Origin of the sequence: Selenomonas bovis DSM 23594 (genome assembly GCF_000381005.1) — a bacterium.
GTDB lineage: Bacteria > Bacillota > Negativicutes > Selenomonadales > Selenomonadaceae > Selenomonas_C > Selenomonas_C bovis.
In genome coordinates this window covers 1-57671 of the sequence record NZ_KB908384.1, presented here as the reverse complement: position 1 = coordinate 57671, position 57671 = coordinate 1, and the positions used below count along the sequence as shown (strand labels likewise).

47 protein-coding genes, 3 tRNA genes and 1 riboswitch are annotated in these 57671 nt (G+C 63.4%); of the genes, 16 read left to right on the top strand and 34 right to left on the bottom strand.

Annotated features, from left to right (window positions below):
* Positions 1-72: 72 nt before the first annotated feature.
* The 6 genes from F599_RS0104710 to F599_RS0104690 form a co-directional block, all read right to left on the bottom strand.
* On the bottom strand, positions 73-1254 hold the full coding sequence (locus F599_RS0104710) for an iron-containing alcohol dehydrogenase (protein ID WP_019542373.1): 1182 nt from the start codon (positions 1252-1254) through the stop codon (positions 73-75).
* Positions 1255-1518: 264 nt separating this feature from the next.
* Positions 1519-2292 carry an HAD-IIB family hydrolase gene (locus F599_RS0104705; RefSeq protein WP_019542372.1) on the bottom strand — a complete coding sequence of 258 codons (774 nt, stop codon included), beginning with the start codon at positions 2290-2292 and terminating at the stop codon, positions 1519-1521.
* Positions 2293-2299: 7 nt separating this feature from the next.
* Positions 2300-3982 (bottom strand): glycoside hydrolase family 13 protein, encoded by a 1683-nt coding sequence (locus F599_RS0104700; RefSeq protein ID WP_019542371.1) that lies wholly within the window; start codon positions 3980-3982, stop codon positions 2300-2302.
* A 249-nt stretch (positions 3983-4231) separates the two neighbouring features.
* Entirely contained in the window at positions 4232-6349 is a 2118-nt protein-coding gene (locus tag F599_RS0104695) for an alpha-glucoside-specific PTS transporter subunit IIBC (protein ID WP_019542369.1), read from the bottom strand.
* Positions 6350-6354: 5 nt separating this feature from the next.
* Positions 6355-6498: a hypothetical protein gene (locus F599_RS15840; RefSeq protein WP_211209068.1), complete on the bottom strand. Its 144-nt coding sequence runs from the start codon at positions 6496-6498 to the stop codon at positions 6355-6357.
* A 237-nt stretch (positions 6499-6735) separates the two neighbouring features.
* A complete protein-coding gene (locus tag F599_RS0104690; RefSeq protein ID WP_019542368.1) occupies positions 6736-7530 on the bottom strand; it encodes a MurR/RpiR family transcriptional regulator in 795 nt (264 codons plus the stop codon).
* 359 nt (positions 7531-7889) lie between these two features.
* On the opposite strand from F599_RS0104690, the gene F599_RS0104685 reads away from it, so the two are divergent.
* Positions 7890-7966 (top strand) — tRNA-Val (locus F599_RS0104685).
* Between the two features lie 416 nt (positions 7967-8382).
* On the opposite strand, the gene F599_RS0104680 is transcribed toward F599_RS0104685, so the two are convergent.
* The 6 genes from F599_RS0104680 to F599_RS0104655 form a co-directional block, all read right to left on the bottom strand.
* Complete coding sequence (locus tag F599_RS0104680; RefSeq protein WP_019542367.1) at positions 8383-10404, bottom strand: OPT family oligopeptide transporter; 2022 nt, start codon at positions 10402-10404, stop codon at positions 8383-8385.
* A 402-nt stretch (positions 10405-10806) separates the two neighbouring features.
* Positions 10807-12042, bottom strand: a complete 1236-nt coding sequence (locus tag F599_RS0104675; RefSeq protein WP_019542366.1) for a phenylacetate--CoA ligase family protein — start codon at positions 12040-12042, stop codon at positions 10807-10809.
* A gap of 335 nt (positions 12043-12377) precedes the next feature.
* Positions 12378-12965, bottom strand: coding sequence for an indolepyruvate oxidoreductase subunit beta (locus tag F599_RS0104670; protein ID WP_019542365.1), 588 nt, complete (start codon positions 12963-12965; stop codon positions 12378-12380).
* Positions 12965-14851 carry an indolepyruvate ferredoxin oxidoreductase subunit alpha gene (iorA, locus tag F599_RS0104665; protein WP_019542364.1) on the bottom strand — a complete coding sequence of 629 codons (1887 nt, stop codon included), beginning with the start codon at positions 14849-14851 and terminating at the stop codon, positions 12965-12967. The genes F599_RS0104670 and iorA overlap by 1 nt, the downstream gene beginning before the upstream one ends.
* A gap of 229 nt (positions 14852-15080) precedes the next feature.
* A complete protein-coding gene (locus F599_RS0104660) occupies positions 15081-15977 on the bottom strand; it encodes a polysaccharide deacetylase family protein (protein ID WP_244869333.1) in 897 nt (298 codons plus the stop codon).
* Positions 15974-16873 (bottom strand): deoxyribonuclease IV, encoded by a 900-nt coding sequence (locus F599_RS0104655; RefSeq protein WP_019542362.1) that lies wholly within the window; start codon positions 16871-16873, stop codon positions 15974-15976. The genes F599_RS0104660 and F599_RS0104655 overlap by 4 nt, the downstream gene beginning before the upstream one ends.
* Positions 16874-17099: 226 nt before the next feature.
* On the opposite strand from F599_RS0104655, the gene F599_RS0104650 reads away from it, so the two are divergent.
* Together F599_RS0104650 and F599_RS0104645 are read left to right on the top strand one after the other, a co-directional pair.
* On the top strand, positions 17100-18086 hold the full coding sequence (locus F599_RS0104650) for a LysR family transcriptional regulator (protein WP_244869332.1): 987 nt from the start codon (positions 17100-17102) through the stop codon (positions 18084-18086).
* Positions 18087-18241: 155 nt separating this feature from the next.
* Positions 18242-20041, top strand: coding sequence for a phosphoethanolamine transferase (locus F599_RS0104645; protein ID WP_019542360.1), 1800 nt, complete (start codon positions 18242-18244; stop codon positions 20039-20041).
* Positions 20042-20109: 68 nt separating this feature from the next.
* Here F599_RS0104645 and F599_RS0104640 read toward each other — a convergent pair whose 3' ends face one another.
* The 7 genes from F599_RS0104640 to F599_RS0104610 all read right to left on the bottom strand — a co-directional run bounded on the left by F599_RS0104640 (position 20110) and on the right by F599_RS0104610 (position 28989).
* A complete protein-coding gene (locus F599_RS0104640) occupies positions 20110-23460 on the bottom strand; it encodes an ATP-binding protein (RefSeq protein ID WP_019542359.1) in 3351 nt (1116 codons plus the stop codon).
* A complete protein-coding gene (locus tag F599_RS13610; RefSeq protein WP_019542358.1) occupies positions 23447-24250 on the bottom strand; it encodes a DUF4194 domain-containing protein in 804 nt (267 codons plus the stop codon). The genes F599_RS0104640 and F599_RS13610 overlap by 14 nt, the downstream gene beginning before the upstream one ends.
* Positions 24247-25758, bottom strand: a complete 1512-nt coding sequence (locus F599_RS13605) for a DUF3375 domain-containing protein (protein WP_019542357.1) — start codon at positions 25756-25758, stop codon at positions 24247-24249. The genes F599_RS13610 and F599_RS13605 overlap by 4 nt, the downstream gene beginning before the upstream one ends.
* A gap of 40 nt (positions 25759-25798) precedes the next feature.
* Positions 25799-26293 carry an NUDIX hydrolase gene (locus tag F599_RS0104625; protein ID WP_019542356.1) on the bottom strand — a complete coding sequence of 165 codons (495 nt, stop codon included), beginning with the start codon at positions 26291-26293 and terminating at the stop codon, positions 25799-25801.
* 11 nt (positions 26294-26304) lie between these two features.
* Complete coding sequence (locus F599_RS0104620) at positions 26305-27069, bottom strand: TSUP family transporter (RefSeq protein WP_026327821.1); 765 nt, start codon at positions 27067-27069, stop codon at positions 26305-26307.
* Between the two features lie 148 nt (positions 27070-27217).
* The gene (gene alr, locus F599_RS0104615) at positions 27218-28330 is read right to left on the bottom strand and encodes an alanine racemase (RefSeq protein ID WP_019542354.1); all 1113 of its coding nucleotides are present in this window, start codon (positions 28328-28330) and stop codon (positions 27218-27220) included.
* 230 nt (positions 28331-28560) lie between these two features.
* Positions 28561-28989, bottom strand: coding sequence for an EamA family transporter (locus tag F599_RS0104610; RefSeq protein ID WP_019542353.1), 429 nt, complete (start codon positions 28987-28989; stop codon positions 28561-28563).
* A gap of 263 nt (positions 28990-29252) precedes the next feature.
* Here F599_RS0104610 and cooS point away from each other — a divergent pair, with 263 nt between their 5' ends.
* From cooS to F599_RS0104590, 4 genes are all read left to right on the top strand, one after another.
* Positions 29253-31316 (top strand): anaerobic carbon-monoxide dehydrogenase catalytic subunit, encoded by a 2064-nt coding sequence (cooS, locus tag F599_RS0104605; protein ID WP_019542352.1) that lies wholly within the window; start codon positions 29253-29255, stop codon positions 31314-31316.
* 124 nt (positions 31317-31440) lie between these two features.
* Positions 31441-32412 carry an ABC transporter substrate-binding protein gene (locus tag F599_RS0104600; RefSeq protein ID WP_019542351.1) on the top strand — a complete coding sequence of 324 codons (972 nt, stop codon included), beginning with the start codon at positions 31441-31443 and terminating at the stop codon, positions 32410-32412.
* Between the two features lie 4 nt (positions 32413-32416).
* Positions 32417-33181 (top strand): ABC transporter permease, encoded by a 765-nt coding sequence (locus F599_RS0104595; RefSeq protein WP_019542350.1) that lies wholly within the window; start codon positions 32417-32419, stop codon positions 33179-33181.
* Positions 33182-33278: 97 nt separating this feature from the next.
* Complete coding sequence (locus F599_RS0104590; protein WP_019542349.1) at positions 33279-34052, top strand: ABC transporter ATP-binding protein; 774 nt, start codon at positions 33279-33281, stop codon at positions 34050-34052.
* Between the two features lie 263 nt (positions 34053-34315).
* Here F599_RS0104590 and F599_RS0104585 read toward each other — a convergent pair whose 3' ends face one another.
* From F599_RS0104585 to F599_RS0104560, 6 genes are all read right to left on the bottom strand, one after another.
* On the bottom strand, positions 34316-35293 hold the full coding sequence (locus tag F599_RS0104585; protein WP_019542348.1) for a KpsF/GutQ family sugar-phosphate isomerase: 978 nt from the start codon (positions 35291-35293) through the stop codon (positions 34316-34318).
* A gap of 198 nt (positions 35294-35491) precedes the next feature.
* Complete coding sequence (locus F599_RS0104580) at positions 35492-36856, bottom strand: GntP family permease (protein ID WP_026327820.1); 1365 nt, start codon at positions 36854-36856, stop codon at positions 35492-35494.
* Between the two features lie 126 nt (positions 36857-36982).
* On the bottom strand, positions 36983-37987 hold the full coding sequence (gene pdxA, locus F599_RS0104575) for a 4-hydroxythreonine-4-phosphate dehydrogenase PdxA (RefSeq protein ID WP_020700496.1): 1005 nt from the start codon (positions 37985-37987) through the stop codon (positions 36983-36985).
* Positions 37988-38058: 71 nt separating this feature from the next.
* Positions 38059-39327, bottom strand: coding sequence for a four-carbon acid sugar kinase family protein (locus tag F599_RS0104570; protein ID WP_019542345.1), 1269 nt, complete (start codon positions 39325-39327; stop codon positions 38059-38061).
* 13 nt (positions 39328-39340) lie between these two features.
* Complete coding sequence (locus F599_RS0104565; RefSeq protein ID WP_026327819.1) at positions 39341-40099, bottom strand: DeoR/GlpR family DNA-binding transcription regulator; 759 nt, start codon at positions 40097-40099, stop codon at positions 39341-39343.
* 410 nt (positions 40100-40509) lie between these two features.
* A complete protein-coding gene (locus F599_RS0104560; RefSeq protein WP_019542343.1) occupies positions 40510-41094 on the bottom strand; it encodes a folate family ECF transporter S component in 585 nt (194 codons plus the stop codon).
* A gap of 55 nt (positions 41095-41149) precedes the next feature.
* Positions 41150-41248, bottom strand: a riboswitch (THF riboswitch).
* A 256-nt stretch (positions 41249-41504) separates the two neighbouring features.
* On the opposite strand from F599_RS0104560, the gene F599_RS0104555 reads away from it, so the two are divergent.
* The 3 genes from F599_RS0104555 to F599_RS0104545 all read left to right on the top strand — a co-directional run bounded on the left by F599_RS0104555 (position 41505) and on the right by F599_RS0104545 (position 44281).
* Positions 41505-42104 (top strand): hypothetical protein, encoded by a 600-nt coding sequence (locus F599_RS0104555; protein ID WP_019542342.1) that lies wholly within the window; start codon positions 41505-41507, stop codon positions 42102-42104.
* A gap of 109 nt (positions 42105-42213) precedes the next feature.
* Entirely contained in the window at positions 42214-43605 is a 1392-nt protein-coding gene (locus F599_RS0104550) for a type II secretion system protein GspD (RefSeq protein WP_019542341.1), read from the top strand.
* Positions 43606-43609: 4 nt separating this feature from the next.
* The gene (locus F599_RS0104545; protein ID WP_019542340.1) at positions 43610-44281 is read left to right on the top strand and encodes a response regulator; all 672 of its coding nucleotides are present in this window, start codon (positions 43610-43612) and stop codon (positions 44279-44281) included.
* Between the two features lie 208 nt (positions 44282-44489).
* On the opposite strand, the gene F599_RS0104540 is transcribed toward F599_RS0104545, so the two are convergent.
* The 3 genes from F599_RS0104540 to F599_RS0104530 form a co-directional block, all read right to left on the bottom strand.
* A complete protein-coding gene (locus F599_RS0104540) occupies positions 44490-45923 on the bottom strand; it encodes a sensor histidine kinase (RefSeq protein WP_051081662.1) in 1434 nt (477 codons plus the stop codon).
* On the bottom strand, positions 45907-46596 hold the full coding sequence (locus F599_RS0104535; RefSeq protein ID WP_019542338.1) for a response regulator transcription factor: 690 nt from the start codon (positions 46594-46596) through the stop codon (positions 45907-45909). The genes F599_RS0104540 and F599_RS0104535 overlap by 17 nt, the downstream gene beginning before the upstream one ends.
* A 190-nt stretch (positions 46597-46786) precedes the next feature.
* Positions 46787-47665, bottom strand: a complete 879-nt coding sequence (locus tag F599_RS0104530) for a LysR family transcriptional regulator (RefSeq protein ID WP_019542337.1) — start codon at positions 47663-47665, stop codon at positions 46787-46789.
* Positions 47666-47966: 301 nt separating this feature from the next.
* Between F599_RS0104530 and dhaL the strand changes: the two genes are divergently transcribed.
* The 5 genes from dhaL to F599_RS0104505 all read left to right on the top strand — a co-directional run bounded on the left by dhaL (position 47967) and on the right by F599_RS0104505 (position 51487).
* Positions 47967-48590, top strand: coding sequence for a dihydroxyacetone kinase subunit DhaL (gene dhaL / locus F599_RS0104525; RefSeq protein ID WP_019542336.1), 624 nt, complete (start codon positions 47967-47969; stop codon positions 48588-48590).
* A 210-nt stretch (positions 48591-48800) separates the two neighbouring features.
* On the top strand, positions 48801-50261 hold the full coding sequence (gene gltX / locus F599_RS0104520) for a glutamate--tRNA ligase (RefSeq protein ID WP_019542335.1): 1461 nt from the start codon (positions 48801-48803) through the stop codon (positions 50259-50261).
* Positions 50262-50315: 54 nt separating this feature from the next.
* Positions 50316-50390: transfer RNA gene (locus tag F599_RS0104515), tRNA-Glu, on the top strand.
* A gap of 1 nt (position 50391) precedes the next feature.
* Positions 50392-50466: transfer RNA gene (locus F599_RS0104510), tRNA-Glu, on the top strand.
* Between the two features lie 262 nt (positions 50467-50728).
* Positions 50729-51487 carry a sulfite exporter TauE/SafE family protein gene (locus F599_RS0104505; RefSeq protein WP_019542334.1) on the top strand — a complete coding sequence of 253 codons (759 nt, stop codon included), beginning with the start codon at positions 50729-50731 and terminating at the stop codon, positions 51485-51487.
* A gap of 168 nt (positions 51488-51655) precedes the next feature.
* Here F599_RS0104505 and F599_RS0104500 read toward each other — a convergent pair whose 3' ends face one another.
* The 6 genes from F599_RS0104500 to relB all read right to left on the bottom strand — a co-directional run bounded on the left by F599_RS0104500 (position 51656) and on the right by relB (position 55882).
* The gene (locus F599_RS0104500; RefSeq protein WP_019542333.1) at positions 51656-52132 is read right to left on the bottom strand and encodes a pyridoxamine 5'-phosphate oxidase family protein; all 477 of its coding nucleotides are present in this window, start codon (positions 52130-52132) and stop codon (positions 51656-51658) included.
* A 51-nt stretch (positions 52133-52183) separates the two neighbouring features.
* Positions 52184-53218 (bottom strand): [FeFe] hydrogenase H-cluster radical SAM maturase HydE, encoded by a 1035-nt coding sequence (hydE, locus tag F599_RS0104495; protein WP_019542332.1) that lies wholly within the window; start codon positions 53216-53218, stop codon positions 52184-52186.
* Positions 53219-53372: 154 nt separating this feature from the next.
* Positions 53373-53954 carry a hypothetical protein gene (locus tag F599_RS13600; RefSeq protein WP_019542331.1) on the bottom strand — a complete coding sequence of 194 codons (582 nt, stop codon included), beginning with the start codon at positions 53952-53954 and terminating at the stop codon, positions 53373-53375.
* 398 nt (positions 53955-54352) lie between these two features.
* Positions 54353-55288 carry a homoserine O-acetyltransferase MetA gene (gene metA, locus F599_RS0104485; RefSeq protein WP_019542330.1) on the bottom strand — a complete coding sequence of 312 codons (936 nt, stop codon included), beginning with the start codon at positions 55286-55288 and terminating at the stop codon, positions 54353-54355.
* Positions 55289-55397: 109 nt separating this feature from the next.
* Entirely contained in the window at positions 55398-55664 is a 267-nt protein-coding gene (locus F599_RS0104480; RefSeq protein ID WP_019542329.1) for a type II toxin-antitoxin system RelE family toxin, read from the bottom strand.
* Positions 55661-55882 carry a type II toxin-antitoxin system RelB family antitoxin gene (relB, locus tag F599_RS0104475; RefSeq protein ID WP_019542328.1) on the bottom strand — a complete coding sequence of 74 codons (222 nt, stop codon included), beginning with the start codon at positions 55880-55882 and terminating at the stop codon, positions 55661-55663. Before relB ends, F599_RS0104480 begins: the two co-directional genes overlap by 4 nt.
* A 128-nt stretch (positions 55883-56010) precedes the next feature.
* Here relB and F599_RS13595 point away from each other — a divergent pair, with 128 nt between their 5' ends.
* Complete coding sequence (locus F599_RS13595) at positions 56011-57597, top strand: DNA methyltransferase (RefSeq protein WP_019542327.1); 1587 nt, start codon at positions 56011-56013, stop codon at positions 57595-57597.
* The last annotated feature ends 74 nt before the right edge of the window (positions 57598-57671 follow it).

The window sequence follows — 57671 nt, the reverse complement described above, 5'->3', positions numbered from 1 at the left end:
TTCCCATCTGCAACTCCCATTATACATCAAATAATCAAAATGTCAATAGGTCAATAATTTTATGCGCGCACCTCAATGATTCGCGAGCGTGTAGATGTCGATGGCTTCCTTGCGGCCGATGGGGTGGAAGTTGCCGACGGTTTTCGTGCCGCCTGCGGTGACAGCATCCGCGAGCTCGTGAATGGTGGCCTCGTTCAGGACACCGATGCCGAGTTCCGTGAAGCAGCACGGCATGCCGATCTCCTTAAAAAACGCGACCTGGCGGCGGATGCCCTCGCGGGCGCGTTCTTCCTCCGTGCCCTCGTGAACGTCCCAGACCTTCTCCGCGAAGCGCGCGAAGCGGGGAAGGTCGTCCTGATAGACGTACTGCGCCCACCAGCCCCAGACGGAGGTGAGCGTCTCGCCGTGCGTCGCGTCGTATTTCGCGCTGATGGCGTGGCCGAGCTTGTGGCAGGAGAAATCCTTGCAGCGGCCCCATTCCGTGACGTTCGAGTGGGAGACGCTGCCGCACCACATGATCTCGCTCATGGCGTCGTAGTCGTGCTGATCGCGGACGGCGACGCGCGCGCTCGCGATGACATCGCGCAGCAGGGCTTCGGCGATGAGATCGGTGAGCTCGTTGCCCTGGATCTTCGTGAAGTAGCGCTCGAGCGTGTGCATGAGGATGTCGCTGATGCCGGCTGTGAGCTGCTTCTTCGGCACGGTGTAGGTGAGCTCCGGGTTCATGAACGCGAGCGCGGGCCGGTTAAACGGCGTGTTGATGCCGCCCTTGACGCCGGTCTCCTCGTTCGTGAGAACGGCGGAGTCGCTCGTCTCACTGCCCGCTGCCGCGAGCGTGAGGACGACGGCGACGGGCGTCGAGCGCGTGAGCCTCTCGCGGCCGCACCAGAAATCCCAGATGTCCGTCTCAGGGTTCGCGACGCCGTGCGCGATGGCCTTCGCCGTGTCGATGACAGAGCCGCCGCCGATGGCGAGGATGAAGTCCGCGCCGAAGCGCAGCGCCTCGCGCACGCCCTCGCGCGCGTGGGAGACTAGCGGATTCGGCTGGACGCCGCCGCGTACGTCGAACGCGATGCCGCTCTCCGTCAGCGTGCGCTCGACACGCGCGAGGAGTCCCGAGCGGATGACGCTGCCGCCGCCGTAGACGATGTAGACGTGCGTGCCGCCGTACGCCTTGATCTTCTCTCCCACCTTGAGCTCTGCGCCACAGCCGAAAATGATCTCCGTCGGGCATTTGAATTGAAAGCTTTGCATGGTGTAATCCCTCCGATTTCCTTTTCTTTGCACCTGTCTGCTCTTATTCTAGCATTGTTCGGCCTGACTGAAAAGGAGTTTTCGCGTCGCGCCCGCAGAGCCAGCACCTAGCAGGCAGAAAAAAGGATGTGCCCGGCATTTCTGCCTGACACATCCTCAGAGAGGTTTCGCGCTGTCCGCATACGTTAGGGAGGCACTGATTGATAGATGCCGCACATTCACTCAACTGTAAGTGGTAAAAGTCTTGCATTCATCAGCGGTTCCTTAGAGATTGGCTTCGAGCATGGCACCGACGCTTGCGTAAGATGCGCGCGCCTTCGCCTTGATGACATCGCGCGCCGTGTCGACGGTGAATCCTCGGTACGCCTCGATCATCGGCAGATCGTTCACCTCGTCGCCGATGGCGTAGATCACGGCGCCCTGCCAGCCCATGACCTGCTTGAGCTTCTCGATGCCGTTCCTCTTGCTGACGTCCGGCGGCGTGATGTCGACACTGCCGCGGTTCGGATAGGCGTGGACGTCCGCGCCGTATTTCGCATTGAGGATGGAGGCGACTTCCGCCGCCTCCCGCGGGTCGTCGTAACCGAGGGAGAACTGATGGATGTCGGGGAGCTTCACGATTTCCTCTTCCGTGATCTTCACGACGGGGAAGTCCCACTGCTCCGCCTCCCGCATGATCCACGATCCCTCGCGGTCATGGCAGAGGAAGGTGCGCCCCGGCGCGGAGAACGCGAAATGCAGCGAGCGGCGCACGCCCGGCTCTGCCACGATGGCGTGCAGGACGCGTGCGGCAATCTTCTCCTGATGGAGCACATGCCCCGCAGCGTCGTGGATGATGCCGCCGTTGTTGCAGACCGCGTAGTCGAATTCCACTCCGTAGTGATGGAGCTGCGGCACGAGCATGCCGTAGTCGCGCCCCGTCACGACACCGAATTTATGTCCCGCGGCGCGCCAGGCGTGGACGCCTCTCGCGTCCTCCGCCGCGATTTCATCGTTGCGGAAAAGGGTGCCGTCATAGTCACTGGCTGCGATTTTCATTGCGAGCTCACTCCTTTTTCTGGCAATTCGTATAGATCACGGCTTCGAGCGGCTGCAGCGTCCCCGGCTCCTCCGTTTCCTCCGGATAGCTGCCATCCGCGCGCGTGAGGCCGTCGACGAGCGCCATGTCGTAGTTCACGGGTTCAAGCGTGAAATTGACAAGCGTCACCGTCTTTTCCCCTCCGAGCGTGCGCCGGAACGCGTAGATGCGTTCATCGTCCGGCAGGAGCTCCTCGTAGTCGCCCGCCGTGAGAACAGCGAGACGCGCGCGCAGGGCTGTGAGGCGGCGGTAGTAGGAAAGGACGGATTCCTCGCTCTCGGCCTCGGCCTCGACGCACCAATGGCGATAGTCCTTCTCTACGGGCAGCCAGGGCTTCCCCGTCGTGAACCCCGCCTGTACCTCGCGCGTCCACTGCATCGGCGTGCGCGCGTTGTCGCGGCTGTAGGCATGGACGGCCGCAAGCGCCTCTGCCTCGGTGTGGCCCTCGTCGAGCGCCATCTGGTACTGGCCGTGCGAGGAGATATCGTCGTAGCAGTCGATGCTCGGCCACGCGACATTCGTCATGCCGATCTCCTCACCCTCGTAGATGAAAGGCGTACCGCGCAGCGTGAGCAACACGGTTGCAAGCGCCTTCGCCGCACGCGCGCGGTCCGCGCCCTGCGGGAAGTAATGGCAGATGGAGCGTGGCTGGTCATGGTTCTCGAAGAAGATCGGATACCAGCCGTTCTTCGCCGTCGCCTGCTGGCTCGCCGTAAGCGCCTGCTTGAGCGCCGTGAGCTTCCAGGGCTGGGCGCGGCACCAGATCTCCTCACCCTCGGGGAACTGGAGGCCCATATGGCTGAACTCGAAGAGCATGGAAAAGACGCCCTTCTCTCCCACCCAGTCAGAGAGTTCCTCGGGGCTCACGCCGTTCGCCTCGGCGACGGTGAAGATATCGTGCCCCTCGAAGACCTCGCGGCGCATCTCGTGCAGATAGTCGAGGATGCCCGGCGTATCCGCCGTCATCGTGTGGATGCTCACGAGACCGTCCGCACCGTCCGGCTCGCCGTCGACGAAGTCCGGCTTCTTGATGTAGACGATCGCGTCGATGCGGAAACCGCCCACGCCCTTTTCCAGCCAGAAGTTCGCCGCGCGGTAGAGCGCCTTGCGCACCTCGGGATTCGCCCAGTTGAGATCCGGCTGCTGCTCGGCGAAGGTGTGGAGGTAATACTGCTGCCGCTCCTCGCACCACGTCCACGCGGAGCCACCGAAAATCGCGCGCCAGTTCGTCGGCGCCGAACCGTCCGGCTTCGCGTCGCGCCAGATGTACCAGTCGGCTTTCGGATTCGTGCGGCTCCGCCGCGACTCCCGGAACCAGGCGTGCTGATCCGAGGAGTGGTTGAACACGAGATCCATGACGATGCGGATGTCGCGGCGCTTCGCCTCGCGGATCAGGTGCTCCATATCCGCCATCGTGCCATAGGAGGGATCGACTGCTTCGTAGTCAGCGATGTCATAGCCGTTATCCACCATCGGCGACGGGTACATCGGCGTGAGCCAGACCGCCCCAACGCCGAGCGTCCGCAGGTAGTCGAGGCGCGCCGTGATGCCCCGGAGGTCGCCCGTACCGCTCCCCGTCGTATCGAGGAAACTTTTGGGATAGACCTGATAGACCTGATGTGTCTGCCACCATTTGAGCTTGCTTTTCATACATACATTCCTTCCATCACAAGGATGCGCCGGCGGCTGCACCCGTCCCCCGCGGCCTGGCCGCGGAGAGTGCGTTTGCGTCAGCCACTTTCTGTATCTTGTAACAGCTGCCATCCTCGAAATTCTTTTTGTGTTCCTGGATAACTTTCCACAAGACCCAGGAAACCACTGACAGGCCTTCCGCCACGCGCCCTTGCGTCGGGGCACCAGGCGATGTCAGCTTGTCAGTGGTTTCGGAGAGTTTGCTTATTAGAAAGAGATGACGGTCGTCTCGTTCGCCACGACTTTCTGATCCTCAGCTTTCTTGAGCTGCGAATATTCCGCAGAGTTCGTAATGGCCATCATGACGGTGTTCGCGTAGCCAGCGTCCGCGATGACCTGCTTGTCGAACTTGATGAGCTTCTGGCCGGCCTTGACCTTGTCGCCCTGCTTGACGTAGCATTCGAAGCCCTGACCTTTGAGGTTCACCGTATCGATGCCGATGTGGATGAGGAGCTCCGCGCCGTTCTCGAAGCGCAGGCCGACGGCATGGTTGCTGTCCACCATGACCATCGTGACCTCGGCGTCCGCCGGTGCGACGACCGTGTCACCCGTCGGCTCGATGGCGACGCCGTCGCCCATCATCTTCTTGGAGAACATCTCGTCCTTGACTTCAGTCATATCGATGAGCTGGCCGCTGACGCAGGCCTTGATGCCCATCGCGAGGCCCTTGTCGGCGTGATCCGGCGCTGCCGCCGTCGGTGCGGACGGTGCGGAGATCTCGGAGACGTCGCCGCCCTTGAGGAGCGCGTCGAAGTAGCCGCGCACCTGCGGGACGTTCATGCCGACGATGACCTGAATCGCGTGGCCGTTCTTCACGAGGCCGTAGGCGCCGGCCTTCGTGAACTTGCTCGAGGACGAGACTTTGTCGGGATCCGCGACCGTGACGCGCAGGCGCGTCGCGCAGTTCGTGACTTCCTTGATGTTGGACGGGCCGCCGAGGCTGTCGAGATAGACGCGCGCCTGGATCGCGAGCTTGTTGCCCGCAAGGCCCATCTGCTCCATCTCTTTCTTCGCCTGATACTCGGCCTTGGAGAAAAGCTTGTCCTCCGTGTCGTCGGACGTGCGGCCCGGCGTCGGATAGTCGTTCTTGAGGATGAGATAACGGAACACGACGAAGTAGATGCAAAAGAACGCAGCGCCGATCACGATCTGCATGATGTACGTGCCAGCGTGATACTTGAAGAGCGGGATCCAGTTCTGAACGAAGCAGTCGATGAGGCCGCCGCCGAAGTTGCCGGAGAGGCCGAAGAAATAGAGCGTTGCGGAAAGCGTTGCCGCGAGCAGTGCATGCACTGCATAAAGGAGCGGCGCAACAAAGAGGAACGTGAACTCGAGAGGCTCCGTGATACCGCAGAGAACAGCCGTGAGCGTTGCGGGGATGAGGAGCGTTGCGACCTTCTTCTTCTTCTCAGGACGCGCGCAGACATACATCGCGAGCGCCGCGCCCGGGAGACCGAAAACCTTGGAAGAACCATGGAGTGCGAAACCGCCCTGCGGGAACATCTCCTTCAGGGAATGTGCGCTCGTTGCGAAATCATTGAGGTGCTGCAGCCAGTAAGCCTGGATGCCGCCATCGCAGACGGCCGGGCCGAAGATGAACGGCAGATAGATGAAGTGATGCAAGCCGGCAGGCAGGAGGATACGTTCTGCGAACGTGTAGCACCAGACGCCGACGATGCCGCTCGTTTTGAGGAAGAACTGGAAGTTCTCGATGACATGCTGGATGGCGGGCCAGACAAAGCAGAACACGAGTGCCATTGGAATCATGAGAGCGAAGCCAACCGCCACGACAAACGCCGGGCCCTTGAAGATACCGAGCCACTCAGGAATCTCAGTATCATAAAAGTGGTTGTGCAGGTAGCTCGAGACGCAAGCGATGAAGATCGCGCCGAGCATGCCCATGTCGAGCGTCTTGATGTTCGCGATCATCGCGAGACCCGTACCGGCGCCCGCCTTGGCGCTGTAGTCCACGCCGAAGAAATCGCCGTGCAGCGCGAGGAACGCCGAGATGAAGTAGTTGAACACCATGTAAATCATGAACGATTCCATCGCTGCACGACCCGGTTCCTTCTTCGCGAAGCCGATCGGCACGGCGATGGCGAAGAGAATCGGCATCTGCGCAAAGACAGCCCAGCCGCCCTGCTCTACGACATACCAGAAATCATACCAGACAGTTCCCTTATCCGCAATCGAGCCCAGGAGCATCGTGTTCTTGCAGATGATGGAAATTGCAACCGTAAGACCAAAGAATGCAAACAGGATGACCGGCGTGTACATCGCGCCGCCAAACCGCTGCAATTCCTGCATAACGCGGTCCTTTGACATTTCCCTTACCTCCGTTTCTCATAAAGGCCTGACGCCCGCGCGTCTGCCGCCCGCGCCTGCACCCGTTCCCGCTTCGACGCGCGGAACGCTTCCCAGGCGCGGCGACCGACACCGCTTGCTTCAAATCCCCTGCGAAACCGCCGATCCATTCAGCAGTTCCCTGCGGAAGCACCGATTCATTCAGCGCTTCTTGATGTTTGAGAATCTAAATCATTGCTTTGCTTGGCAGCCTTCGGCATCCTGCCTCCCGGCTCCCCAGACAAGATATCTTATGACTAAAGAATACAAAAAAAGAGCCGCGAAATCAATAGTTCCGCGGCTTTTGGGCACGTCCGCGCAGAGGACGCAATTTGTTACATTTTATGAAAATCAATACGAGTGTACTGTCATCGCGCCTTATCCTGCGGCTCCTCCATCTCTTTCTGGTGGAGATACATACGATACTTGACATACCAAATCTCGAGCAGCAGGAAATACGGCATCATCGACTGGAACGGCGGCCGACCGTCATCCTCTTTATAGAGCTGGAAGCGCGCCGGAGACACGTAGAGATTGACCGTCGAGAGGCTCGCGAGCGTATTGTCGTGCAGCTTCGTAATCGAGATGAGCGGAATATCGCGCAGCTGGAGCTGCTGCGCAAAGTCCGTGACATTCGGCGACTCGCCGGAGAACGAAACGAATATGAAGCAATCGTCCTTCGTGACATTCTGCACGGTGGCATTGAACTCCTCACGCCCGCGAATCTCATAGATGAGCACATTATCATAGAAAAAGAGCCGTTTGAGCTCCTGCACGACGTTGCTCTGCACATATCCCGAGGCATACGTGAAGATGCGGTTCGCCTCGTGGACGAGCTTGCTCGCCGCGTCGAAATTGCGCGCCATGAGCTTCTGCCCCGTCTGGATATAGAAATTCCCGAGGTCTTTCAGTACATCCTCATGGTAGACCTCCCCCGTCGCCTCCTCCATCTTGAGCACGGCCTTGAGCTCACCGAAGCCGTCAAGGCCGAGCTTCTGGGCAAAGCGGACGATGGTCGTCGATGACACCGAGCAGGCGCGCGCGAGCTCGTGAATGGAAATATGACGCACCGTCTGCCGATGCATCACGATATACTTCCAAATGACCATATCTGTGGCATTGAGATCCTGCTTGTGTTTGTTGATGATTTCATCTAGCTGCATAGCGATTCCCCCAACGATAAGACCCTCATGACCGGCAAAGGACTTTTAAATCTATATACCTCTGCCATCCTACTCCTTACTCTACATTATAGCGCAAAAACATTAATAGATAATAATAAGTAGGAATAAATCCCCAAAACAGCCGCAGCACGAAGGCCACGCGACAGAACGATGCATCGCATTCCATGCTGGCTGCGCAGAATCGCATAAGACAACAACGCCTCTTGCAGGCGGATAGAACGGAGCAAAGCCATCTCCGCACGTCCGTTCCGCGACTACAGCAAAGCCGCAATTTTTTCAAAAAAAGTGTTGACAAAAACGATGTCTGCCACTATAATAAGTCTTGTCGTTAAGACATCGGGGTTATAGCTCAGTTGGTTAGAGTGTCTCGTTGACATCGAGGAGGTCACAAGTTCGAATCTTGTTAACCCCACCATTTGAACTTCCAAGAGGCCGTGAAGCATGCCAAAGCATTTGCTTCACGGTCTCTTTTATATTATGGGCGAGCAAAGGAGACGCACCATGCCGTGCTTCCTCGCTCCTGCCTTGGCGTACGAATCATCCGCGCAGCGGATGTCGTGCGTCGGATGTGCAGCAAACTCAACGCACAAACGTCCACTTCGCGGACATTGTGCGCCCGTCCTTGGAGGATTTCCAGCCAATCGCGCTGCGCCTGCGGCTTGCGCTCTTGGGGATTTACATAGTAAAAGCGGTCCGCTGACCATTTCTGGAAAGCGGACCGCCTTTTTTGCAGGGTACGAAAGGACGCGCCTCGAAGTCAAACCGCAAAGCCAACATCACGGGGCGTTTCGCAGCGCGCCTGCGAGAAAAGAACACAGCCAAGACACCGGCTCAGCGCTTGCCGCTGAGCACAACCTTGGAGAAAATCACGAGAAACGCCGCAAAGACGGCGAGGCCGAGGTATTCAGCCGTCGCGGCGAAATCCTTGCCGACGAGTGCGAGCGGTGCCTCGCTGCCGCCGTTCGTGACGGAGACGACGATGATGCCTGCGAGCACGACGCCGACGATGGACTCGCCGACGATGAGGCCCGACGCGAAGAGCGTGCCGCGGCGGCTGCCCGCGCGCTCAGCCTCTTTGCCGCCGCGCGCGCGCAGATGCTTCTTGAGGAAGTAGCCGAGCACAGCGCCGACGACGAGCGGCGTCTGCACGGAGGGCGGCAGATAGATGCCCATGCCGACGGCGAGCGGCGGCAGGCAGAGGCTCCGCATCGTGCGGCGCAGCACGCGGTCGACGACGACGAGCACGACGCCGAGCGCCAGGCCGATGTAGATGTACTCCCAGTGGAGCGAGCTCGAGAAAATGCCCTGCGCGATCGTCGTCATGAGGGCCGCCTGCGGCGCTGCGAGCGCCTGCGCCGGATCCATGCCAGGACGCGGCATGGCGCCCGGGAAGCCGTAGGCCTCATAGAGCAGATTCAGCACCGGCGCGATGACGAGCGCGCCGACGATGCAGCCGAGCAGCAGCGCGACCTGCTGACACCAAGGCGTCGCGCCGACGAGATAGCCCGTCTTGAGATCCTGCATGTTGTCGTTCGAGATGCAGGCGATCGCCATGATGATGGACGTCGTGAAGATCGCCGTCGCCGTCGCGAACTTCTCGCCGCCCGGCAGCGCGAAGATGCCGAACGACTCGCAGAGCGCGTACATCACGAGCGACGCCACGATGATGGCGAGGATGCCGATGCCCGAGATCGGGCTCGAGCTCGTGCCGACGAGACCCGCCATATAGGCGCAGGCCGCGGCGACGAAGAAGCCCATGAGCACGGCGACGCCGACGCCGACGACCGTGAACGTCAGCGTCTCGCCCGCCGGCAGCTGCTCCGGCGAGACGAACGCGTAGAAGATCGCGAGCAGGCCTACGACCGTCACGAGGAACACGAGCCCGACGCTCTTCGCGCTCATGTCGATGTCCATGCGTTGCTTGCCCTTATCCGCGTCTGGCATACGCACGGCCGCGAGCGACTCGCGCACGCCGTCGATGACCGGACGCGCGAGCATGAGCAGAGTCCAGACAGCCGCGACGCCCATCGCGCCCGCGCCGATGAGGCGCACGCGCTCCTGATAGACGGCGCCCGCGAATTTCTGCAGCGTCATGCCATCCGGCACCGTGCCCGTCATCGTATAGTACGGCACGAAGCCCGCCCACGCGATGAGGATGCCGACGAGCATCGAGAGGCCCGCCGCGATGCCGATGAGGTAGCCCGCGCCGACGAGCGCCGTCGAGTAGCCGAGCGGCATCTGCGTCATGCCGCGTCCGACATGCACCCAGAGCGACAGCTGGGAGCCGAGCACCTGAAACGCGTTCGTGAACAGCGTGATGAGTCCTGCCACGAAACCGCCCGAAGCGATCTCGCGGATGCCGGATCCCCCGCCGCTCTTGCCGCCCGACGTGCTGCCGACCTTCAGGATCTCAGCCGCCGCGACGCCCTCCGGGTACGCGAGGTCGCTGTGCACGACCATCGCGCGGCGCAGCGGGATCGTGAAGAGCACGCCGAGGCAGCCGCCGCAGGCCGACACGATGAGCGTCTGCCAGAACTCGAAGCCCTGCCAGTAGCCAATCATGAGCATGCCCGGGATGATGAAGATGATGGCAGACAGCGTACCGGCTGCGGACGCCTGCGTCTGCACCATGTTGTTCTCGAGAATGTTGGATCCCTTCGCCATCTTGAGAATGGCCATGGAGATCACCGCTGCCGGGATGGCCGACGAGAAGGTCAGCCCGACCTTGAGTCCGAGGTAGACATTCGACGCCGTGAAAATCACCGTGAGAATCGCGCCGAGCACCATGCCGCGGACTGTGAGCTCCGGCAGCCGAAGCTCGTGCTGCATGAACTCATTTTCTTCCGTTTGCATTTGAAAAACTCCTCTGATAAAAAATTGCTGGAAAATCGCTGCCGACCGGCCTGCCCCCACGAGCAAAACCGCGCCAATCCCCTCGCGCGGCAAGCGTCCGAAGCGGCCTGCCGGATCCGGCAGCGACTCCCCTTCGAAATGGCATCCCGTCCCCATCTACATGCCATTCCCTCATTTGTCCTTTCCTAATGGACAAATCATAAACATTATTATAGCATAAATTCTCAATTTGTAAACGGTTACCTTCGTTTATACAATAAAAAAGCAGATTATCCCAATTGTAAATCGGAACAATCTGCCACATCATCAAAAGAAAAATCAGATTTCTGTCTCTCTCAAACAAGCGATAGTCTTTTTCAGGTGAATCTATTCTGAATGTACATCCTTTGTTTTTCTAATGGATTACTGATATCTCGTATCGATAACACGCTTCGTCTTTTTCTCTGAGCGCGGCAAGACGCCGATCTCGACGACCTTCACGAGCGGCGTGAAACCGATGCGGCTCTTGACGCGCTCCGCGATGCGCTTCGCGAGGTCGAGGAAATCGACGCTGCCGTTCGTCTCGACATAGAGGCGCATCGTGTCCTTGCCTTCGAGATGCGAGATATGGATCTGGTACTCGCTCGACACCTCGGGGAACGTCCTCAGGATCTCCTCGATCTGGCTCGGGAAGAGATTGACACCCTTGATCTTCACCATGTCGTCCGTGCGCCCCTGGATCGTGTCGATGCGCGGGAAGCGGCTGCCGCACGGGCAGTCGCCCGGCAGGATACGCGAGAGATCGTGCGTGCGGAAGCGGATGAGCGGTGCGCCCTCCTTGCGCAGCGTCGTGATGACGATCTCGCCCCACTCGCCGTCCGGCAGGTTCTCGCCCGTCTGCGGGTCGATAATCTCGAGGTAGATGTAGTCATCCCAGTAATGGATGCCGTCATGCGCGTCGCAGCTGATGCCGATGCCCGGCCCGTAGATCTCCGTGAGCCCGTAGATATCATACGCCTCAATGCCGAGCTTCTCCTCGATGGAACGGCGCATCTTCTCGCTCCAGCGCTCCGAGCCGATGACGCCCTTGCGCAGGTGGATGCGATCCTTGATACCGCGCGCCTCGATGGCCTCGGCGAGCAGCAGCGCATAGGAGCTCGTCGCGCAGAGCACCGTGCTCTCCATGTCCATCATCATCTGCAGCTGCTTCTCCGTATTGCCCGGCCCCATCGGCACCGCCATCGCGCCGAGCCGCTCGCAGCCCGCCTGAAAGCCGATGCCCGCCGTCCAGAGCCCGTAGCCCGGCGTGATCTGCACGCGGTCGCGGTTCGTCACGCCTGCCATCTCATAGCAGCGCGCGAACTGGATGGCCCAGTCCTCGACATCCTTCGCCGTATAGGGAATGATGACCGGCTTGCCCGTCGTACCGGACGAGGAATGGATGCGCACGATCTTCTCCTCCGGCACGCTCATGAGCCCGAGCGGATACGCATCGCGCAGATCCTTCTTCTCCGAAAACGGTAGCCGGCGAAAATCCTCCGCCGACGCCACGCCATCTACCCCACGCTGCCGCAGGCGATGCCCGTAAAAGCTGTCCGCCCGCAAGAGCTGAGTGATCCGCTCGTTGACGAGCGCAAGCTGTTCTTTTGAAATCTCCATAAATCCAGATGCCTCCCAGAAGCGGCGCACCGCCGCAAATTACCTTCTGCCTCGAATATCCTGCCTCGAACCGTCCCGCCTCGAACCAACTCGTCTCGAACCGTCCCGCCTCCCTACCTCCGCCAGGGCGGCAGGTGCCGGGCAGCGAGCGCAGCAAGGCGCCTATTCGGAGGCACGACAGCCAGCGAGCTTTCCCAGGCCTCCAGCGCCGACGAGAGTGCCGCCGCGCAGCGAGTCGTCCGGTGCTTGTCGCCCGCATCCGCCGCGAAAAGCCGTCCGCCTCGAACCATTCAGCCTAGTGCTCTAGTTCCGCCTCGAACCAGCCGCCCCTTCTTTTATACTCCATGCTCCCTCGCATACCGCAGCGCCTTTTCATTCATCTCGACGAACTGCGGCTTCACCTTCTGCCGGATGGCCGCGCGCACATCCTCCTCCGTGAGGAAATCGAGCGCCCCGCTCGCGAGCGCCGCGCCGAGCATGATGACGTTGAGCGCCTTCGGACTGCCGACCTCGCGCGCGGCGGCCGCCCCGTCGAGCACATGGAGCTCGCGCACCTCGCGCCGCAGATACGCCACCATCTCGCTGCCCGTATAGTCCGTTCCCGCGAGCGCCGCCGTCACCGGCATCACGGGGTGGCTGCTCACGACGAGCGTCCCCGTCTCGCGCAGATACGGCAGCATCCGCACCGCCTCCGCGGGCTCGAACGCGAGCAGGAGATCCGCCGTCCCCTTGCGGATCATCGGACTGTACAGTCCCTCGCCCACGCGCAGATGGCTGAACACCGAGCCGCCCTTCTGCGCCATGCCGATCGTCTCGGCGCTCATGACCTCATAGCCCTTCGCGAGCGATGCCGCCGCGATGAGCTTCGACGCGAGCACCGTTCCCTGCCCGCCAACACCCGTGAGGATGATATTCTTCTGCATCACGCACGGCCTCCTTTCCCCTGCTGCGCACGCTTCGGCTCTCCGCCGCCCGGCAGCCGCGTCACCTCGATGGCATCGAACGGACAGATCTCCGCGCAGATGCCGCAGCCCGTGCACTGGGACATGTCGATGACGACCTTCCCCTCCTCGACCACGATGCCGGGGCAGCCGATCTCACGGATGCACTTCTTGCACTTCCGGCATTTCTCCTGATCGACCGCCGCGCGCCCCAGGGGCTTTACGAGCGCGATGCACGGCGAGCGGAAGATCAGCGCCTTCACGCCCGGCTGCGCCGCGACCTCGCGCACCGCCTCGACGGCGCGCGGCAGATCGAGCGGATCGACCGTGCGCACCGTCCGCACGCCGATGCCCGCGAGCGTTTCCTCGATGGAGACCTTCTCGACCACCTCGCCCATCATCGTGCGTCCCGTGCCGGGATGCGGCTGATGGCCCGTCATCGCCGTCGTTGAATTGTCGAGCACGACGAGCGTCATATCCGCCTGGTTGTACACGCCGTTCACCGCGCCCGGGATGGCCGCCGCGAAGAACGTCGAATCCCCGACGAACGCGAAGCATTTCGTCCCCGCGTCGACGGCGCCGATGCCCTGCGCGATGCCGAGCCCCGCGCCCATGCAGAGGCACGTATCCACCATGTCGAGCGGCATCGCGTTGCCCAGCGTATAGCAGCCGATATCGCCGGCGAAGAGGCATTTCTGCCCCTTCATCGCCTGCTTCACCGCGTAGAACGAGGCGCGGTGCGGACAGCCGGCGCAGAGCACCGGCGGACGCACGACCGCGACCGGCGGCTCCGGCAGCGCGCGCTGCGGGTGCGGCGCGATGCCGAGGAACGCCGCTGCCTCCTCGTACACGCTGTCGCGCGTATTCTCGCCCGCGGCGGGCACATCGCCTGTGAGCTTGCCGCGGATCCTCACGGACAGGTGATACTTCCCACAGAGATACGTGAGCTCCCGCTCGATCACGGGATCGAGCTCCTCGATGCAGAGCACCTCGTCGAGCCCGCGGAGGAACGCGACCGCCTTCTGCTCGGGGAACGGGAACGGCGTCGCGACCTTCAGCAGGCGCGGCAGCCGCTGCGCGTGCCCGGCGACCGCGAACTCGCGCAGCGTCTCTTCAAGATATGTCCACGAGACACCGTGCGACGCGATGCCCTTGCGGCAGTGCACGTCGCCCGCCGTGAGCTCGACGTTGCGCTCATAGCGCGAAAAGACCTGCGTGAGCTCCGCGTTGCGCTGCTCGATGGCCGCGTGCGCGCGCCTCGAGAGCCGCGGAAAGATCACCCAGCGGCCGGGATCGCGCGCGAAGCCCTTTGCCTCGTGCACCGTGTACTCCGCGGGCTCCTTCACTGTGAGCGACGCGTAGCCGTGGTCGACGCGCGTCGTCGGCCGGAAAAAGACCGGCGTATGATATTTCTCCGAGAACTCGAACGCCTCCTGGATCATCTCATACGCCTCCGCGACGCCCGTCGGATCGAAGCACGGCACCTTCGCGAAGCGCGCGAACGTGCGCGTGTCCTGCTCCGTCTGCGACGAGATCGGCCCCGGATCGTCGGCGACGAGCACGACCATGCCGCCCGCGACGCCGAGATACGCGAGACTCATGAGCGGATCGGCCGCGACGTTCAGCCCGACCTGCTTCATCGTCACGAGGGAGCGCGCCCCCGCGTACGCCGCGCCCGCCGCCGCCTCGAGCCCCGTCTTCTCGTTCGTCGACCACTCGACGTGCACGCGCCCGTCCCGGTTCTCCCGCGCGATCGTCTCGAGCACCTCCGTCGACGGCGTGCCCGGATAGCCGCTCACGAAATTCACGCCTGCCGCGAGCGCGCCGAGTCCGATGGCCTCATTGCCCATCAAATACGCTTTCTGCATTCTCCTGTCTCCCCTACACGGAACCGCTGCGCGCGGCTTTCCTGCCGCGCCTCGCGCCCCAGCCGCGCAGACGCGCGGCTCCAGGGCACCTCATTTCATCAGCAGTTCCTTACACAAAATCAAGCATACGCATCCATTATACTATAAAAATCCGCCCGAGGAAAAAGAAAATCCACTCGGCAGGGAGATTCCCGCCGAGCGGATATCATGCGCCGCGCGCTTCCGCGGCTCACCAAGGCTGCGGCGTCATCGGCGTCACGACGCCGAACACATAGCCCTTTTCCCTGAGGAGACGGATGATCTCGGGCAGCGCCTTGACCGTCTCCTCGTGTCCTTCGGAGGAATGCATGAGGATGATGGCCGTGTGCGCCGTCGCCTCGCCCTCCGTCTCGCCCGCGATGTTGTCGATGAAATCCTGCGCGACGGGATGGCCGGGCGCGGCGTCCGCCGAGCTCACGTTCCAGTCGTGCTCGACGTAGCCGTGCACCTTGAGCGCGGGCGCGTAGGCGGCTGTGAAATGGCCGATGCGCCCGCCCGGCGCACGCAGGATGAGCGGGCGCACGCCGAGGATCTCATAGATGATCTCATCCGTCTGCGCCATCTCGCGGAAAAACCCGTCCACCGACGGATAGAGTTTCTCATAGCGGTGGTCGTAGCTGTGGTTGCCGATCGCGTGGCCATCATCGTAGATGCGCCGCAGGACCTCGGGATGCGCCTTCGCCTGCGCGCCCGTGACGTAGAACGTCGCCTTGATGCCCGCCTCCTTGAGCACATCGAGCACCGCCGGCGTATTCTTGTCATCGGGGCCGTCGTCGAACGTCAGATACGCGACCTTGCCCTCGCGGTACGGCGCGAGCTCCGGCAGCGTCACCGCGAGGCCCTGCGCCTGCCGCTCTGCGAGCGTATGCGTGTCATAGACCGGCACGTCAGGCGCCGCAAGCTGCAGATTCGAGAGATCATCCGCCGCCAGCACGCGCGCGGGCTCCTCTGCCGCCGCGCGCTCTGCGTCCTCCTGCGCTGCGCCGTCTCCCGTGTCGTCTCCCGCGCCCGCAGGTGCTCCGCAGCCTGCCGCCGCTACGAGCAGCACGCCAAAGAGCAGCCCGGCCAACCATCGTTTCCCCATCATACTGCGCTCCCTTCCTTTCCTGCAACTTCTGCGGCGCATGCTGAGTGCGCCTCGCCTGATGTCTGCCGCGCCGCGCGCAGCAGCGCGATCTCTCGCGCGTAGCCCGCGTGGTCGTTCGGCGTCTCGAGGATGAACGGCAGGCCGCGCAGCCGCGGATGATTCACGACGCGCGTGAGCGCCGCGAGGCCGATGCAGCCCTCGCCGATACGCGCGTGGCGGTCCTTGCGCGCGCCGCGTTCGTTCAGGCTGTCGTTGAGATGAATGGCGCGCAGCCGCCCGAGCCCGATGACCGCGTCGAACTCGGCGAGCACGCCGTCGAGATCGCCCGCGATATCGTAGCCCGCGTCCCAGACATGGCAGGTATCGAGACAGACGCCCATCTTCTCCCTGCGCTCGACGCGCGCGAGGATGGCCGCGAGCTCCTCGAAGCTCCGTCCGACCTCCGTGCCCTTGCCCGCCATCGTCTCGAGCAGCACCGTCGTATGCTGTTCCGAGCGGAGCACCGCGTTGAGCGCCGCCGCGATGAGCTCGATGCCGCGCGCCGCGCCCTGCCCTACATGGCTGCCCGGATGGAAATTGTAGAGATTCCCCGGCGTCGCCTCGAGACGCGCGAGATCATCCGCGAGCGTCTCCCGCGCGAACGTCCGCAGCGACTCCTTCGCCGCGCAGGCGTTCAGCGTATACGGCGCGTGCGCGACGATTGGCCCGAAGCCCTGCGCGCGCGCAAGCGCGCGAAACGCCGCCACATCCTCCGCAGCGAGCGCCTTCGCGCGGCCGCCGCGCGGATTGCGCGTGAAAAACGCGAGCGTATTCGCGCCGAGCGCGACCGCCTCGCGCCCCATCGCCTCATAGCCCTTCGCGGACGACACATGCGCCCCGATGTAAAATGTCTCCATCCTGTCTCCTCCCCGCAAGCCTGCGCTCCGCCCACGGCAAAACAAGCGCCGCGGGCCATACCTCCCCTATCCTACCACCAACCGCACGCGGCAACAAGACGGCGGCGGGAAAATCCGCGCACCGCCGCTTGCATGCAGGCAATCCACAGGATTTGCCGTTTCTTGCAGGCGAGAATCTGCACCGCCTCGCACCGTCCGCTTGCCGCGCCGCCTGCGCCGTGCTAGGATGGAAACAACAGCCTGGAAGAACGCCCCCGCCAACAGGCATGCCTCTTTCCAGCCGCAGTTCCCGCACAAGATTCCCGAAAGGAACGTGACCGCCATGCTCGACTACCGCGTCAGGACCTTCCTGACCGTCTGCGAAACGATGAACTACACCCAGGCCGCGCATCGCCTCAACATCACCCAGCCCGCCGTCTCCCAGCACATCCGCTGCCTCGAGGCCGCCTACCGCGTCCGCCTCTTCCTCTATGAGGGCAAGCAGCTCACGCTCACGCGCGCCGGCGAGATCCTGCGCCGCCGCCTCACCGCGCTCGAAAACGACGAGCGCGCCCTCCGAGCCGAGCTCTCGAGCCTCCCCGCGGGCATCGAGGAGCTCTCGCTCGGCGTCACGATGACCATCGGCGAATACGCCATCGTCCAGCCGCTCGCCCGCCTCCTCGCCGCGCACCCGGAACTCAACATCCACCTGCGCTTCGCCAACACGCAGCAGCTCCTGCACCTGCTCGACGCCGGCCGCATCCAGCTCGCACTCGTCGAGGGCTACTACCCGAAGGAGCGCTACGCCCACCTGCGCTTCGGCCGCGAGGACTTCATCGGCGTCTGCGCCGCCGCGCACCAGTTCCCAGACGGCGCGCCGCGCGCCTTCTCCGACCTCCTCGCCGAGCGCCTGCTCGTGCGGGAACAGGGCTCCGGTACGCGCGAGATCCTCACGCGCAGCCTCGCGCTCGCGGGCCTGCGCGTGGAGGACTTCCGCCACTTCCTCGAGATCGGCAACATGCACTCCATCCTCTCCCTCCTCGAGGAGGACTGCGGCATCTCCTTCCTCTACCGCATCGCGGCGCAGGACGGCATCGCGCGCGGCGTCCTGCGGGATCTCCCGCTCCCGGGCTTCCCCATCCGGCATGACTTCGACTTCCTCTGGGCGAAAGAAAGCATCTACGGCGGGAAATACCGCCGCCTCTCCGAGGAACTCATCCGCTGCCGCGGCTGAACCAGAGCAGCGCGCCGACGCACGCTCCTCGCTTCACTTGATCGGACTCCTTGACTTTTAATTATTTTCTTATTAGAATCAGTATATGTATCCTCGTTTCCCCGCCTTGAAAACGCAACCTGCAAAGTTGCACGCTATCTCTCCGGGAGGTCCTCATGATCATTCGCAAAAAAACATTCCGCTGTCTAGAGCTCTGCCTGATCCTATGCTTTCTCAGCCTGTGGCTGCTCCCTTCCTTTTCGATTCCCTGCCTCACTCTTTGCATCGGAGGCATCGGAGGCATCGTAGGCTATATGCTCTTCCCCACACGCGCCTTCCTGCAGCGCTGGCTCGTCGGCACCGCGTTCTATGCCTCTGTGCTCCTGCTGCCCATGCTGACGGCACGCACGCAGGCATTCCCCATAGAGCTCTCCCTCATCACACTTGCCTTCAGCATGCTACTCTCCTCCCTCGTCCTTTGCCTTCTGCAACTTTTGGCCAGTTGCGGCCGGAACCTCCTGCTATGCCTCGTACGCTTCACGGCAGCAGTACTCTTCTTCTTCCCACCACTACTCTTCTGGGCATACGGACTGCACACCCACGCGCTCCTGAGTGCCGATACGGTATTGGTGATTCTCCAGACATATCCCGTAGAAGCCCTGCAATACCTCAAGGACACCCTGACGCCGCTGCATTCCGGTCTTCTCGTCGTCCTCCTCTGCCTCCTCTACGCCACAGCCTCCTGGTTTTCCCGCAACTGCGCTGACACATGTCCCCCCCCAAAGAGACGCTATACCGCATTATACTTACTGCTCGTCTGTGTCCTCCTGCCTCACACCTCGAACAACCTCTATGTAACTGTCGTAAACGACACCTCTGAAGCGCTCAAGACACAAGAAACTTTTCTGCAGGCAGCGCCGACGCGGCAGGCGCGCCTGAAAGAGCTCAGTCAGGAGACTCGTCCCGGCCTCTTCGTCCTCGTCATCGGCGAGTCAGAGAACCGGCTTCACATGTCTGCCTACGGCTACGAACGCGATACTACACCTTGGCTGCGCGCCAAGGCAGCGGACGACGATTGCCTTCTTTTCACCAACGCGTATGCTAATTATGTGAGCACAGTCCAAGCGCTCTCCTATGCCCTTACGGAAAAAAACCAGTACATGGACCTGTCCCTGCAGGATGCGGCTACCCTCCCAGAGACGGCGCGGGCCGCGGGAATCCGCACCATCATGCGTAGCAACCAAGGAAAATTTGGCCTGTACTCAACCGCAGTCACTGCAATCGAAGATGAATGCGATGATGCGCTCTGGCTTCATCCCCAGCAGTTTTCCAACCGGGGGCAGGAACGGTTAAATTTCCGTGTGGAAGACGGCGATATCGTAAAGGAACTAAAATCCATCCCTATCGCCTCGACAGACAGAACATTGCTGATCCTTCATCTGAACGGCTCTCATAATCCCTATCCTTGCAGATACCCCGAAGACTTTCACCCCTTCGGCACCGCAACTATCACAGACCAATATGACAATACTGTCGCCTACAATGACAAAATCATGAACCAGATTTACGAGAGCGTCCGCTGGTTTCCCAACTTCCAATGCCTGATTTATCTCTCTGACCACAGCGAGGGCATCGACCATGGGATAATGCACGACAGCAATAGCTATCTCCCGGAAATGACCTATATCCCTTTCTACATCCTCGCTTCGCCGGCCTTCCGCAGCGCTCACCAGGATCAATGGGCCACGCTCGCCTCGCACCGCAGCGCCTATTTCACGAACGATCTCCTCTATGACCTCATATGTTCACTCATGGGCATCCAGACAGGGCACATGCTGCCGGAGAACGACATCGCCAGACCGGAATATGACGCCCGACCGGAACGTTTCCGCACCGAGCACGGCAAGCTTGCCATCACGCCGCCCGCGGTTGCCGAGCCGCAGGGCGGGCAAGCATCGGTTGCATTGGCACCGTGAAAAAGAGCCTCCATTGATAAAGCCTATCAATGGAGGCTCTTCCTGCTATCGCCGAACGAGAACAGTTGTCAGCGCTGCCCCTCCTGCTCCGCCGTGAATTCCTCGATGCTGATGTTCCGGAGATACGAGCGGTGCTGCACGTCGTCCTGCCAGACGAAGCCGACGTGCTGGACGAAGGGGGCGATGGTCGGGATCTTGAGCAGCGGGGTGACGACGAGGAGCTGGAGGTCGAGCTGCTGGAAGAGCTTGAGGCCGAAGCGCGCGGAGGCGTCGGAGCTCTTGAGGAACGCCTCGTCGATGACGGCGAAGCGCAGTGACTGCTCGCCCGCGTGGCTGCCCTCGAGGCCGAAGTTATAGACGATGCTCGCCGCGAGGATGGTGTAGGCGAGCTTTTCCTTCTGCCCGCCGGACTTGCCGCCCGAGTCGGTGAAATGCTCGTACTCCTCACCCGTCTCGCGCCAGCACTCGGCCGCCGCGAAGTCGAACCAGTTGCGCACGTCGACGACCTCGCGCCGCCAGCGCTTGTCCTCCTCGGTGTCGGCGCGCAGGCGCGAGGCGAGCGCCGCGACCTGCGCGTACTGCTGCTCGCCGCAGCCGTCCGGCGCATCGGCGGCCGCCGCCATGCAGGCGTCGAGCGCGCGGCGGAATTCCTGCACCGCACGCACGTGCGTATGCACGCAGGAAATCTCGATGTAGCGGCCCGCGTCGTAGTCGATGCCCTTGAGCGAGGCGTTGATGCTCGCGATGCGTTCCTTGATTTCCTGCGCGCGCAGTTTGAGATTCGCGTAGAAGAGCGCCATCTGGTTGATGGTGTTCTCCTCGAGCAGCGCGCGGAACCGCCGCTCGTACTGAGGCAGGCCGTCGCGCTCGAGATCCTCGAGGAGCGCCTCGTACTCCGCCTGCGCCTCGGGGCGCGGCAGGAGATCGCGCGCCTGCGCGGGGAACGAGCGGTTAAACGCCTCCATCGCTGCCGCGAGGCGGCTCGTCTCCGTCTCGAGCTCCCGCGCCGTCTCGCGTTGCCGCGCCCCGAGCCAGTTCTGGTAACTATTCTGCAGGGACTGCCGCTCCTCGTGTGCGAACGTGCGCCCGCCCCAGGCGTCTGCTGCGTGTGCCGTGAGCAACGGCTCCGCCTTCGCGAGGGCCAGCGCGTCCGTGCGCGCGAGCTCCGCCTGGTCGGCCGCGCGGTCGGCCTGCAGCTGCTCGAGCACGAGCTCGCAGCGACTCAGCGTGCGCTGCCTGCTCTCGATGGCGCGGCGCAGGCCGCTGAGTCGCGTGAGCAGTTCCTGCTCCTCGCCGCGCAGCTTCTGACCCGCGTCATCCTCCGCCCGAAGCGCGGCGATCTCCGCGCGCGCCGTCTGAATATCCCGCGCCACATCGGCCGTATCGATGGCCGTGAACGCAGCGGCTGCAGAGAGGCGCATGCCCGCCTCGCCGCACTGGCGTGCCTTTTTCCGCTGCGCCTTGCAGCGCCGCAGGAGCGCCTTTAAATCCTCGCGCTCCTGCGCCTGATCGGCGGCCTCCTGGCGAAGCGCCTCAACCTTGCGCAGGTTGGAGAAGCCCATGACGTACTGGCGGCGGTCGTCGATGGCGCGGCGGTCGTCCTTCTCATGGCGGCGGCCGCCGGTCTTCACCTGTCCCGCACGCGTGAGCGCATAGTCCTCGGCGCGGAACGCACGCAGCGACTCGCAGCAGGTATGGCGGAACCGCCGCGCGAGCTCCTGCGTGAGCCAGCCCGCGAGCGGGCTCTCCTGCCGCACGGCGAGCTTGCAGCAGGCAGCATCCTCCGAAAGCGCGGAGAAATCCGCGAGCGGCAGCGCGTCCTCCGCGCGGTAATAGACGAGGCGCACGGCGAGGCGATGCTGTTCCATCCAGCCGACGACCTCGCCGTAGTGTGCCTCCGGCACGAGCAACGAGAGCGCGAAGCCGTGCAGCAGACGCTCGAGCGCCCCTTCCCAGGCGCACTCCTCCGCGCGGACCTCCATGAGCTCGCCCGCGAACGGCAGCTCCGCCGCCGCGAGGCCGAGATCCTCCGCGAGCGCGTCGCGCAGGCGCACGAAAGCCGAGGGGATGCTCGACTTGCGCGCGGCCAGCGAGGCAATCTCCTCATCGAGCCGCGCGAGACGCGCCTCGACCTCCTTGAGATTCCCCTGCTGGTCCGCGAGCTCCTCCTCCGCCTGCTCGAGTTCTTCCTCCGCAGCAGCCGCAGCCGCCTGCGCCTGCGCGCGGTTCGCCGCGAACGCCGCCGCCGTCTCCGGCACGGCAAGCCCCAGCACCGCCGCGCTTTCCTCATAGCGCGCGGCGGCCGCGCGCCGGGCTTCCTGCTTTTCCTCGAGCGCTGCGAGCTGCCCCTCGAGTGCCGCGAGACGCGCGCCGCCCTGCTGCGCAAGGCCTGCGCGCACGGCGGCTAGCCTGCGCTCCGCCGCCCGCCGCTCATCCGCGAGCGCGGCAATCTCACCCGAGAGCGTCTGCCGCTGCTGCTCCGCCGCCTCCGCTTGCGCCGCGAGCGCGGCGATATCGCGCCGTGCGAGCCAGGCGGGCAGCACCTCACCCATGCGCTCGTACGTCTCTCGCTCACTGCGCAGCCTGCGGTAGCGCGCACCCGTCTCGCGCACCGGCACGAGGAGCTGCTGCTGCTCCCTGGCCCGCACGACCGAGGCATGCGCCGCCTCGAGATCGCGGAACTGGTGCAGGAGCCCCGCGAGCAGGCCCTCGGCGTCCGGCGTCTCGAGCATGTTCGCGCGCACGAACTCCGTGAGCGAGTCCACCTTCTTCAGAGAGATCGTCTGCTGGAAGAGGTCGAGCGCCTGCTCCTGCCGGATGCCGAAGAGCTTGCGGAAGTCGCGACCGTAGAGCGGATAGTCGTCGTAGGTATGGATGAAATCGTCCGCCTCGAGCCGCTTGCGGAACGCGCGCATATCGCCGCCGAGGCGCGAGAAACGCTCCGCGATGGAGAGCGGCTTTTCCGCGAGCACATAGAGGCGCGACGGCGTCGCCGCACTCTCCGACTTGTACCAGAAAACCTGTGCGAGCGTGACCGAGCGGCCGAAATTCTCGTCGGTGAACACGCCGAGGATCACGCTGTATTCCCGCTTGTCGCGCAGCGCCTCGGGGCGGCTCGTCCCCTCCGCCGTCGAATGGTGCGCGTAGTAGCCGCGCACGTAGGAGCTCAGACTGCGCTCCTTTGCACTCGCGTCCGCCGCCTTGTTGTAGGTGATGCGGCGCGGCGGCACGAGCAGCGTGATGATGGCGTCGACGAGCGTCGATTTGCCCGAGCCGACATCGCCCGTGAGCAGCGACGTCGCGCCCTCGGGCGCGAGCGACCAGACCTCGCCGTCAAACGTGCCCCAGTTGTAGACCTCGAGCCGCGCGAGGCGGAACCCGAGCTGCGGCGGGCGCGCCGCCTCCTCAAACAAGTCCATCGTCATCCTCCTCTTTCTCCGCGATTCTCAGCCCCCGCGGCCGCGTCTTCCCTGCCGTCATGAGCGGCAGCGTCGTTTCCTCCGGCGTATGCTCCGGCGCATGCGGCTGCGCCGTTTCCTCCGGCCTCTCTTCTGCCGACGTGCGCGGCAGCGCTGTCTCTTCCGGTGCCTCCTCTGCCGGCGCGAGCGACAGAGCCGCCTCCTCTGACGGCTCCGCCGCGATCTCTTGCTGCGCGGCGCCGTAGGCGCGGTACTGCGCGAGCCGCTCGGAGAACTCCTCGAGCCACGCGCCCGTAACGAAGCTGCGCAGGAGCGGCAGCACCTCATAGGCATCCTCGCCCGCGAGGCGGTGCAAAAAGCCCAGCGACGCCGCGCGCTCCGCCTGCTGGCGCACGCGCGCGAGGAACCGCACCCGATCCGTCACCTGCGGGAAGAACGGCGCGAGGATCTCCGCCATCTGCGCGCTCGAGAGGATGAGGCGGCTGTCTCCCTCGAGCGCGTCGTACTCGCCGAGCCGCTTCCGCAGGAGCAGCAGGAGTAGGCTCAATGGATAGCTGAGCTGCGTGCGCGCCATGAGCCGCGGCACGCCGGACGCCTCATCCTGGCGCAAGTACGCGTACTCATCCGCTGCGTCCACCGTGAGCAGGAGCCCGAGCCGATGGAAATACTCCTTGAGCGCCTGCTCCTGTGCGCATATCGTCTGATAGAGCGCCTCATCCGCGCGCCGCTCGACGACGCCGCGCAGGAGCGCTACCGCCGCGCGCGAAAACTCCAGATCTTCCTCGTTCACTGCTTACCGCCTTTCTCCTCTGCCGGATAAAACACGACCTCTTCGCACCGCGCGCGCAGGCGATGCCCCGCCTGCTCATACGCGACAGACGCGAGCGGCACCGCCGTCCGCTGCACCGCCCCTGCCTGATGCCCCGCGAGCACGAAATACGCGAGCAGCTCGGAAAGGCCCTGCGTGAGCGGATGGCGCGCGAGCACCTCCGTGAGCGTCACGGCGCGCCCGCCCGCGGCCACCCGCGCCTCCTCGATATAGCCGCGCAGCGCCCTGCGGTCGACATGCGGCTGCGAGAGCGCGCGACCAAGCGCCTCCCTGCCGCGCGCCGCCCCCGCCGCCTGCTCGCCGCCCGCAAGCGCATGGTCGCGCAGGCGCAGGCGGAACGGCGGCTGGAAGAGCCGGCGGTCGAGCGGCAGATTGACCGCCGCGCGCGGCAGATCGATGGCGAGGAACTCTCCCTGCGGCGGCGCCTCGCGCACCGCCATCGCCGCGCCCTCGAGGGACTGGATGCGGCGGAAGATCGCGCGCTCCTGCGTGAGGAACCGCTCGTCCACATAGCGGCGCAGCTGACGCGAGAGCTGCGCGATCGTCTGCTGCACCGCCGCCGCGCCGCGGATCCACGTGCGCGGCAGATCCTCGAGCCTCGCGCCGTCCACCGCCGCGAGGTCTTTTAGCTCCGGCACGCGCGCGACCTCCTCGAGCAGACGCGCGAGCGACGCCTGCTCCTCCGGCTGCATGAGGAACTGCCAGAAGAGCGCGAAGCTCCGCCCCTGCGGCGACTCGCGGATGACATCCCCCTGCGCGAACACACGCCGCAAAAGCTCGCCCTTGCCCTCCTGCCACGTCACGACTTCCTGCATGAGCCCGCGCTCGAGCGCGGAGAACTCCTCCTCGAGCGCGCGGAAATCGCGCACGATGCCCGCTGCCGTCTCGCGCGCCTGCTGGTAGCGCTCGCGCACCTGCCCCGCCGTGAGCCGCGGCCGTACCTTTCCCGTGCGCCGCAGCTCCGAGAGCTCCGCGTCGATCTCCGCGCGCCGCGCGAGGAGCCGCTGCTCCCGCCGTCCGGCATCCTCGTCGCGGTCCTCCGCGATCTCATCGAGCAGCGAGACCACCGTGCGCAGGCGTGACTCCGTGCCGAGCACCTCCTCGCGCGTCAGCGAGCGCACGAACCCCACCGCCTGCTCCGCAGCCGCCGTGAGATCGTAGCAGGGCACATCGTCCGCCCCGTGGAACCGCGTGAGCCAGCCGTGCTCCGCGTCCGCCCACGCGAGCAGATACGCGCGCGCCGGGCGCAGCAGGCCCTCGCCCGCCGCCTGCTGCACCTCGCCGAGATACGCCTCGAGATCGCGCAGGAGCTCCGCCTCCGGGATGGCGCGGCGCCCCGGCCGCAGGAACTCCCGCTCGAAAAACGACACGATAAAAGCAGCCTGATCCGCTGCGAGGAGCCGCCAGGCGGCATGCCCCTGACGCAGGGCGCGCAGGCTGCTGTAGAGACTGACATCCGTTTCGTTCAATGTTTCCTCCTGAAAATTCCGGAACACGCAAGACCGCCGCTCAAGGCAGCGGCCTACCGTCAAGCGCCTTTTCGACGAGCGCGTCGCCCTCATACCGCAGCTTCAACGAGAAGAACGGCCGCTCCGCCGCGAGCAGGCGGAAGAAGATCTTGTCCCCCTCCCAGAGGGGCAGGCGGCAGACCGCCTCCTTCTTCACCCAGGCGAGCCGCCCCTCATCGCAGTCCTCCGGCCCGGCGAGCTCGCCATGCCAGGCGTCCGCCGTGTAGAGGAACATGTACTCCGTCTGCCACGCATCCGACGAGAACGTGATGACGCCGCGCAGCCGGTAGCAATCGAGCACGACGCCCGCCTCCTCGCGCACCTCGCGCAGCAGACATTCCTCCGGACTCTCGTCCGGCTCGAAATGGCCGCCGACGCCCACCCACTTGTCATGGTTGATATCGTGCGCCTTCTTCACGCGGTGCATCATGAGATACGCACCGTCGCGCTCGAGATAGCAGAGCGTCGTGAGATTCGTCTTCTTCCTGCCTTTCACCTGCCCACCTCCTATTTCAGCAAGTCAATGATCTGCTTGCCGATGAGCACCGTCGTCATCACGATGAAGAGCGGACGCACATAGCCCGTGCCCTTTTTGAGCGCCATGTGCGCGCCGCACCAGGCGCCCACGATCATCGAGAGCCCCATCGGCAGCGCATACGAGAAATCAATGAGTCCCAGAATGCCGAACATCACGACGCCCGCGATATTGCTCGCGAAATTGAGCGCGCGCGCGTTCGCCGCCGCCCCGAGGAAATCAAATCCCACGAGCAGGAACGAAAAGAGCAGGAAAGAGCCCGTACCGGGGCCGAAAAAGCCATCGTAGAAACCGAACGAGAACGCCACGCACCCAGAGAGCAGGAGCATCCGGCGCGTCATGCCGTGGTAGCGGTTCTCCCGCCCCCAGTCCTTCTTGAGCACGCTGTAGACGAGCACGACCGCGAGCATGACGACGACGAGCGGCCGCAGCACGTCCGGCGAGATCTGCCGCACGACGAGCACGCCGGCCGCCGAACCGATGAGCGAGAGCGGGAACAGCCGGCGGATGAGCCAGCCGTTCACGCGCCCCGAGCGCACGAACGTCGCGAAACTCGCGAGCGCGCCCATCACGGCTGCCGCCTTGTTCGTGCCGAGCGCGAGATGCGGCGGCAGACCGATCCAGAGCAGCGCGGGCAGCGAGATCAGACCGCCGCCGCCGACCACCGAGTCGATGAACGCCGCGCCGAATCCGAACACGACGAGGAATGCCAATAGTTCCGGTGAAAGCGTCTCCATGAAATCCTCCTTTTCGCGCGTCCCGCAGGACGCGACGCAAAATCTACCTGCAAGCTGCCTGCCGCGCAGCGCACACGCATGCGGCAATGTCAGCGCGGGAACCGCCGCGCCTCACGCCGCAGACACGCGCGGCGTCTTCCTGCGCGGTTCATCCCCCTACATACACGCGCGGCACGCGCGGCGCGACGAGGCAGGTCACCTCGTAGTTGATGGTATCGAGCCAGCGCGCGGCCGTATCCGTCGGCAGCGCTTCACCGCCGAAGAGCAGCGCCGTATCGCCGACGGCGACGCCAGGGATATCCGTCACATCGACCATGACCTGGTCCATGCAGACGCGGCCGCAGATGGGCGCGCGCTGCCCGCGGATCACGGCATAGCCCTCCGCCCCGTAGGCGCGGATATAGCCGTCCGCGTAGCCGATGGGCAGCGTCGCGACGACGCTCTCGCGCCGCGCCACGAACGCGCGACCGTAGCCGATGCTCTCGCCCGCGTGCACGCGCTTCAGGAACACGACGCGCGCGAGGAGCCGCATCGTCTCGCGCAGCGCGATGGGATGCGCGACCTCGGCCGACGGCCAGAGGCCGTGCTGGATGATGCCCACGCGCACCATATCGAGATGCGCCTCCGGCAGCTCGAGGATCGCGGCGCTCTCCGCGATATGGCGGAGCTGCACATGGATGCCGCGCGCCTCGATGGCCGCGAGCGCCCGCTGGAACGCCGCGAGCTGCGCCCGCGCGTACGTCTTGTCCCGGTCGTCCGCCGTCGCGAAATGGGAGAAGGCCCCCTCGAGCACGAGCCCCGGCAGCCCCGCGACGTACGCGGCGAGCTCCGCCGCCTCCTCCGGGCGGACGCCGATGCGCCCCATGCCCGTCTCGACCTTGAGATGCACCTTGGCCGTCTTCCCCTGCGCCACAGCCGCCGCCGAGAGCGCCGCCGCGAGCTCCCGCGTGCAGACCGTCTGCGTGATGTCATAGGCGACGACGTCCGCCGCCTCCTCCGGCAGGATCAGTCCGAGCAGCAGGATCGGCTGCGTGAAGCCCGCTTCGCGCAGCTCGACGCCCTCGGAGATCGTCGCAACCGCCAGATACGACGCGCCGTGCGCGACGGCGACGCGCGCGCACGGGATGGCGCCGTGTCCGTAGGCGTCCGCCTTCACCACCATGCAGAGCCGCGCCCCCGGCCTCACACACTTCTTGATCTCCTCGATATTCTGCGCGTACGCGGCGAGATTGACCTCCGCCCAAGCGGCACGATTCGGCATCGAAACCTTCCCCTTTCTATCTCAGGACGCGCGCGAAACCTGCGCGGCACCGTCATGCCAGCAGCCGCGCGCCCCCGCAACTCAGCTTGCCGAGATACTATTATATCAGGAAACATTTGACAGGAAAAGCCGCATCCTGCCAAGACCATTGCAAAATATGCCCGCCGCGCGGCCGCAGGGAAACGCCGAGGAAAGATGCTTTCAGGACATTCCATTTCATCAGCGTTTCCCTAGAACACCGCCAGCATGAGGCCGCCCGCGGCGATGAGCCCGATTGCGACGGCGTGCAGGGCGCTCACGCGCTCGCCGAAGAGCACCACGGCGAGCAGGACGGCGAAGACGACGCTGAGCTTGTCGATGGGCGCGACCTCGGAGACCTTGCCGTACTTGAGCGCCAGGAAATAGAACAGCCACGACAGCGCGCCCGCGATACCGCTGAGCGCGATCCAGAGCAGCGCCCTGCGGTCGGCGAATACCGCCGCCATGCTCGCGCCGTGCCCCTCGACGGCGACGACGCCGACGAGGAACGCCGCCATGATAACAGCGCGCACCGCCGTCGCCGCGTTGCTATCGAGTCCCGCCAGCCCCATCTTTCCGAAAATCGATACGAACGCCGCGCTGACCGCCGACAGCAGCGCGTAAAAAAGCCAAGGCTTCATAAAAAAATGCATCTCCCTTCGCTATCTCTCATTCGACGCCGCGCCGCCGATTCCTCTCTATCGCTGCGGGCAACCTCCTTTCAGCCCCCTCTCCTCCGCGCGGAGCGTTGCCGCCGCACCCCTCTTTTCCAGCGGACGCACCACGCCTCAGAAATTTCTTCACCACCGCGCAGGTTACACATTGACACACGCCGCAAAATGCTGTATAGTGAAAAGCAATTCATAGTAAATATATATGCTTACAAATAAAAAGGAGAGTCACCATGAGCACGAACGATCGCCACGAGCACACGCACGAGCAGGAACACCTCCACGCACACGACCATGCGCATCCGCATGACCACGCACACGACCACGCGCACAGGCATGACCACAGCCATCCGCATGTCCACGGCGGCGTGGCCGACTACATGAAGGCGGTCGCCGAGTACCGCAAGACGTTCGCCTCGAAGCAGGACGTCCTCGACCACACGCCGGACCCGGCCGTGCGCGAGATGATGCTGCGCATGGAGCAGATCGGCATCTCGACGGTCTTCGACCGCTTCGACGCGCAGAAGCCGCAGTGCTCGTTCGGTCTCGCGGGCGTCTGCTGCAAGATCTGCAATATGGGGCCGTGCAAGATCACGCCGAAGAGCCCGCGCGGCGTCTGCGGCGCCGACGCCGACCTCATCGTCAGCCGCAATCTGCTGCGCAGCGCGGCGGCGGGCGTGGCGCAGCACGGCGCGCACGCACGGGAGATCCTGCTCTCGCTGAAATTCATCGCCGAAGGGCGGCTCGCGCTGCCGCTGCTCGGCGAGAAGCGCATCCGCGAGGTCTGCCGCGCGTTCGGCATCGAGACGCGCGGCCAGAGCGCGAAGCGCCTCGCGGGCAAGCTCGCGGACGTCCTGCTCGCCGACCTCTCGCGCCCGACGCCCGACGACTACGAGACGATCAAGGCGCTCGCGCCGAAGGAGCGGCAGGAGGTCTGGCAGAAGCTCGACATCCTGCCCATCAGCGCCTACAACGAGGTCTTCGACGCCTACCACCGCACGGGCGTCGGCACGGACGGCGACTGGCGGAGCATCATGCAGCAGTTCCTGCGCTGCGGCCTCGCGTTCTGCTTCACGGGCGTCGTCGCCTCGAACATCGGCACCGACGCGATGTTCGGCATCGGCCACCGCGCGACGTCGAAAGTCAACATCGGCGCGCTCAAGAAGGGCTACGTCAACATCGCCGTGCACGGCCACCTGCCGACGCTCGTCTCCGAGATCGTGCGCATCGGCCGCTCGGAGGAATTCCAGGAAAAGGCGAAAAAGGCCGGCGCGAAGGGCATCCAGTTCTACGGCATCTGCTGCTCGTGTCTCGCCGCCATGTACCGCTACGAGGGCGTCATCCCGCTCTCGAACGCCGTCGGCGCGGAGCTCGTGCTCGGCACGGGCGCGCTCGACCTCTGGGTCGCGGACGTGCAAGACGTCTATCCGGCCATCATGGACGTCGCGCGCTGCTTCAAGACGACCGTCGTCACGACGAGCGACAGCGCCCGCCTGCCCGGGGCCGAGCACTACGCCTACGACCACCATCACTCGAACATCGAGGACACGGAAAAGCTCGCGCGCAAGATCGTCACGCGCGGCATCGAGAGCTTCGCGGCCCGCCGCGACGTCCCCGTCTTCATCCCGGCCTATGAGGTCACCGCAGATGTCGGCTTCAACGCGGAGAACATCGCCGAGGAGTTCGGCGGCTTCGGCACGCTCGCAGCGGCGCTCAAGAGCGGCGAGATCCGCGGCATCGTCAACATGGTCGGCTGCAGCAACCCGCGCGTCGTCTACGAGCGCGCCGTCGTCGACGTCGCCGACGAACTGCTCAAAAACGACATCCTCATTTTCACGAACGGCTGCGCCTCGTTCCCGCTGCTCAAGCTCGGCTACTGCAGCAAGGCGGGGGCGGCGAAGGCCGGCGCGCACCTGCAGCAATTCCTCGCGGGCAAGCTGCCGCCCGTCTGGCACATGGGCGAGTGCATCGACAACACGCGCGCCTCGACCGTCTTCGGCGGCATCGCGCAGGCCGCGGGCCACGCCATCAAGGACATGCCCTACGCGTTCGCGAGCCCCGAATGGTCGAACGAGAAAGGCCTCGACGCCTCCCTCGCGTTCCGCCTCTTCGGCATCGACTCCTACCACTGCGTCGAGCCGCCCGTGCAGGGCGCGCCGAACGTCGAGCGGTTCCTCAAGCACGACACGAAGGAAACCCTCGGCGCCGTCATGGTCGTCAACACCGATCCGAAAGCCCTCGCGAAGCAGATTATCGCCGACATCGAGAAGGCGCGCCAGGCACTCGGCTGGAAGTAAGCAAAGCTTCTGGGCGCAGCCACCCGACAGCAAGAGGCTAAGCCCTCGCATAAACAGTGATTCCCTAACTCCACGCGGCCTGCCGTATGCGCCGCCATCTGCTCCACCGAAAGGAGGCCGCTCTATGAAGCGTCTGCCCATTCTCATCCTCACACTCCTGCTCGCGCTCCTTATCGCGGGCTGCGGCGAGCAGCCCGGCGCGCCGCGCGCGGCAAAAGACGGCGTCAGGACCGTCCGCATCGCCTACCTGCCCATCACGCACGCGCTGCCTCTTTTCGAGGCGTCGCAGACGCTCGCGGCAGCGGGCGGCCCCGTCAGGATCGAGCTCATCCGCTACGGCTCCTGGCCCGAGCTCATGGACGCGCTCAACACCGGCAAGGTCGACGGCGCCTCCGTGCTCATCGAGCTCGCGGTCAAGGCGCGCGAGCAGGGCATCGACCTCACAGCCGCCGCGCTCGGCCACCGCGACGGCAACGTCATCATCGCGGGAAACGGCATCGAGCGCGTCGAGGACCTCCGGGGGAAGATCTTCGCCATCCCGCACAAGCAATCCTCCCACAAGCTCCTGCTCGACCAGCTCCTCGCGGAGCACGGCATGACGGAGCGCGACCTCACCGTCGTCGAGATGTCGCCGCCTGAGATGCCCGCGGGCCTCGCGCAGGGACAGATCGCGGGCTACTGCGTCGCCGAGCCCTTCGGCGCGAAGGCGGTCACACTCGGCACCGGCCACATCCTCGCGCGCTCCGAGGACCTCTGGCCCGGCAGCCTCTGCTGCGCCCTCGTCTTCAACGGCGCCTTCGCGCGCGCGAACCACGACCTCGCACGGAGCGTGACGCAGGGCTACCTCGCGGCAGGCGAAGAGCTTGCCGCGCACCCAGACGAGGCCGCCGACCTCGCGCAGAGCGTCTTCAAGGCCAAGCCCGCCGTGCTCGACCTCTCTCTCCGGTGGATCTCCTACGACGACCTCGCCATCCGCCCGGACGCCTACGACGAGCTCATCCGCCGCATGACGGACACGGGCCTCATCCAGAACGCCCCCGCCTACGAGGACTTCGTCGACCCCACGCTGCTCCCCGCCTCCTCCGAAAGGACGTGATCCCATGAACCTTCAGAAAACCGCGCGCCATCTGCTCGGCGCGCTCCTCCTCGTACTCCTCGCCTGGCAGGCGCTGCTCTCCCTCGGCGGCTACAACGAGGCGCTCTTCCCCTCGCCGCTCGCGACGCTCCAGGGGCTCCATGAGCTCATCGCGGACGGTGTGCTGCTCAAGGACATCGGCGCGAGCCTCTACCGCTTCGCCGTCGGCTACTTCTCCTCCGTCCTGCTCGCGATGCTGCTCGGCCTCGTGCTCGGCTGGTACCGCGGCGTCTGGGCCTATCTCAATCCCATCGCGCAGGTGCTCCGGCCCATCTCGCCGATGGCCTGGCTGCCCTTCATCGTCCTCATCTTCGGCATCGGCGAGATGCCCGCGCTCGTCATCATCTTCATCGCGGCCTTCTTCCCCGTGCTGCTCGCGACCGTCGCCGCCGTGCATGACATCGCGCCCGTCTACCTCAAGGTCGCGCAGAACTTCGGCATCCGCCAGCCCGCGCTCCTCGCGAAGATCGTCTTCCCCGCCGTCTTCCCGCGCATCGCGACCGGTCTCCACCTCGCGCTCGGCACCGCCTGGGTCTTCCTCGTCGCGGGCGAGATGGTCGGTGCGCAGTCGGGCCTCGGCTTCCTCATCATCGACGCACGCAACAACCTGCGCGCCGACCTCCTCATGGCCGCCATCATCACCATCGGCGTGCTCGGCCTGCTTCTAGACGGCGGCGTCACGCTCGTCGAGCGCGCCGTGAGTCGCCGCTTCGGCAGCCGCGTCGCCTGACAGGAAGAAGCACAGCGTCCGCTTCGCAGCCATCGCACAGCGCCCTGGCGGCAAATCCGACCCGCCTGCGTCAGATAAGAAGAGAAAGGAGCACCCCATGAGCTACATCACCATCGAGGACGTCTCGCGCGTCTACCCGAAAAAGGGCGGTGACTTCACCGCCCTCGACCACGTCAGCCTCACCATCGAGCGCGGCGAATTCATCTGCCTGCTCGGCCCCTCCGGCTGCGGCAAGAGCACGCTGCTCTCCATCCTCGCGGGCTTCGACCGGCCGACGAGCGGCAGCGCGAAGATCGACGGAGAGACCATCGAGGCCCCTTCCATCCGCCGCGTCACCATCTTCCAGAACTACGGCCTGCTCCCCTGGCGCACCGTCGGCAAGAACGTCGAGCTCGGCCTCGAGAGCCTACAGTTCCCCAGGGAAGAGCGCGAGGAGAAAGCCCGCCGCTACCTGAAGCTCGTCGGCCTCGAGAGCTTCTTCGATCACTATCCCGCTGAGCTATCAGGCGGCATGCAGCAGCGCGTCGCCATCGCGCGCGCCCTCGCCGTCGACCCCGACATCCTTTTCATGGACGAGCCGTTCGCCGCGCTCGACGCCATCACGCGCATGAAGCTCCAGGACGAGATCTCCGCCATCTGCCGCGAGCAGAAGAAAACCATCATCTTCGTCACGCACGACATCGACGAAGCCGTCGTCCTCGCCGACCGCATCGCCATCATGACGCCGAACCCCGGCAAGATCAAGACCGTCCTCCCCGTCGACCTCCACGGCCGCCGCGACCGCACGAGCCCCGACTTCCTCCACATCCGCGACCGGGTCTTCACCGCCTTCTCGCTAAAACCCGAGGACAAGACGGAATACTACATCTGACCTCCCGCGAGACACAAAGCTACATGCACAAACGTCCACTGCGTGGACATTGTGTCTCGCCCTTGCAGTAAATCCAGCCAATCGCGCTGCGCCTACGGCTTGCGCACTTGGGGATTTACTAGCAAAGAGCCGCCCTGACCACGGAGAAAACACCTTGCAAAAAGGTTTCTCCGCGTCAGAGCGGCTTTTTTCAAACGGCAAGCGCCAAATAACGCCCCCCCCAAAAAACGGCAGGCGTCAGACGCGACGACTCGACGAGTGCCTCAGACGACGCCCTGTTTCAAGAGATCCGTGAGATGCACCATGCCGATGGGCTTCCCGTCCTCGAGCACCGGCAGCACCGTGACCGGCCGCGGCTTATGCTTCTCCATGACCGAGAGCGCCTCCGTTGCCATCTTGTTTTTGGCAATCGTCAGCGGCTCCGCGAACATGATCGACCCGACCGTCTTATCGAGGAAATTGTAGTCCTTCGCCAGCGCCCTGCGCACGATGCCATCGGTCAGCAGACCGACGAACTTCCCGTCCGCGTCCACGACAGAGACGGCGCCGAGACCTTTCTCCGTCATGACGAAGAGTGCATCTTTGACCGTCTGCTCGGCGGCGATGACCGGGTTCTCCTCGTCCGTATGCATCACGTTCTCCACCTTCAGCAGCAGCCTGCGCCCCAGCGCTCCGCCCGGATGGAAGACCGCGAAATCCTGCTTCGTGAAGTTGCGCGCGGACATGACCGCCACGGCCAGCGCATCGCCCATCGCCAGCGTGCAGGTCGTGCTCGTCGTCGGCGCCAGGTTCAGCGGGCAGGCCTCCTTCTCATGTCCGATGTCGATGACGTAGTCAGCCGCCTGCGCGAGCTGCGACTGCATGCCGCCCGTCATCGCCACGATGGTCGCGCCGATGCGGCGGATGATCGGCAGGATCTTGATCGTCTCTGCGGACTCGCCGCTGTTGGAGATCGCGATCACGATATCCTTCTCCGTCACCATGCCCAGATCGCCGTGGAACGCCTCGGCCGGATGCAGGAAGAACGACGGCGTCCCCGTGCTGGCGAACGTCGCCGCCATCTTGCGCGCGATATGCCCTGACTTGCCCATGCCGGTCACGATGACGCGCGCCGGGCAGTCCAGGATGCACCGAACCACCTTCACGAACTCATCATTCACATTGCTCACGAGTTTTGCAACTGCTTCCGATTCCAGTTTCAGCGTATCAACCGCCTTTTGCCGGATCATATCATTATCCATGGATGCTGTTCCTCCCTATGCCATTTTGCATTTTCCAATAAATATTATACACCATCTCGCCGAATTGTATAGAAGCCCCGGCGCATCTCTCGCAAGGCAGCGCCGACTGAGGCAGCCCCTGCAAAAGAAAGGCTCCTGATGCCTGGCGGGATGGCACCCCCGCAGGCATCAGGAGCCCTTTCGTCTCCCCACGATCCCTCAGCCGAACAGCGCGTTCAGAATCAGCAGGACGACGATGCCGATGGCCCAGGCGATCGTGCTGGCCACCGAGTAGAGCCGCAACTGCTCCCGGCCCTCCGTGATGCCGATCGAGCGATTGACCACCCAGAAGAAGCTATCGTTGAAGTACGAGTAGAACAGGGATCCGACGCAGGCTGCCAGAGCCGCGAAGACCGGATTCACCGACATATTCGCGATGATGGGCGCCGTGATCGAGGCCGCCGTGATCATCGCCACCGTGCCGGAGCCCTGGATGAAGCGGATGATCGTCGCGATCAGGAACGGCAGGAGGATTGCCGGCAGACTCGTCTCTACCATGGCCTCCGCGATGACCGTGCCGACGCCGCTGTCGCGGATCAGCATGCCGAACGCGCCGCCGCCGCCAGTGATGAGGATGATGATGCCCGCGGAACGGATACCTTTCTCCATCTCGTCGAGGACGCGTTTGCGCGGCAGGCTGCTCGTCAGCCCGTAGATCGTGATGAGCAGGCCGATGCCGACCGCGATGACCGGCGTGCCCAGGAACTGGATCAGGTTCGGGATCGGGCCGCCCTTGTAGCCGAGCGCGGTCGAGACCGTCCCGAGCAAGATCAGGAGGATCGGCGTGAAAATCGGTGCGAAGGAAAGGAACGCAGACGGCAGATGCGCCTCATCATAGATGCTCTGATCGGAAACCGGCCGGTAGTTCTTGTCACGCGTCCAGCCGCCCTCCTCCGTAGGAATCTGCCAGATCTTCTTGCCCGCCCAGCGCGCGAAGAGAATCGGGCCGATGAGCATGGGAACCGCGAGCACGAGCCCCCAGAGGATCAGAGAGCCGACATTGACCTCGAAGATACCGGCGACGCCGACAGGGCCCGGCGTCGGCGGCACCATCGTATGCGTGATGACGAGGCCGCATGCCAGAGCGATGCCGATCGACACGATGGATTTCCGCGTCTCAGAGGAGATTGCCTTGGCCAGCGGCGTCAGGATGATGAAGCCGGAGTCGCAAAAAATCGGAATCGAGACGAGGAAGCCCGTGATGGCCATGGCGATCTCCTCGCGTCCCTTGCCGAAAAGCTTCAGGAAGGAGAGCGCCATGCGCTTCGCGGCGCCGGAGACCTCGAACAGCTGCCCCATCATGACGCCGAAGCCGATGATGATGCCGATGCTGCCGAGCGTGCCGCCGAACCCCTTGGTGATGCTCGCGACGATCTGCTGATAGCCGATGCCGCCGATGATGCCGACGATGACTGTCGCGATGATGAGAGCGAGGAACGTATGGATTTTCGTCTTCATGATCATGTAAATCAGGCAGACAATACCAATTCCAAGCCCCACAAGGATTTGCGTATCCGCATTCATGAAAACCATCTCCCATTCAAATACCCAGAAATTCCTCCTGCGCCCTGCCAAGACGCGAAGTCACGCGCTCCCTGTCCCCTCAGGTACCCATGGCGCCACCGCGCACGCTTGGCAGGGCTCCCTTGCTCATGCCTGCTTTTGCACGAAATTCGGTGCGTATTTCGCCGCGAGCCGGATGGCTTCGATCATGCTGATGTCGCTGACGATGCCCTTGCCAGCGATATCGAAGGCCGTGCCATGATCCACCGACGTGCGCAGGAACGGCATGTCGAGCGTAACGGCGATCGTCCGCTCGAAATCATACGTCTTGGTCGCGATATGGCCCTGATCGTGATAGAGGGAGAGCACCGCCTGATAGCGCCCCTGGAGCGCCTGATGGAAGACGGAGTCCGGGCCGATCGGGCCGACGACGTCGTAGCCCTCCTGCTGTGCCTGCGCGACGGCGGGCGCGATCTCCTTCACTTCTTCCCAGCCGAAGAGCCCGTGCTCACCGGAATGCGGGTTCAATCCGGCCACCGCCATCTTGCCCTTGACGCCGAGCTGCTGCAGCGCCTTCGTGCAGCGGCGGATGTATTCCAGCACGCGATCCTTCTTGACCGCATCGCAGGCCTCGCGCAGGGACATGTGGCGCGTGAGGAAGAAGACACGCAGGCCATCCACCTCGAACATCGTCAGCGGATCGCGGGAGTGCGACAACGCGCCCAGGATCTCCGTATGTCCGATGTAGTTGACATGCGCCGCCCGCAGCGCCTCCTTGTTGATCGGCGTGGTGGCGATGGCGTCGATCTTGTGCGCCATGGCGAGCTCCACGCATTTCTCGATGTACTCGAAGGCCGCCTTGCCGCACATCGCCTGCACCTTGCCCATCTGCAGCGACGCCATGTCGATATTGTCGAGGTCGATGACGTTGATGACGCCATCCTCATAGCGGCCGTCCGCCGGATCATCCACGCAGTTCAGCTCTGCCGTCAGGCCGCAGACCTTCAGCGCCTGCGCCAAGACCTCCTTGTCGCCGACCACGATGACATCGGCAACGTCCTTGACCTTGTCGCTCATGAGCGACTTGACTGTGATCTCCGCACCGACGCCGGCAGGATCTCCCATAGGTACTCCGATCAATGGCTTTTTCATAAAAAAACGCTCCTTTCAAAATCAACCGCCGCTTCCTGGCTGCCTTCTGCTGCCGCAGCGATATTCCTCATTCAATCCACATCCTTGGCAATCTTGTTCAGGCAGAGCGCGATTGCGTCGTCGCCGCCAATCATGCCGCCCTTGGTCACGATGCGCAGTTCCGGCTTCTCGCCGCCCTGGATGCGCCCGTAGACGGCGAGCGGCAGAACCTCATCGCGGATCTCGATGCCGGAGGCCTTGAGCCGCGCCAGGAGCGCGACCGTGATATCGCCGCCGGAGCAGTACACCCCCTTGAGCTTTGGCTCCTTTTCCAGGATCTCCGCCGCGGCCTCCGTCAGCGTGCCCGAGAGCAGCTGGGAGATCTCCTCCATCGTTTTCCCATACTGCGCCGCGGCCGCATGGAGGTCGACGACATCCGCCGCATCGAGCGGCGTCGTCGTCACCATCAGGACATCCTCCTGATCGACGGCCGCGCGGATCTTCTCCACCGTCCGGCGAATCTCCTCCCTGCGCCGCCCTTCCTCCCAGAACGCAGCCACCTGCATCTGGACGAGGAACACGCGGCGCGCCTTCAGGATATAGGCGATCTGGCGCTGCGTCGTCTGCGTGACGCTGCCGATGACGAGCAGGACCTTCTGCTCGCGCTGCTCCGACACCTGCATCACATGCACATACTGCATCGTCAGCGGGCCCGGATCGACGGTGAGCACCTTGAGAGACGCCTTCCGGACGGCTCTCGCGACCGTGCGGATATCCTCGTTGCGCACGGCGTCAAAGACGAGAATCGGCGCCGACGCCGCTTTCTCGCGCACGAGCGAGGCCAGGCTGTCCTCGCCTCTGGCGATCTCCTTCAGCGGGATGTAGGCGACCTGACGCTTCGTCTGCGCCTTGACGAGCGCTACGACATCATCCGACGTCACCGGCATCTTCGGATCGCGGCCCGCGTCGGAGTCTGTCAGGAGCATGCCGTTCACGAGCATAGTCCTGTTGACCACGACGCGGCCGGAGTCCGGATACGCCGGCACGACGATGGCGCGGTAGTCCTCCCCCAAAGCATCCAGCGCGCCGTCAATCTCCGCGCCGATATTGCCGCGCAGCGTCGAATCGATGCGCTTGTTGCAGAAATCCGCGCCTTTCCCCAAGCGCGTGAACGCATCGTAGACGCGGCGGTAAGCCTCCTGCGGCGCCACGCCCCTCGAGTCCGTCGAATAGGACAGCACATCCACCTCCGGCGCGTCCTGCAACGAGAACAGGCTGCAGACAGAAAGCCCCAGCTTCTTCACGAGCGCCCCCGAAGCATTCGCCCCCGTGAGGTCATCCGCAACAATGATTCCCTTCATGACTCGCACCCCCTTATGCGATGATCAGCTTTTCCTCCAGCCCCGCCTGCACGAGCGCATCCTCCTTCACATCCGTGATGATATGCGTGAATGCCTGCAGCGGGGCAACCTTATAGCACTTCTTTTTATGGAACTTCGTGTGATCCGCGACTAGGATGGCCGCGCCGCTCTTCTCTATCGCCTGGCGCTTGAACATCATCTTGGCCTCCGTCGGCACGACCAGGTAGAGATCCTCCGTGACCGCCGAAGTCCCCAGGATCGCAAGGTCGATCACATACGAGGCCAGCTCCTCCGCCGCCAGGGCTCCGGCTACGCCGCCCGTCTCCCGCAGGATCCGCCCCCCGAGCATGATGGTCCGGAGTTCCTTCGACGGATACAAGAGCAAGGCGATCCGCAAGTCGTTCGTGATGACCGTCAGATCGTTGAGTTTCTCGCTGACGAGCTGCTCCGCGATCTCATACGTCGTGGTGCCCGCATCCAGGAAGAGCGTCATACCAGGATGGAGAAAGGGCAACGCCGCCGCGGCAAGGCGTCTCTTCACATCTATGGCGCTCGATTTTTTCTTCGCATAGCTGGTCTCCGCCTCCATGAATCCCGGCAACATCGCACCCCCATGCGTGCGCACCAAGAGTCCCTTTTCCTCCAGCTGCTTGAGATCGCGTCCGATCGTCATCAACGTGACGCCGAACTCTTTCGCCAATGCACTGCTCAGAACCGTTTCCTTCTGACGCAAATATTCCAAAATAAGTTTCTGACGATCCGCTGATATCATAGCAGCCTCCCTAGCGTTTTATTTTTATATTTTGTTATATTATGTTATCTTTTGTTATTTTGATGATAGCATGCTGTCCGTCATCTGTCAAGAGCGGAAAAAAAATTCTTGCAAATCCTCGCGATCAGCCGCAAGCGGCGATGGGCGGACACTACACCCTCCCAAACGCCCATGCGGCACCTGCGCGCACCATCCGAACGTAACGGCGCTCAGACCTACGCCCTGCCGTGCGCCAGAGTCAGCGCGCCTGCCTCCGCCCAGCGCACCGCGAAAACGCAAAGCAGTGATCCCGCAGAAACTTCATAAAAAACCGGGGGCTGCCGCACGCAAGAATGCATGCGGCAGCCCCCGTCTGATCCCACGAGACCGCCATGAATCGGCGGGAATAGATTCCCTCGCGCTCCGCCGCCTCAGCGGCGACCGGCTGCGAACTGCAGCAGCGGTCGGCTGACGATGAGGAACATCGCGACGCGCAGCGGATAGCAGAGGACGATCTTCGGCACTCGGCTCGCGAGCAGGGCCGCAACGCCCTTGCCGTAGAGCAGATAGAGCCAGAGTGTATTGAGCACGAGATGCACCGCCGTGTCCACGAAGAGGAACGTCAGCGCCACGCGCCAGACCGTCAGCGGCCGCCCGTGGAAAGACGCGCCGTAGACCGCCCCCACGAGCAGCGCCGAGAACGTGAAGCCCGGGAAGAACGCGCCCGTGCCGAACAGGCTCACGCCGATGAGATCCGCCGCCGCCGCGACGAGCGCCGCCCGCCACGGCCCAGCGAGCGCCCCGTAGAGCGCGAGCGGCAGAAAGCCGAAGCTGAAGCGCACGAACGGCGTCTGCACGGCGAAAACGTATGTGAGCAGCACCGTGAGCGCCGCAAAGACACCCGCGAGCACGAGCGAGCGCGTGCGGGACGCGGCGCACCAGACAAAGCCAGCCGCCTGCCCCTCTGTCCGCGGCACAGGAAGGGACGAACCGAGCGCACGACGAAATTTCTGCATCAAAAAAGACCTCCTCGTTCAGCGTTGCCGCAGCACGAGAAGATCCCGTCCATGCAGCAGCGGGATGCAACACCTGCACCGCGGGGTCTCCCCCTTCGTCCAGTCGGCAACTCCCCGTCCGACCGGCACTTGACGCGCAGGCACCTACTCTGCCGAAACAGATACTATTTTCTTCGGCAGCACATACGGCCGCCGCACTTCATTCTAACATGGCGCCCCGAAATGTCAAGCCGCTGTCAAATCATCAGCTCACCTCAGCTTAAGGAACCACTGATGAATAGAGATACTGCGCATGCACTTAAGAAATCAGTGATGAAACTATATTTTCTACTCATCCGAAGCAGGAAGCCCCTGCCTGCATCGCGAATGTATCAGGGAAAGCCACTGGATCTATGTCAAGGAGACTGCCGATGGATACGAAACTGCAAGCGCTGCGCGCTTTCCTCCACGCACATCCCCGCCCGTTGCTGCTCGCGGCGGCCTGCTGCCTGCTGCTCGCCCTGCTCGCCTATGAGACGACGGCAGGCGATACACCGGCGCTACGGCGCGCGGCGGCGGTGCCGCAGCCAAGCGCCTCAGAGCCGAGTGCTCCACAGCAAGCGCCCGCCCCTGTGAAAAAAATCCTAGGCGCGGAGGCTGCGCGCGCTGGAACGCCGCTCACGAACCCGTTCTCCCTCCAGCATGAGACGCGGCAGGCGCGCAGCCAGCCGGACGCCGCTCACGCAAGGCCCGCGGCAGCCGCTCCCCCCGCGACGGCCGCAGGGCCGCCGCCCCGAAGCGCAGCGGCGACCTCGCCCACACCGCCCGCACCAGCGCCCGTGCCGCTCCTGCTCAAGGGCATCGCGCGCAGCACGGACACCGCTGCCGCCTCCATCAGCGACGGCACGCAGACGCACATGCTCTTCGTCGGCGACACCGTCGGCGGCTATACGGTCTCCGACATCGGCGAACGCTCCGTCACGCTCACGGGCACAGACGCCACGCTCACCTTGCGCCTGCCGGATGACTGAAGCCCGCCAGTCAGCGGAGGAACAGGCAGCTGCCGCGCACCTACTCGCATGATGGACCAGCGATTCCCCCAAGGACGACCGCAACGCAACCGCCAGGAAAGGAGACGCCATGCATCCGATACTCTCGAAAGCCCTCATCCTCCCCGCCCTGCTCACAGCACTCCTCCTGCCGCTCCCCGCAGCTGCCGCGCCCGTCTCACTCCATTTCGTCGATGCCGATCTCGCCGCCGTCCTGCGCGCGGCAGCGCGGCTCGGCGGCTACGGGCTCGTGCTCGACAGCGCGGTCGAAGGCCGCGTCACCATCGACACGGAGGCCGAGCCCGCGCTTTTCCTCCCGCAGCTCGCACGCATGTACGGGCTTGCCGTCGAGCAACAGGGCACGACGTTCTACATCTCCGCCGCCTCGCGCCGGAGCGCCCAGCGCCGTCCCTACGTCTTTCCCATCCGCTACGGCGCGCCGGACCGGCTCGCCGCCGCCGTAAATTTATCTTTTCCCTCGGCAGGATTTGAACCAAAAGTGACGAATAGTAATAGTGATACAGAAAAGAAAGAGAATCGTCCTAGGACTGCCGCACAGCCGAGCGATCAGACGCGCGTGACTTGCGATGCGGACAGCCAGTCCCTCATCTTCTACGGCACACCGGACGAGGCAGAGGCCGTGCGCGAGTTGCTCCGGACACTGGACGTCCCAGCCCGCCAGGTATCTCTCGAAGCGAAGGTCGTCTCCCTCTCCAAGGATGCCTCGCGGGAGCTCGGCGTCGAGTGGAACTGGTCCGCCCTGCCGCAGACGCCCGAGGTCAGCGAGTCATGGGAGACACGCCGCCATACCACGACGACCGCGGACGGCAAACGCGTCACGGAGTACGAGGATCTGCCGAAACGGGAGGTCCGCCGGACGTTCCGCGGCGGTTCCGCCATCCCCGGCGTCCTCCAGTTCGGGCGCGGGCCGGAAGGATATCCCTTCGAGTTCTACTACGAGGCGAACCTCCACGCCCTCGTGAGCGAGGGCAAGGCCAAGCTCCTTTCGCGGCCCAATGTCACGACGCTCACGGGCCGGGAGGCCGTCATCGAGATTGGCGGCGAGGTGCCTGTTCCTACGACCGAGACGACCGACCGGGCAACGACGACCTCTTTTACGTATCAGAAAGCCGGCATCATCCTCCGCTATACGCCCTGGGTGAGCGACGACGGCAGCATCACGGCCCTCGTTCACACGGAGGTCAGCTCGCCGCTCTACGTCGCCGACCTCAAAGCCTACCGGTTCCAGAAACGCAGTGCCGACACGACCGTCCGCCTCAGAGACGGAGAGACGATGGTCATCGGCGGCCTCATCGGCAGCGAGGAGGCCAGGAGTCTCAGCAAGATTCCCTTCCTCGGGGACCTGCCCGTGCTCGGGGCGTTCTTCCGCAACGAGCGGAAAAGCAAGGAAGACTCAGAAATCATGATGTTCTTAACAGCGCATGTCCTTCCTGAGACAGCGCCAGCTAAAGGGGAGAAATAGAAGTATGGCTATCAAGATTCTCATCGCGGACGATCACGCACTCCTGCGCCAGGGCATCAAGCGTGTCCTGAACTTCGAGGACGATCTCGAGGTGGTCGGCGAGGCCGAGGACGGGCAGGAGACGCTTGCCCGCACGCTCGTCCTGCAGCCGGACATCCTGCTGCTCGATCTCAACATGCCGGGACTCAGCGGCCTCGAGGTCACGAAGCAGCTGCAAGCCGCGAAGTGCAAGACGAAGATCATCGCGCTTACCATTCACGACAGCGACAACTACGTACTCGAGATGCTCAAGAACGGCGCGCTCGGCTACCTGCTCAAGGATGTGGAACCGAGCGTCCTCATCAAGGCCATCCACGTCGTCAACGAGGGCAACGCCTTCGTCTATCCGAAGCTCTCCGAGCGCCTCTTCGGCGGCGCTGCCGAGGGCGAGGACCTCACGGAGAAGGCGCGCGAGATGTGGCGCGAGAGCCGCAGCGAGCGGCTCACGACGCGCGAGATGGACGTGCTCGCCTGCATCGCGAAGGGCTTCTCCAACCAGGACATCGCGCAGGCGCTCTGCGTGAGCGAGAAGACGGTCAAGAACCACCTCACGAACATCTTCCGCAAGCTCAACGTCAACGACCGCACGCAGGCGCTCGTCTACGTGCTCAAGCATAAGATCATTTCCCTCGAGTGACCTGCCTGCAGCAAGCGGCGCCGCCCGCCTCCTGCCGCCAGAGTGAGAATACGCAGAAAGAACGCCGCCCGCACCCATGTTCATCGGTGCAGGCGGCGTTCCTTTTCCGGAAGCGCGGATGCAGCCAGCGCTTCCTTTCCAATCGATTTTGATCAAGATGCCTCGCGGCGTCATATCGCGTCGGCGCCGCAACAGCCAGGGGCGCATCTCAGCCGCACATGAGCGGGATTCTCAGGTGGATCTGCGTGCCCTCGCCGAGATTGCTCTCAAGCGAGATCTCGATGCCGTGCTGCTCGGCAATCCAGGACGCGATCGAGAGGCCCAGCCCCGTGCCGCTCACGCCCTCCGCTTTCGTGCGGGAAGTGTCGACGCGGTAGAACCGCTCGAAGACCTTCTTCTGGTCCTTCGGCGCAATGCCGATGCCCGTATCGGCGAACGTCACGCGGAAGAAGCCCCCCTCGCGCACGCTCTCGGCCGTGATGCGGCCGCCCGCCGGCGTATACTTCGTGCTGTTCTCCAGGAAGATGCGCATCATCTGCCGCATCATGACCGGATCGGCAAAGATCGTGCCCGGGTCGTTCCGCAGGAGCTCGACCGTATGCCGCTTCGTCACGAGCTTCATCTTCTTCATCACATCCGCGAGCAGCTCCGAGAGCTCGAGAGCCTCCTTGTGAAGCACCTGCCGTTTCTGGTCGGCGCGCGCGAGGAAAAGCAGCTTCTCGATGAGCTGCTGCATATTCTCCGCCTCCGAGCGAATGGAGGAAATGCCCTCCTTGAGCACCTCGGCATCTGACTGCCCCCAGCGCGCGAGCAGATCCGAATAGCCGAGGATGACCGTCACCGGCGTGCGCAGCTCATGCGAGGCATCCGAGACGAAACGCTGCTGCTGGTTGATGCCATCCTGCAGGCGGTCGAGCATGTGGTTGAACGTGACCGTGAGCTCTGTGAGTTCATCCCGTGCCTCAGGCACCTCGATGCGCCGGTCCATGCGCTCGATCTCGATCTTGCGCGCTGTCGCCGTGAGCGTCCGGATGGGCTTCAGGATGCGGCGGCTCGCGAGATACCCCATGGCGAGCGCAAAGATGAAACCGACGATCATCGCGAAAATGAGGAACTGCTGCACATGCTTGAGGAACTGGCGCTCCGCCGTGATCGTCCGCAGGAAATGCAGCGTGTAGATGGAGCCGTCATGCATGACATCGATCTCCTCATGGTAGATGCTCCAGTTCCCGATATCAGCGACGCGCAGGTTCTTGTCCGACAAGAACGGCGACCAGTCGCGCGTGTTCGCCGCCACCTCCTCGAGCGGCGGGAAATGCGAGTCGTTCTCGAAGACGACGCGCCCCGTGATATTCGTCACGCGCAGCACGACACCTGGCAGCACAGGATCATCATCCCAGAAGGACTGCGTGAAGTCCGCTCCGTTCTCGAGCTTCTGCAGGACCTGCTGCACCGAGATATCGATCTCGCGCTCCGCCTGATGATAGATGGAGAAATAGATGCCAAGCCCCATGCTGAATATCGTGATGATGAGGATCAGCGACAGGAGGAGCGCGTAAAGCGCCGTAATCTTTGTCGAGATACGCGGCGCGCACATGCTGCGCCGCAGCGACGCAAGCCGGTATTTAATCCTTGATGACATAGCCTACGCCGCGGACCGTATAGATATACTTGTCGCCGAACCGCTCGTCGATCTTCGCGCGCAAATAGCGGATATAGACATCGACGACGTTCGTATCGCCTGCGTAGTCGTAGCCCCATACCTCCTGCAGGATCTGATCGCGCGTGAGCACATTGCGCTTGTTGCGCAGCAGATACTCGAGCAGGGAATACTCCTTCTTCGTCAGATGGATTTCCTCACCGTTGACCGTCACCTCGTAGCGGCTCGGATAGAGCACGAGATTCTTGCACGTCAGGCGCTCGCCCTCCGGCGTCTCCGGCGCCTGATGCTTGCGCAGCGCCGCGCGGATGCGCGCCATGAGCTCCTGGATGGCGAACGGCTTCGTGATGTAGTCATCGGCACCGATATCGAGACCCGTGACCTTGTCCTCGAGCTCATCTTTCGCCGTAAGCATGATGATCGGCACGCTCGAGAACTCGCGCACCTTGCGGCAGACCTCGAACCCGTCGATCCCGGGTAACATGACATCGAGGAGCACGAGATCGAACCTCTCCTGGCCGATGCGCTCGAACGCGCGCTGGCCGTTGTCCTCCGTCGCCGTCTCGAACCCCTCATGCTCGAGCTCGATCTGCAGGAAGCGCGCGATACGGCGCTCATCCTCTACAATGAAAATGCGTACAGGCTGATCTGACATCATCGTTTCCTCCCATTATATTTAATTTCGGCTTGATTTTCTAATCTTCCTGTTTATAACTATATAACGAACGAAAGAGAAAAGAAAGTCCCGCCCGTTTTTTTAACAGAAATATCATGCACCCACGCGCCGAGCGCCCGCACAGGAAAAAGGCGCGCAGCGGATGCTGTGCGCCAAAAGAGAACCGCGCTCAGGCGAGGAACATCTCGCGGAAGAGCGCGATGAGATGGCTCGCCGACTGGGAGAGCGTGCGGTTCTTGAGCCAGGCGACGACCGTATGCGTCGTGATCTCAGGATCCACGAGCTTCTTATAGGTGAGGTCGCCGTCCGTGAGCAGCGTCTTCGAGGAGATGGGCAGGATAGCCATGCCCATGCCCATCTTCGCGAGCAGGAGATCCTGCACGATGCTGTCCGAGACGCAGAGGATATTCGGCTCGAAACCGAGCTTGCGGCAATTCGCCGTAAACATTGACTGCCAGCGCAGCGGGATGATGAGCGGCTGGTCCTTAAGCTCCGCGAGGCGGACCTTCTGCGCGTCACTGCCGATGTCGTGCGCCTTGTTCATGATGAGCACGAGCGGCTCGTTCGGCAGCACGATGGACTCATAGACGCGCGCATCGACCTGCGTGCGCGTGATGCCGATCTCGATTACGCGATTGTCGAGCAGCTCGAGGATGCGCGTCCCCTCGCCCTCCCAGAGCTGGAACGTCACCTGCGGATAGCGGCGATGGAACTCCGTGATGAGCTCCGGCAGCAGCATCGCACCCGACGTCGTGATCGTGCCGAGCCGGATGCACCCCGCCACGCCCGAGCCGATCTCCGTGATCTCGCGCACCGTACCGTCCACCATGCCGAGGATATGCTCAACGCGCGAATAGAGCACGCGCCCCGCGTCCGTCAGACGGATGCGGCGGCTGCCGCGCTCAAAAAGCTGCACGCCGAGCTGCGTCTCGAGCCTCTTCATCTGGCGCGAGAGCGCCGGCTGCGCGATATCGAGCCGCTGCGCCGCGTGGCTGATGTTCCCTTCCTCTACAATGGCGTAAAACGCACGCATATCCTTGATTTCCATACGATTGCTTTCCCTCCCGCGGGGCAGCCGGAAACAGTCCCGCCGTATAACACGAACAACATAACTCCTCTTCTCATCAGGTTATATTATACGTTTTTCTTCTAGTACCCGCAAATATTTTTCAGAATCTGCATAGAAAAGTGTCGGCGGAAACACTGCCGCTCCCGCTCTTTCGCTCGGAAGAATATCACGACAATTCACGCTTGCGCCTGCATTTCTATCTGCGCTATAATAATCACAATAGAAAACACCTACCCCGGCAATATTCCCACACGAATCGTCAGATAGGAGACTGCAAATCATGTCGAAACTCACGGAAACCATCGAGGCTGTCGCGCAGATGATCCTGCGCGAAAAAAACTATCTCTCGGATCTCGACGCGAAGATCGGCGACGGCGACCACGGCATCAACATGGCACGCGGCTTCGAGGCTGTGCTCGAGGCGCTCGACACGCTCGAGCATCCGGAAAATCCGAAAGCCGTCCTGCATGCCGTCGGCACCGCCATCCTTGAAAACGTCGGCGGCGCAGCCGGCCCGCTCTACGGCACGGGCTTCCTCTGCGCGAGCGAAGTCTGCGCGGAGGACGAACGGCTCACGATCGACTCGGCAGAGCGCCTGCTCGGCGCCGCCATCGCGGGCATCGAGAAGCGCGGTCACGCCCGGCGCGGCGACAAGACGATGCTCGACGTGCTCATCCCCATCCACGAATGCTTCACTGCGCCTTACGCCGACGGCAGCACGCTCTACGAATGCCTCGCCGACGCGAACCAGGCCGCCAACGAGGGCGTTGAATACACGAAGACCATCGCCGCGCGCAAGGGACGCGCGAGCTATCTCGGCGAGCGCTCCATCGGCTGCGAGGACCCCGGTGCCGTGAGCTCTATGCTCATGTTCCGCGCCGCCTATCAGTTCCTCAACCGCTGAAACGAGTCTGCACCATCCCTCGCAGGCAATCCCACGCACCCAGGGAACCGCTGTTCCATCCGGCACTCCGTCTCCGCGCATCTCGTCGCGTGTCCAACGCATCTGCGCAAATCCGAAGCGCCCCAAGGAAACAGTGGTTCCTTATTTCCTTTATTTGTAGTATACTTTCTCTTTAGAAGAAACAACGACCATCCAAGAGGAGGAACGACCTTGACAGACAAGAAAGTACGCACGCGCTTCGCGCCGAGCCCGACGGGCTACATGCACATCGGCAACCTGCGCACGGCGCTCTACGCATATCTCTACGCGAAATCCCAGGGCGGCGATTTCATCCTGCGCATCGAGGACACCGACCGCACGCGCTACGTCGCCGACGCCGTCGATTTCATCGAGCGCACGCTGAAGCTCGCGGGCATCGTACCCGACGAGGGCCCCGGCTACGGCGGCGACTGCGGTCCCTATGTGCAAAGCGAGCGCCTGCCGCTCTACAAGAAGTACGCGGAGGAGCTCGTAAAGACCGGCCACGCCTACTACTGCTTCTGCGATCCCGATGAGGACCACTCGACGGGCGAGTTCGGCGGCTACGACCGCACCTGCCGCGACCTGCCGCAGGACGTCATCGACGCGCACCTAAGGAACGGCGATCCCTACGTCATCCGCCAGAAGATGCCGCTTGACGGCGCAACGACCTACGCCGACGTGCTGCATGGGAGCATCACCATCCCGAACAGCGAGCTTGAGGATCAGGTGCTGCTGAAGCGCGACGGCATGCCGACCTACAATTTCGCCAACGTCATCGACGATCACCTCATGGGCATCACGCACATCATGCGCGGCGCGGAGTTCATCACCTCCACACCGAAATACATCCTGCTCTACGAGTCGTTCGGCTGGGACGTCCCCGTCTTCATCCACCTCGCCCCCGTCATGGGCAAGAACGAGGACGGCAGCGTCAGCAAGCTCTCGAAGCGCCACGGCGCGACCTCGTTCGACGACCTCGTGAAGATGGGCTACCTGCCGCAGGCCATCGTCAACTACGTCGCGCTGCTCGGCTGGAACCCGAAGAACACGAACCAGGAGATCTTCTCCATGCAGGAGCTCATCGAGCATTTCAGCCTCGAGGGCCTCAGCAAGTCGCCGGCCGTCTTCGACTACGCGAAGCTCGGCTGGGTCAGCGGCGAGTATTTCAAGGCGATGGACGATGCCGCATTCGCCGCTATGGCGCGCCCCTTCGCCGGTGATCTGCCGGACTATCTCGAAGCCCATTGGGACTATCTCGCGGCCCTGCTGCGCACGCGCATCGAGCGCCTCGGCCAGATCCCGGATGAGATCCGCTTCCTCATCGAGGCACCCGCCTTTGACGCCGAGCTCTACGTCAATAAGCGCAACAAGGTCACGCCGGAGAAGGCCAAGGAGCTCTTGCCCGCTGTCATCGCGCTGCTCGAAGCCATCCCCGAGGCGGAGTGGAACAACGAGAACCTCTACGCGAAGCTAGAGGCGCACATCGAGGCGACCGGTGTCAAGAAAGGCCTCCTGATGTGGGTCGTGCGCATCGCGGCCGCGGGCCAGAAGGTCACGCCCGGCGGCGCGACGGAGATTCTCTCGCTGCTCGGCAAAGAAAATTCTCTCGCGCGCCTCAAAAAAAGTCTTGACGCGCTCGCATCTCTGTAATATAATAATATCTGTCCTTCAGCGCAATACTCTCTGAGTTGTGCAAAAGAGGATGGCACCTTCGTCAAGTGGTTAAGACACCGGCCTCTCACGCCGGGTTCATGGGTTCGAATCCCATAGGTGTCACCAGGGCACCTTCGTCAAGTGGTTAAGACACCGGCCTCTCACGCCGGGTTCATGGGTTCGAATCCCATAGGTGTCACCAGCAAATACAAGCCATGGCTGCGGTCATGGCTTTTCGTTTATCATTTTTTCTTTCGGAATCGCTGAGACCACGCGCGCGACGCCACGATGCCGCCGGACGCGCTGCTGCACGCGCAAAGACCGCGCAGGAACGCTTCCGGCTACGGCCCCTGCGTGCCGTTTGCAGGCCCCCGCCTGCCGTGCCAGGCACGCCTGCCGCGGCAGAGCGCTGCGCAGTCACGCAGGAAGGATTCCCCGGCGATTTCTCTCAAGGAGGCTTCCCCATGATCTTTCTCTCCATGCTCGCGCTCGGCGCGCTCATCGGCTTCGTCGGCGCCGGCGGCGCAGGCGTCACCATCACACTGCTCAATGTCGGTTTCGGCATCCCCATCCACGAGGCACTCGCCGTCGCGCTCGCCTCGATGGTCTTCACGACGCTCTCCGGCGCCATCAGCCATTTCCGCCAGCACGAGGTCGTCGTCCGGACGGGCGCCATCGTCGGCCTCTTCGGCATCATAGGCGCGTTCCTCGGCGCGGCTGTCTCGAATATCATGCCCGCGGGCGATCTCACCCTCGCCACCTCCGCCATGATGCTCCTCTCCGCCGTGCTCCTCTACCTGCGCATCTACCAGGGCGCGTGGCTCGCGCGCCATTTCCCCGTGCGAGAGACGCTCCTCACGGGACGCCGCCTCTACGTCTACGGCAGCGTCACAGGCGTCCTCGTCGGCTTCCTCTCCGCCGCGTTCGGCATCGGCGCCGCCGCGTTCATCCAGCTCGCACTCATGGTCGTATTCGGCGTGCCGCTCCTGCAGACTGTCGGCACCTGCATGATGGTCATCATCCCCATCTCCGCGGCCGGCGGCCTCGGCTACCTCCTGAGCGGCCACCTCGAGCCAGTGCTCTTCCTCGAGACGCTGCTCGGCCTCATGGTCGGCGCCTGGTTCGGCGCGAAGGCCACCCATCTCGCCCCGCTGCCGCTGCTCAAATTCTGCATCGTCGGCATGTCAGCCGCCGGCGGCGTCATCCTGCTGCTATTCCACTGAAGAAACGCCGCGCAAACTGCAAGACACAGACAAGAGACCGCCCTCCGACACGCGCTGGAGGGCGGTCTCTCATTCCCGAGGCATGGAAGGCGGCACGCCTGACGCAGCGTCGGCTTTTGGCGAGCTTTGCCGCCCGTGCCCTGCCCGCCCCCTTGCGAACCTCTTGCCCTATTTCGGCAGCTTCCGCTTGCCCGTCATTTCCTCGACTTCGAGCGCATAGACCGCCGTGCGCGGGATGGCCGCGGGGTTGTACCATGCATGTTCGCCCGGATGGTAGTGCTCCATGAGCGCGTCGAGCGCCGCCGCCTTCTCCTCCTCCGCGAGCAGGCGCAGCCGCCCGCGCCCGAGCACGCTCTCGTAGGCGTAGGTGCAGTAGCCCTTCTCCTCGAAGTATTGGAGCTGGTGCTTCGTGTCCACCGCGAAGGCGGCGCGGCTGTCGCGGACGAGGAGGTCGAGCTTCTTCCCCGCGAGCGCGCTGTGGAAGTAGAGGACAACCTGTCCGTCCTTTTCCTCGATGCCGTAGTTGAGCGGCAGCACATACGGATAGCCGTCTGCGTCGTTGAGCGCGAGATGGCAGACGGCGCAGCGCCGCATGACCGCGAGGATCTCCGCGCGGTCCTTGATCTCCCTGTCGTTTCTCCTCATGTCAGATCCTCCTGTCCTGCTTCCTGTTGCCGGCCAGGCGCCGCGCAAAGCTCAGCGCGCCGCGCCATGACGGCGATATCCCTTGTCCGCCGCGACACAGCGGCCGAGCGCCTTGATGCGCCCGCCCATGCAGGCGCGGCAGTCCTCGGGCGTGTCCGCGACGCAGATCTTCCCGGGGTAGAGCGCGTACTTCCTGCGGTAGTCGCCCTCCGTGACGTTCGGCATCACGACGTTCGCGCCCGAGGTCAATATGAGCTCACGGCCACGCGGTACGAGCGTCTCCATCGCCGTCGTCGCGGGGATGTTCGCCTCGGGCAGCAGCAGGCGCAGCAGCGACACCATGCGCCGCGTGAGGTGGAAGTCGCCGGGCGCGGCCCCGCCGAGCGGCGTGTCGCCGTTCGGGATCAGCGGCCCGATGCCGACCATGTCCGCGTCGATCTCCTGGTAGAACAGGATGTCGCGCGCGAGCGACCGCGCGTCCTGCCCCGGCAGGCCGATGAGGCTGCCCGTTCCAACCTCATAGCCGAGCGCGCGCAGGTCGCGCAGGCAACGCAGGCGGTTCTCGTGCGACATGCCGGGATCGTACCGCTCATAGAGCGCCGCGTCCGTCGTCTCGATGCGCAGCAGATAGCGGTCGGCACCCGCCGCGCGCCATAGCGCGTACGTCTCGTGGCTGCGCTCGCCGACGGAGAGCGTCACCGCGAGATCGAGCGCCTTGATGCGGCGCACGATGGCCGCGAGGCGTTCCGCCGTGAAATGGGCATCCTCGCCCGATTGCAGCACGACGGTCTGATAGCCGTAGCCCTTCGCCTTGCGCGCGAGCGCGACGATGGCGTCCGCGTCGAGACGGTAGCGCTCGACGCGCGCGTTCTCGCGCCGCAGGCCGCAGTAGCAGCAGTCCTGCCGGCAGATATTCGAGAACTCGATGAGCCCGCGCAGATGCACGCCGTCGCCGACATAGCGCCGCCGCACCGCGTCCGCAGCGCGCGCGAGCGCCTCCTCCGCCTCCGGTGCTGCAAGGAGCCTTGTAATCTCCTCCTCCGTCAGGCGGTGCGTCCGCGCCGCTCGCTCGATGAGCTGCTCCATGCGCTCCCTCCTCCTCTACCGCCGCTCCAGCGCAAAAGCGGCCATATCCTCAGTTGCCAGGCACGCGCTGCCGACAGCGCATCGCCGCACGCAGCGTCCGTCCCAGCCGCGCCATCGCGCAGCGCCGACAGCCGCTTTCCGCACGGCAGGCGGCTCAGCCTTTGCCTTTCTCTTCGCTCGCCGCCTCGGCCGCCTTCTGCTCCGTCCGCGCGCGCAGCTCCGCCGCATGCTTCTGCGCATACTGGATAATCGCGCGGTAGAAGCACGCGTCCACATCCTTCTCCGAGAGCTCCGCGAGCTGCACGATCTCCGGCTCCTTCTCCTCGCGGATGACGCCCCAGTCGCCGTCGAGGTCGTCATGCTCCGTGATCGTGACCGTCTGCGCCGCGAGATCGATCTTCAGATACTCCGCCGCGCCCGCGAGCGCGTCGTAGCCCGTGAGATCCTCGAGCTTCCAGCGGCGCTTCGAGATGACATCCTGGATCTGCACATCGTCGTATGTGCGCAGCGTCGGCACGATGAGCACATGCTCATCCACCGTCCCGTCCGCGCGAATCTCATAGCACATCTGCTGCTTGTTGAAATAATAATTCTGCCGTGCCGTCGACTGCACCCACTGATAGATATCCTCCGGCACCGCGGGCGGCTCAGCGAGCGCGGGCGTCGCCGCGAGCGGCAAGACGGCCAGCAGACCCGCCGCGACGAGCCCGGCCAGCTTTCCTTTCCATTGACTCATGAAACTTCCTCCCCAAATCATGTTCGCGGCCCCGGAAACCGACAGCCTCCCCTGCCCTTCCCAAGCGCCACAGATTCCATCGCAAACTACATGCACAAACGTCCACTCCGTGGACATTGTGCACCGCCCTTACAGTAAATCCAGCCAATCGCGCTGCGCCTGCGGCTTGCGCTCTTGGGGATTTACATAGCAAACTACATGCACAAACGTCCACTTCGTGGACATTGTGCATCGCCCTTACAGTAAATCCAGCCAATCGCGCTGCGCCTGCGGCTTGCGCTCTTGGGGATTTACATAGCACATGGAATCAAACATTCTTATTATATCATACGAATCTGAAAAAAGTGCGACATGTGTCCCATGTCGCACGGAAAAAGTCTCATGCGCAACGCCCGCGCTCAATCGTCCCTGTCATTGCAGATGGCATCGATCTCGTACGGCGTCTCCTGATAGACATAGTAGTTGAGCCAGTTCGCGAAGAGGAGATGCGCGACGCTGCGCCAGCGCACGATCGGCTTCTGCGTCGGATCGTCGTTCGGATAGTAGTTCACGGGAATCTGCGGATGCAGGCCCGCCTTTTCATCGCGGTCGTACTCCTGCTTGAGGGTATTCGGATCGTACTCCGCGTGGCCCGTGATGAAGAACTGGCGTTTCTCGAGATTCGCAATGGCGTAGACGCCCGCTGGCTGCTCCGCCTCCGCGAGGATCGTGAGCTCCGGCACCTTCAGGATATCTTCCTTGTGCTCCTCCGTATGGCGCGAATGCGGCACATAGAACTCATCGTCGAAGCCGCGCAGGAGCTTCTCATGCTCGACGCAGAGATGATGCTTGAACACGCCGAAGATCTTCTCCGGCACCTCGTACTTCGGGATGCCGTAGTGATAGTAGAGCCCCGCCTGCGCGCCCCAGCAGATATGGAACGTCGAATACACATGCGACTTGCTCCACTCCATGATCTCCGCGATCTCGTCCCAGTACGCGACCTCCTCGAACGCCATGTTCTCGACCGGCGCGCCCGTGATGATCATACCGTCGTACTTCTTGTGGCGCACCTCGTCGAACGTCCCGTAGAACTGCGCGAGATAGTCCATCGGCGTGTGGCTCGGCGTATAGCTCTCCGTATAGATAAAATCCACCTCGACCTGCAGCGCGCTGTTGCCGAGCAGCCGCAGGAGCTGCGTCTCCGTGATGTACTTGATTGGCATGAGATTCAGGATGAGGATTTTGAGCGGACGGATGTCCTGTGCATACGCCCTGTCCGCATCCATGACGAAGATATTCTCCCCCTCGAGAATATGCGCGGCCGGCAGAGCATTCGGTATCTTGATTGGCATAAAAAAATTGCCTCCTTGTCACGATGGTATGATGACACCATTATAACATGGAAGGCACGATCTATCGCAAGTTTTTCTGCCGCGTCGGAACGGGCCGCGCGCAGGCGCATCAGGAATAGATTTCGCGGCGATGGCCGATGTGGAGCATCAGGATTACGACGTCGCAATCCTGTATATCAGCGATGAGGCGATAGTCGCCGACGCGGTAGCGCCACTCCCCGCTGCGGTTCGCCGTCAGCCCCTTGCCGTGCAGCCTCGGATTCTCGCAGCCCTCGAGGTTCTTGCGAATCCACCCGAGGATCAGCGCCGCCGTATGCCGATTGAGCTTCTTCAGGGACTTTTTCGCCGCCGCCGTAAAAAGCACATGATACGTCAAGAAAGCCCCAGCTCCTTCTCCACCTCGTCGAGCGTGAACGTCTCCGGGTGTGCACGGTACTCCGCCATCGCGCGATCGTAGCATCTCATATCATATGCATCATTGATCCGCTCCAGCACCGCACGGCGGATGAGCTCGGACATCGTGAGCCCGTGGAGCGCCGCATAGTCACGGAACAGTGCTGCATCGTCATCATTCAAACGTACCGATACCGTCATTTCGCCCGCCTCCCTTCTGTAATACATTGTAATACATAGTCATGGAAAACGCAAGCCCCGCCTTGCGCCGCGCCTGCCCCCTGCGCTACAATGGGCACAGAACATACAAAGGAAAGGAACGGAAAGCGATGGATCGACAAAAGCGCGCGGCGGCGGCGTTCGCCGCGAAATGGCAGGGAAAGGGCGACGAGAAACAGGACAGCCAGCGGTTCTGGATCGAGCTTTTGCAGAAAGTATACGGCGTCGAGGACCCCGCGAGCTTCGTGCGCTTCGAGACGCGCGTGAAACTCAGCCACACGAGCTTCATCGACGTCATGATCCCCGCGACGCACACGATGATCGAGCAGAAAGGCCGCGGCGTCGACCTCGAAAAGCCCATCCGGCAGAGCGACGGCACGCTCCTCAAGCCCGCCGAACAGGCGAAGCGCTACGCCGCGGCGCTGCCGTACTCCGAGCGCCCGCGCTGGATCATCACCTGCAACTTCCGCCAGTTCCAGGTATTCGACATGGAGCATCCCAACGACGCGCCGCAGCTCATCGAGCTCGCTGACCTCGCGGACGAGGCCTACCGCCTCCAGTTCATGGTCGATGTGAAGGACAGCCACATCACGAAGGAGATGGAGATCAGCAAGAGCGCGGGCGAGCTCGTCGGCCGCCTCTACACCGCGCTCCAGCCCCTCTACCTCGGCGCGCCGCAGCTCAGCGAAGCCCAGGCGACCGAGTACCTCAACAAGCTCTGCGTGCGCCTCGTCTTCTGCCTCTACGCCGAGGACGCCGGCATCTTCGGTCGGCGCAACATATTCCACGACTACCTCGACGACTACCGCCCGCAGCACTTCGCCAAGGCCCTCAGCGACCTCTTCCAGGTGCTCGACGAAAAGCCAGAAGCGCGCGATCCCTTCCTCGAGGCCGGACTCGCCGCCTTTCCCTACGTCAACGGCGGCCTCTTCGCGGAAAGCGTCCCCGTGCCGCCGATGAACGATGCGGTGCGCCGCCTCATCCTCGAGGATGCCTGCAACTTCGACTGGAGCCAGATCTCCCCGACCATCTTCGGCGCCATCTTCGAGAGCACGCTGAACCCGGCCACGCGCCGCGCGGGCGGCATGCACTACACGAGCATCGAGAACATCCACAAAGTCATCGACCCGCTGTTCCTCGATGCCTACAAAGAAGAATTCCACGCCGCCATGCAGGAAAAGACCATCAAGGCGCGCACGGAAAAGCTCCAGGCCCTGCAGCAGAAACTCGCCGCCATCCGCTGCTTCGATCCTGCGTGCGGCAGTGGGAATTTCCTCACGGAGAGCTACCTCTCCCTGCGCCGCCTCGAGAACGACATCCTGCGCGAGACCGTCCTCGACAAGGCCGGCAGCGGCGTCCTCGGCTTCGACGAAGCGGCCTACTCCCCCATCAAGGTCAGCATCCAGCAGTTCTACGGCATCGAGATCAACGACTTCGCCGTCTCCGTCGCCAAGACAGCGATATGGATCGCCGAAAGCCAGATGATGCAGGAGACCGAGGGCATCGTCCACCGCGAAATGAACTTCCTGCCGCTCACGACCAACGCCAACATCCACGAGGGCAACGCGCTCAGGATGGACTGGAAAGAAATCCTGCCGCCGAGCGATGATGTCAAGATCATGGGGAATCTCCTTAGTGTAATAGATGTGGGTACTTTAGGTAGCACAGAAGTGGATCAGATTCCCTTATCAGCCTAGTAGTACATCTATATGTAGTAGTCAATACCAGAAGGGAACCGTGTATTTACTACTACATATAGATGTACTATACT

Excerpts from the sequence above, each read along its gene's own strand:
- F599_RS0104710 (WP_019542373.1), bottom strand. The coding sequence starts at position 1,254 with ATGCAAAGCTTTCAATTCAAATGCCCGACGGAGATCATTTTCGGCTGT.
- F599_RS0104705 (WP_019542372.1), bottom strand. The coding sequence starts at position 2,292 with ATGAAAATCGCAGCCAGTGACTATGACGGCACCCTTTTCCGCAACGAT.
- F599_RS0104700 (WP_019542371.1), bottom strand. The coding sequence starts at position 3,982 with ATGAAAAGCAAGCTCAAATGGTGGCAGACACATCAGGTCTATCAGGTC.
- F599_RS0104695 (WP_019542369.1), bottom strand. The coding sequence starts at position 6,349 with ATGTCAAAGGACCGCGTTATGCAGGAATTGCAGCGGTTTGGCGGCGCG.
- F599_RS15840 (WP_211209068.1), bottom strand. The coding sequence starts at position 6,498 with ATGGATCGGCGGTTTCGCAGGGGATTTGAAGCAAGCGGTGTCGGTCGC.
- F599_RS0104690 (WP_019542368.1), bottom strand. The coding sequence starts at position 7,530 with ATGCAGCTAGATGAAATCATCAACAAACACAAGCAGGATCTCAATGCC.
- F599_RS0104680 (WP_019542367.1), bottom strand. The coding sequence starts at position 10,404 with ATGCAAACGGAAGAAAATGAGTTCATGCAGCACGAGCTTCGGCTGCCG.
- F599_RS0104675 (WP_019542366.1), bottom strand. The coding sequence starts at position 12,042 with ATGGAGATTTCAAAAGAACAGCTTGCGCTCGTCAACGAGCGGATCACT.
- F599_RS0104670 (WP_019542365.1), bottom strand. The coding sequence starts at position 12,965 with ATGCAGAAGAATATCATCCTCACGGGTGTTGGCGGGCAGGGAACGGTG.
- iorA (WP_019542364.1), bottom strand. The coding sequence starts at position 14,851 with ATGCAGAAAGCGTATTTGATGGGCAATGAGGCCATCGGACTCGGCGCG.
- F599_RS0104660 (WP_244869333.1), bottom strand. The coding sequence starts at position 15,977 with ATGATGGGGAAACGATGGTTGGCCGGGCTGCTCTTTGGCGTGCTGCTC.
- F599_RS0104655 (WP_019542362.1), bottom strand. The coding sequence starts at position 16,873 with ATGGAGACATTTTACATCGGGGCGCATGTGTCGTCCGCGAAGGGCTAT.
- F599_RS0104650 (WP_244869332.1), top strand. The coding sequence starts at position 17,100 with ATGGAAACAACAGCCTGGAAGAACGCCCCCGCCAACAGGCATGCCTCT.
- F599_RS0104645 (WP_019542360.1), top strand. The coding sequence starts at position 18,242 with ATGATCATTCGCAAAAAAACATTCCGCTGTCTAGAGCTCTGCCTGATC.
- F599_RS0104640 (WP_019542359.1), bottom strand. The coding sequence starts at position 23,460 with ATGGACTTGTTTGAGGAGGCGGCGCGCCCGCCGCAGCTCGGGTTCCGC.
- F599_RS0104620 (WP_026327821.1), bottom strand. The coding sequence starts at position 27,069 with ATGGAGACGCTTTCACCGGAACTATTGGCATTCCTCGTCGTGTTCGGA.
- alr (WP_019542354.1), bottom strand. The coding sequence starts at position 28,330 with ATGCCGAATCGTGCCGCTTGGGCGGAGGTCAATCTCGCCGCGTACGCG.
- F599_RS0104610 (WP_019542353.1), bottom strand. The coding sequence starts at position 28,989 with ATGAAGCCTTGGCTTTTTTACGCGCTGCTGTCGGCGGTCAGCGCGGCG.
- cooS (WP_019542352.1), top strand. The coding sequence starts at position 29,253 with ATGAGCACGAACGATCGCCACGAGCACACGCACGAGCAGGAACACCTC.
- F599_RS0104600 (WP_019542351.1), top strand. The coding sequence starts at position 31,441 with ATGAAGCGTCTGCCCATTCTCATCCTCACACTCCTGCTCGCGCTCCTT.
- F599_RS0104595 (WP_019542350.1), top strand. The coding sequence starts at position 32,417 with ATGAACCTTCAGAAAACCGCGCGCCATCTGCTCGGCGCGCTCCTCCTC.
- F599_RS0104590 (WP_019542349.1), top strand. The coding sequence starts at position 33,279 with ATGAGCTACATCACCATCGAGGACGTCTCGCGCGTCTACCCGAAAAAG.
- F599_RS0104585 (WP_019542348.1), bottom strand. The coding sequence starts at position 35,293 with ATGGATAATGATATGATCCGGCAAAAGGCGGTTGATACGCTGAAACTG.
- F599_RS0104580 (WP_026327820.1), bottom strand. The coding sequence starts at position 36,856 with ATGAATGCGGATACGCAAATCCTTGTGGGGCTTGGAATTGGTATTGTC.
- pdxA (WP_020700496.1), bottom strand. The coding sequence starts at position 37,987 with ATGAAAAAGCCATTGATCGGAGTACCTATGGGAGATCCTGCCGGCGTC.
- F599_RS0104570 (WP_019542345.1), bottom strand. The coding sequence starts at position 39,327 with ATGAAGGGAATCATTGTTGCGGATGACCTCACGGGGGCGAATGCTTCG.
- F599_RS0104565 (WP_026327819.1), bottom strand. The coding sequence starts at position 40,099 with ATGATATCAGCGGATCGTCAGAAACTTATTTTGGAATATTTGCGTCAG.
- F599_RS0104560 (WP_019542343.1), bottom strand. The coding sequence starts at position 41,094 with ATGCAGAAATTTCGTCGTGCGCTCGGTTCGTCCCTTCCTGTGCCGCGG.
- F599_RS0104555 (WP_019542342.1), top strand. The coding sequence starts at position 41,505 with ATGGATACGAAACTGCAAGCGCTGCGCGCTTTCCTCCACGCACATCCC.
- F599_RS0104550 (WP_019542341.1), top strand. The coding sequence starts at position 42,214 with ATGCATCCGATACTCTCGAAAGCCCTCATCCTCCCCGCCCTGCTCACA.
- F599_RS0104545 (WP_019542340.1), top strand. The coding sequence starts at position 43,610 with ATGGCTATCAAGATTCTCATCGCGGACGATCACGCACTCCTGCGCCAG.
- F599_RS0104540 (WP_051081662.1), bottom strand. The coding sequence starts at position 45,923 with ATGTCATCAAGGATTAAATACCGGCTTGCGTCGCTGCGGCGCAGCATG.
- F599_RS0104535 (WP_019542338.1), bottom strand. The coding sequence starts at position 46,596 with ATGTCAGATCAGCCTGTACGCATTTTCATTGTAGAGGATGAGCGCCGT.
- F599_RS0104530 (WP_019542337.1), bottom strand. The coding sequence starts at position 47,665 with ATGGAAATCAAGGATATGCGTGCGTTTTACGCCATTGTAGAGGAAGGG.
- dhaL (WP_019542336.1), top strand. The coding sequence starts at position 47,967 with ATGTCGAAACTCACGGAAACCATCGAGGCTGTCGCGCAGATGATCCTG.
- F599_RS0104505 (WP_019542334.1), top strand. The coding sequence starts at position 50,729 with ATGATCTTTCTCTCCATGCTCGCGCTCGGCGCGCTCATCGGCTTCGTC.
- F599_RS0104500 (WP_019542333.1), bottom strand. The coding sequence starts at position 52,132 with ATGAGGAGAAACGACAGGGAGATCAAGGACCGCGCGGAGATCCTCGCG.
- hydE (WP_019542332.1), bottom strand. The coding sequence starts at position 53,218 with ATGGAGCAGCTCATCGAGCGAGCGGCGCGGACGCACCGCCTGACGGAG.
- F599_RS13600 (WP_019542331.1), bottom strand. The coding sequence starts at position 53,954 with ATGAGTCAATGGAAAGGAAAGCTGGCCGGGCTCGTCGCGGCGGGTCTG.
- metA (WP_019542330.1), bottom strand. The coding sequence starts at position 55,288 with ATGCCAATCAAGATACCGAATGCTCTGCCGGCCGCGCATATTCTCGAG.
- relB (WP_019542328.1), bottom strand. The coding sequence starts at position 55,882 with ATGACGGTATCGGTACGTTTGAATGATGACGATGCAGCACTGTTCCGT.
- F599_RS13595 (WP_019542327.1), top strand. The coding sequence starts at position 56,011 with ATGGATCGACAAAAGCGCGCGGCGGCGGCGTTCGCCGCGAAATGGCAG.